Origin of the sequence: Paraburkholderia gardini (assembly GCF_907164545.1) — a bacterium.
Lineage (GTDB): Bacteria > Pseudomonadota > Gammaproteobacteria > Burkholderiales > Burkholderiaceae > Paraburkholderia > Paraburkholderia gardini.
This window is the reverse complement of record NZ_CAJQZB010000040.1, coordinates 1-56,734: the sequence shown is the minus strand read 5'-3', so window position 1 is coordinate 56,734 and position 56,734 is coordinate 1. Positions and strand designations below refer to the sequence as shown.

Genomic DNA, 56,734 nt, shown 5'->3' with positions numbered 1-56,734 from the left:
CCGTGGTTTTTGTGAAACGCATGATTGTCTCCAGCAGTCTATTGACGTGCGGTCCTCGGGGTTTGTCTGATTTGAAGCCCGAACCTCAAGTTAGCCCATCCGCCCTTTGTCTGGCAATGCGACGGGGCAGGAGAATTTCCCGAATTCCGCGCGGCCACGGCCCTGGCACAGCCGGACGGCATGATCCCGGGCGTGGCCCGCTACTTCTGCTTCTGCTCCTGCGCCAGCAGATCGACCAGCGCGTTCACGCCGCGCTGCCACGACAGATCGGTATTGCCGCGTATGTCGACGGAGCGCTGGAAGACCGTCGCGCCGCTCGCCACGTCTTCGATACGCAGGTTGATGTTCAGGATCAGGTTGCTGACTTTCTGCACCCAGCACAGACCGACGCGCCCGGCGTTCAGCCGGCGCCCCACTTCGCGCTCGCATCCGTTGCACGCGTTGAGGTTCTGCATGGACTGCAACGACGCGATCAGCGCGGCGGCGGGCGCGTTGTCCGCGACGCGGTAGAGGCCGCGTTCACGCAGCGCATCGCGCAACTGGCCGCTGATCATCGTGACGCGCAACTGCTGGACGCGGGTCACGTCGGCGTCGTTGTAGGCGGCGTTGTCGTCGATCAGCGTGCAGTCCGGGATCGCGATCGTCTCTCGCGCACTGGCGGGCTGCGCGAGCGACTCGACAGGTGGCATGGCCACGCAGACGCATATCAATGCTGCGACGACGTGGATTTTCCAGGTCAGGCGCGGTGCTTCAGGCAAACGGGTCACGATGGCGCATCTCCTCGAGGACGGCATGTACGGCGATATACCTGGCTCCATGCAAAAAGCGTGCGATGAAGCAGGAATGGAGCAACCCGCTGCATGGCATGGCGTGCGCGCTATTGCCACACGCGTGTCGTCATGCATATTCCTGAACAAAATCAGCTACCTGCCGCCACTCGACAGAACAATCCCGATGATTTTTCGCGCCCCTGCGATGAAATCCGCGCGTGTGCGTCGCATACTGGTTTGCGGGCATCCTGAGCGCCTGTCCGGCACCCTCGAAGCATGACGAGGGCCTGTGTCCCGGCAGGACGCGTGACACCTTGTCCGCCCGTTGTCGCGCAGTGCGACACGCTGCGTTCGCGCAGCAAACCTGATCACGCGGGACGCGTATGAAAATCTCAGAGCCAGGCCAGACCTTCGTCGCGCCGCCCGGGCGGCAGCCGTCGCATCGCTTCGCACTCTTCAATCTGGGCTTCCGGCCGCTCTATCTGGGTGGTGCCGCGTGTGCGGCGGTGGCGCTCGCGCTATGGCTGCTGGTGCTGCGCGGCGTGCCGCTGTCCGGCGGCTACCTGATAAAGCTCGATCCGGTCGCATGGCACGCACACGAGATGGTGTTCGGCTTCGCCGCCGCGATCATCGCGGGTTTTCTGCTGACCGCGGTGCGTGCGTGGACCGGCATGCCGACCGCGCGCGGCTTCGCGCTCGCGCTGCTCGTCGCTACATGGCTCGTGGCGCGCGTGCTGGTATGGAGCGGGCCGGCCGTGCCCGCGGCCGTGATCGACAGCCTGTTCCTGCCGGCCACCGCGCTGTTGCTGCTACGCACGCTGCATCGCGCAGGCAACCGGCGCAACTATTTTCTCGTGCCGGTGCTGCTGCTTTTCGGGCTGCTGAACGCGCTCTTTCATTACTTCATGCTACACGGCGAAGTGGATTTCGCGCTGCGCTGCGTGATGGCCTCAGTGGGCATTATCGTGCTGCTCGTGAGCGTGATCACCGGACGCGTCGTGCCGATGTTCACCGCCAACGCCATTCCAGGTTTCGTGTCGCGCCGCTGGCGGCCGGTCGATCTCGCCGTGCCGCCGCTCACGCTGCTGGCGCTGCTCGCGGACGCGGTGCAAGCGGGCCCGTTCGTCGTTGCCACGCTCGCGGCGCTTGCGTGCGCGGCGCACGTCGCGCGGCTGGTCATGTGGCGTTCGTACGCGGTACGTCGTCCGCCGATCCTGTTGATCCTGCATCTCGCTTATGCGTGGATTCCGGTCGGCTTCGCGCTGCTCGTGCTGAGCGCATTCGGCGTCGTGCCGCATACGCTGGCCATGCATGCGTTCACGGCGGGCGCCATCGGCGGCGCGATCATCGCGATGATCACGCGCACCGCGCGCGGACACACCGGCAAGCCGCTCACCGCAGACGGCCGTGATATCGCGAGCTATACGCTCGTCATGGCAGGCTCCGCGCTGCGGGTATTCGGACCGCTCGTCGCGCCGCAGTTCTTCCTGTTCTGGATCACGGCGGCCGGCCTTTGCTGGATCGTGGGCTTCGGCATCTATGTCGTCGCGTACGCGCTGCCGCTGTGCCGTCCGCGTGCGGACGGCAAGCCTGGTTAAGTGTGGTCTGTTTCGCTTAGGCATTGCACGTCGCTTTCGGTGTGCGGGCGGCGCGGGCGTTAGACGATGAATGGTTGAGTTGGGCAGGAATGGCGGCGCCTCGCATCGCAGCTACGCGCGATGACAGAAACACGGAGAGTGAATCGCCCGCCACCGAACATGGTTTGCGAGCACCTCCGAAACAATGACCAATCACCTGTTCGAGCCATGGGTGCGGGTCCGTTCACGATTGGCGGGGAATCACCTAATCATTGCCTAGTCTTCTGCCAGTTCGGCAATTGATTGTCAATGGGAATTGGATGCGGTGATTTCTTGGGGACCTGTCCCTAAACTTCGGGGCGAACGGTAAACCTGCGAAGCACACGAAGCAATGTGAGCCGACACCCTCAGGAAAAGATATGCGCTTGATATTCGCAACGGAGTACCCCCGGGAGGCCTTGCCCGGCGAAGCAATGGGAGTTCTCGCTGAACTGGTGAATGACGCCGACGGATCTGACCTGAGAGTCGAATCGCATTTCGAATCAAACCAGTCGCTCTTTGCTACAGACGCAACTGCACTCGGCGGGACTGTATTCGGCGCGTCCTTGTTGGAGCATGCAAAAGAGTTTGAGCTTGCCGCTATACCGCGGGGTAAGAAGGGACATGAATCCGAGCAGGACGCAAAGCGTTTTCAACGTATCTTCGACGACTGTCTGCATCGCGAAGGGTTTCGCCTGCTTGCTACCGTGCCCATGCCGCCGACGGGCATGTGGTCTTCACGGGAGATTGATAGCGCAGCGAGCCTCGTAGGATTGCGTATTAGGTCGTACGACGCTTTGTCGCGTGAAGTCTTCTCGTCGATTGGCTGTGCCGCAACTAATTTGCCATTTTCCCGGTTACGCGCCGCGCTCGAAGCGGGAGCATTTGACGCGGTCCTGTCCTCGGGAGACGGAGCTGCGGGGGATCTTCTGGCCAGTCACTTCGGACACTACCTGCCCGTCGCCTACAGCACGCCTTTGTGCTTTCTCATTGTCAAGGATGTGACTTTCCGGGCGCTATCGATGCGTGGACAGCGGACCCTGAAATGGGCCGGAAGGGAAGTCCAGTTCCGGTACTGGGCGCGACAGACCGTTCGAGAAGAAAAAAATCTACGGGCAATACAGGACCGCGGCATACGGGTGAGACGCAGTCTTCCCGGAGACGTCATGGAATTGCTGGAGAAAAAGATGGAGCTGGTACGACGGCGCCTGATTGCGGAGCATGCCTTGGCCGACGTACTCGTACCGATTGCCTGAGAACTTATAAAAGGAGTGCGACCGTGTCGTCGATTGTCTCTGATTCAAGGCTTCCGCACATTAAGGGTTCCATCTTTGCAACGATGGCCCGCGCGGCAAAGAAGTACGGTGCGGTGAACCTATCGCAGGGGTTTCCGGATTTCGCTCCTGACCAACGGCTGCTGGAAGCGCTTTCCGAGGCGGTCCAGGGCAATCATAACCAGTACGGCCTTCCTGAAGGCTCTGAAACATTGCGTCAGTCCATCGCGCGCATGTTTCAAAACCTCTACGGACTCGAGTTCTCCGCGGAGACCCGAATCACGATCACTGCTGGAGCGACGCAGGCCATCTCGGCGGCGATCAGCAGTCTCGTTCACGCTGGAGAAGAAGTAATTTTCTTATCGCCTGCGTTCGAATCGTACGCACCCACGATTCTTCTCGCTGGCGGCGTTCCGGTGTGCGTGGAGCTCAGGGCTCCGACGTTCGAAATCGACTGGGATGAAGTCGAAAAGAGCGTGACGACGCACACGCGGATGATTGTCGTGAATAGCCCACACAACCCGACTGGGCGGTGCTGGACGGCGGTCGATGTGGACAGGCTTGCGCGGATCGCTGACCAGTACAACCTTCTCGTGCTGAGCGACGAGGTCTATCACAACATCGTCTTTGCCCCACAACAGCACATTACGGCAATGTCGGATGAACGACTGCGCGAGAGAACTGTTGTGGTGGGCTCGCTCGGCAAAACAATGCACGTTACCGGCTGGAGAATCGGATACGCGATCGCTGCGACCGCCTTGACTAACGAAATCCGCAAGGTTCTCCAGTTCAACACGTACGCTGCGCCCACGCCGCTGCAGCAAGCTATGGCTGCCGTACTGGATGACGCGGCGTATTGCGATTTGCCGCAACTCTTTCTTCAGAAGCGTAATCGCTTTCTTGAGGGATTGGGTAGCTCGCGCTTCAGCTTCATGCCAACCGGCGGCGGCTATTTCCAGATGCTCGACTATTCGGCGATATCCGAGCTTCCGGATACGGAGTTTGCCAACCATCTCATCGAGTGCCACGGTGTTGCCGGGCTGCCGATGTCCGGGTTCGGCTATCAGTATGCGAAGTCGAAGCTCCTGCGGTTCTGTTTTGCCAAGAAAGAAGAAACGCTCGACGCGGCCACCGCCATTCTCCGCACAATCTAAACCATGAACGTACACAAATTCACCGAACAGGGCGACCGTAGTCGCACGATACAACTGGTCGCGAAGGCTCTCACCATTGCCGGATGGACCGGCCGGAATCCGGAGGCCGTTCAACACCACATCGATGAACTCGCGGCGATCGGCGTTGCGCCGCCTAAACAGATTCCGACGCTTTATCGCGTGGCTCGCGCCCTGCTCACGACTGAACCGGTCATCGAGGCCATCGGGGCAAGCTCAAGCGGCGAGGCGGAGTTTTGCCTTTTTAACACAGACGGCCAACTGTACGTCGCGGTCGGCTCAGACCACACTGACCGGGCGCTCGAGACACATGACGTGGCGCTTTCCAAACAGGTCTGCGCAAAGCCCTTGAGTGGTGACTGCTGGCGATTCGATGAAGTGGAGGATCATTGGGACCAATTGATCCTGCGCAGCTTCGCCACAACGGATGGCATCGAGCGGCTATATCAGGAAGGGTCTGTAGCCGAGTTGTTGCACCCGCGGGAATTGCTCTCAAGGCTGGAGGTGCCATTCGAGCACGGCAGCGTCCTTTTCGGAGGCACCGTGCCCGTCAAGGGCACCATGACTGGAGCCGAGTTCTTCCGCGTCGAACTGCACGACCCGGTACTGGGTCGCACTCTTGCCTGTGAATATCAACTCAAAGTTCTTTAATAGGAGAACATCAATGCTGAAGCCGCATCTTGAGTTTGTCTCGCTGGACCTGAATGAAGGCTGGAGCGTGCCCCCGGGCTATCCGCAAGGAATTGAGGAGAAAGTTCTTTGTGGCTCCCTTTCCCCGGAAACCAGCACCGGCTGCAGAACCCGACTGCTTCGCTTCGCAGCGGGCATTTACACGACCGCACCGTTTGTGCACGCGTACTGGGAAGAAGTCTACCTCGTGCAGGGTGACCTGACGGTTGGTAACGATGCGAATGGGCAAGGCGGGATACCGTTTGGTCCGAACACATATGCATGCCGCCCCCCTGGCGCGTTTCATGGCCCGTTCAAGTCGGAAAACGGCTGCATGCTCCTCGAAATCCACTACTACGTGAAAGAGCACGCTATTGCAACGGCGGTACCGGCTGCGGTGGCGGCGTGAAAGGCTCTCCTATGGAAGCAAACGCCCAACGAAGACTACGACTCGCACAGTGGACAGCATTCTGGCTCACGATTGTGGCATACATGGTGTCGTTCTTTCATCGAGTTGCACCTGCAGCACTATCGATTGAGCTACAAAAGGCATTTTCCGCCACCAGCACGGAACTCGGATCCATCACGGCAGTTTTCTTCTTTGCCGTGATGGCCATGCAGATTCCGACCGGCGTTATTGCCGATACCTTGGGGCCGCGGCGGATACTGGTGGTCGGCTGCGTGACGGCGGCACTCGGCGCTTTCGTCTTCGCGAGCGCTCACACGGTCGAAGTCGCGTGCGTCGGACGTGGGCTCATTGGTCTCGGCGCCGCCGTCCCGTTTGTCGCGTTGCTGCGATTGAACGCGTCGTGGTTTTCAGCCCGGCAGTTTGCGACGCTGAGCGGACTTACCCTGCTCTTTGGTAACCTGGGATCAATATTGTCGACTGCGCCGCTACAGATGATGTCGCAGATCGTTAGCTGGCGCGTCGTCATTGGCGGCATCGGCGGTCTTACCCTCGTAGCCGGAGCGCTCATCGCGGTGTTCGTGCGGGACAAGCCCGCCGACCTTGGACTGCCGCATCCGGACGGTCAACCCAGCGTTCCTCCGCATTCCCGGCCGTCGTGGGTCCGGCAGTTGCGCGATGTCGTTACGAACGCACGTACGTGGCCGTGCTTTTGGGTGGGATTTGGCATCTGCGGGACGTTCTTCGCATTCACCAGCCTATGGGCAGTACCGTATCTGGTCAAATTTATCGGTCTGAGCAAGGGCGAGGCGTCCATGCATGTCCTGGTCATGATTCTTTGTCATTCGGTTACGGCGCTCTTCTTGGGGCGGGCGTCCGATCGGCTGGGTAACCGCAAGGGGCTCCTGCTGATCCTCGGAGCGGTTTATCTCGTCTCGTGGATGCCCATGTTGGGTCCGATGAACGCGTTCTCTGGCGAGAGCTATGTCGTATTCGCGATTCAAGGTATGGCCTCCACCAGTTACACTCTCATCTGGGCCATCGCCAAAGAGGTGAACGATCCAAATTCGGCGGGCATGGCTATCGGAGTCACGAATACCAGCATGTTCATGGCTGCGGCGATCCTGCAGCCGCTGATTGGTTCTCTGATAGACCGGTTTGGTATGCAAGGGATGACTTACTCCATCGCACTACTGGCGGCGGTATCCGGAGTCGGTCTGCTTGCCGGGATGTGTCTGGTCGAAACGCGAGGAAAAAACATTTACGTAGAGAGGGCCATATAACGATGCTTTACTCTTTCTATAACATCGACGCGCCAGGCACAGACCTGAGAGCGACGCTACGCCCAGCACACCGCGAATACCTCGCGAAATTCGCAGAACAGTTCGCCTTCGCGGGGCCGCTGCTGGCGGAAGACGGGGTGACTCCGGTTGGTAGCTTGCTTGTGCTCGATTTTGAGACTGTCGAGGAGGCGAACGCTTTTATCAAGGCGGAGCCGTACACGGTCGCAGGGCTTTATGCGAGTGTCAGTATCCGGCCGTTCCTCAACCTATGGCGGCAGCGCAAGGGCTTTCCCGAGCCTCGTTGACGCGCTTTAGCCTGTGCCCGGAAGACGCCCCTTTGCGGTGGGGCGCTTCTCACCAGAATAGCTCGGCGCATTCTTGTACAATCGCCAGAGCCCGCACCGAACGATTGGCGACATGTCCACAAACCCTCCCGTAAAACGCCGGTTTCGAAGCGTTATCCTGATTCCAGCCGTGGGCGTGCTCGTACTCGCCGCCGTCTGGATTGGCGTGTTGACCCGGCTATCTACGGAAAGGGTGGAGGTGTTACAGGCGGCTCAGTCCAAGGCAGATGTTTTAGCTGATGCTCTGGTCCAGCACACGGAGACCACGATTCACGATGTGGATGTCATCGCGCTCGTGGTGAAACTTCAGTTTGAAAGGGACCCAGCGTCAGTCAACCTAAAGGCGCTGCAAGACGCGGGGTTTTTCACGAGAGAAACTGCCGCCCAAGTCTCGATTGTCGACCCCGCCGGACGTATTCTACAAAGCACTATCCCTTACGCCGGCGGCGTTTACATTACTGACCGCCAGCACTTTGCGGTCCATCGGACGCCTGATGTACCTGGACTCTATATCAGCAAACCGGTGCTCGGCCGAGTCTCCGGGAAATGGACAATTCAACTGACGCGTCGGCTGGAGACAAAGAACGGTAACTTCGCGGGTGTGGTAGTCGTCTCCGAGGACCGACGCTACCTCACACGCGGATTTACTGATGTCGCTGCGCTCGGGGAGAACGGCTCGGCGGCTGTCTTCCTACAGGACGGCTCGAAGCTCTCCGATGACGGGGTCGAGGAGGAAGCAACAGGCAAGCAGGCGAAAAGTCGCGATAGTCGAGAACCCACTAGGAAACTTGTGGATCAGATAACTGCGCAGCGTACCGTGCCGGGCTATCCGCTTCACGTCGAGGTGTCCCTTCGTCGTTCGGATTCGCTGACGGCCTTTAACAACATGAAATCGGTGTATCTCACGAGCACCGCCTTGCTATCGTTCTTTTTCGCGATGTTCGTGATCGCGATATCGGTACTCGTACATCGCCTCTTCAAGAGTCGCGACCGGCTTCGAGTCCTCTCCGAGACCGATGCACTCACGGCTCTGTGGAACCGCTATGGGCTACTCGCGCGGTTAAACGAGGAAATGGCAAGGCAGTCATGCCTGAACCGCCTCGCTGTCGTCTACATCGACCTTGGCAATCTTAAACAGGTTAACGACACGCTCGGCCACGAAGCCGGTGACCAGTTGTTGAAGAAAATTTCCGTGCGACTTCGGCAAGGGCTGTTGCCTTACACTATCGGCCGGTTTGGCGGTGATGAATTTCTCGTGATTGTGACGCCTGATGATAGCGATGCAGACGTCTATCCTGCGACACACAAGGTGATAGATGCGATTATCGCCATATTTGAGGCGGCGGTCACGTTGCGCGGAAACGTCTTCAATATCCGGGCAAGCATTGGAGTCTCGATACGTGCACGCAGTGAGGATGGCGTTTCGACGCTTATTCGCGAGGCCGACGAGGCGATGTACGCCGCCAAGGCGCAGATGGTGAGTACGCACAAGACGAACTGGCGATACTATTCAAACGAGATGCGCGAGAGCGGGCGTCTGGCGGTTGAAAACGAGCAACGCTTGCGCATCGCGTTAAGCGACGGAAGTCTCCGGCTTGCCTTTTACCCCGTCCGTGAGACGCACAGCAAGAGTGTGGGAGGTTTTCGTGTCGAAGTTGCCGTCCTGGAGGAGAACGGCAACCTGGTGCCCGTGAACTCCTCCCTGTCAATCAACGAAGAAAATGGGCTACTTGGGCCGATAACTGAGTTCGCCCTTGTTCAGATCTGCCTCACCCTCTCGAGCTGGCGCGAAGATGGGGCTGAGCCCACACGACTTAGCTATCCGCTGGACAAAGAACAGTTTCTCAACGTCGACTGCGCCCTCATCGTCCGCGAACTCGTGCGGAGGTTTGAATTTGTGCCAGACGAATTCGTGCTGGAAGTCCCGGAAATCGCGTTTTTTGACGAGCCCGTCCTCGCGGCAGAACGCGCCGTTGCACTTGCCAGCACAGGCGTGCGCCTGATGCTTGGCACCTTCTCGGGTGGCTTTGGCGCGTTTGAGTTACTCAAGAATAGTCCGATCCGGGGTGTGGTAATCGGACCCCAGTCATGTTCGGCTGATATATTGGCCTCGGCGGTCGGGTGCGTAACACATTCAGGCCGGACAGTTATGCTGGAATCGGACGAGCTATCTGCAAAGGTAGCTCCCAGCTCGTCGGTATCGGTACTAGAGTCCTTCGGCGCTCATCTCGACGCAAACGCGGCCTTTCAATTATTGAGACAGGTTGCGGGCCCTTGAAGAAGGTATGCTTATGTGAGTAAAACTCATGGCTGACGCAGTAAGTGAAAAATCGGGAAACTGTTATTTACGCGGCCGAAGTCGCGGTCGGACGCGAGCGCGTAAGCGTGAGACTGCTGGTATGTGAAGCACTGATCCTCCTCGAACGGGAGCTTATTCAGGCGGATGGCACATCCTTCATCCACTCCGTTTTGGTGGATGCGCACGCCGCCGTGTACGACTATCTGACTGCAGACCCGTATTTCGCGCAGTTGGAACGGCACTATAGTGCCATTCAAGAGAAAATTCGTCAGCTTGTAAGCCAAGAAGAATGAGCGAACCTAATATTTTCTGAGAGGTTGTGGAGGGAATGCAAGCGAGTATCGGGGAGGTGCTGGCCGCAATCAATGTGCTAGGTGAGTGCAGAGACGACATAGAACTTCATCCGCGGCTCAGAGCCATTTTCTCGCGGCTTCAGGTTCCCTCGTTTATCTTCAGTTCCTTCCGGGTGGACACGAACGGACCCACGACCGATTATCGCTTCCTCGTTGGATGCAACCCGGAGTGGATTCAGATCTATCAGCACCGCCACTGGTACAGCAATGACCCATATCTTCAGTACGCACGGGTCAATGCGATGCCAGCGCTCGGCAGTAGCATCCAGATAACCAGCGCAGGCCAACGTGCTATGCGCACCACGGCCCGTCAATACGGGTTTCGGAGCAACCTGATCGTCCCTGCACATTCCCGCGCGACATCGCTCCTTGGCGTCTTACATGTCGCGAGCGAAGTCGAAGTTGAAGATGGGGGGGAAGCGCGACTGTTTGAATGGCAGGCGCTCTTGCGCGCAATTGCGATGACGCTTCTGGATGTACGCATGATGGCGCGGCGCAACTTGATGGTCGCCAAGTTTGAACTCGATGAACGCGACCTGATTGCACTTCGGCTTGTGCTGATAGCGGAACCCGCACAAGAGGTGGCGAAGAGCATGGGGCTCTCGGTCGCGAGCATCTATTCCATGTACTCACGGATAAACGAGAAAATGGGCACAAACCGGATTAACGAGGCCGCGCGTCTAGCTCAACAGAACGATTTGCTGTAAGTCGCTTCGGCACTGTTATTCCGCGACGCAACCGGTGCGGGAGAGTTCCCCCTAATGCGGCGCCGCCCCGTTGGGGATCCGCTCGAAACGTTATCGGGCGATCGATGTGCCGCAGGAGTCCTCGGCATCTTCCCGAGACGAACGGACCAGCAGTGCGCGTGCGTCGGACGGCGCCTGCTCAAGCCAGCTGGTCGTGCGTGCGGCACCCGCGGCATGCATCGCGAGACGAAGGGCCGCACCGACGGATTCGTGTACATCGATACCGGCACGTACCATGGCAGCGTAATTGGCTTTGACGCGTTCAGGAAGCGCTTTCCACTCCAGACGCTCTGTCTCAGTTGCCGCTTTTTGTACGGCGGCCCGGATTTCAGGTGAGAGGGCATTGAAGCGGCTTCTGCTTACCACGACAAACGACAGCGGATAAGCGTACGACACCGCGGTGAAATTTGGCAGATGTGGAGCAAAAGCCCGGCCAACCTCGCCGTCGCCCGAGGACAGCACCGCGTCAAGCTGGCCGCTTTCAACTCGACTCTGCATCTCGCTCGCCGAGCTTGCCACCGCCTTTGCGCCGAGCATGGTGAAAACGCCTGCGGACGCCTTGTCGTAAGCACGTAGACGAAGTCCCTCGAAGTCATCGAGCGTCTCTAATGCCTGCTTCGACCAGATACCTGTTGGTGGCCACGGCGTGACGAAAAGCAGGTGCAGGCCGGCAGCGCCGAGTGATTTTTCGTATTGCTCGCGCGCCATGCACGCCAACTGCCTGGCTTCGTCAATCGAACTGATCTCGAAAGGCAGGGTAGAGAGGGCAAAGACCGAGTCAACGGGAATCAACGAGCTGGCGAACACGGAGGCCACGTCAAACCGACCGTCTTTCAACGCGTCGAGTACGTCAGAAGGCAGCGGCGTGCCGAAATGCGTTTGGGCCACGAGGTTGCCATTCGTTGCTCGTGCAAGTTCGGAAGCAAAGGTCGCGATACCATGACCCGACACAGTGTCGGGAGGGTACGAAGTCGTGATGTTCCATGTGTCCGCATTGTTGGCGGCAAACACGGAAGGCGCCACACTCGCAACCAATAACAACGCCATGCCTGTACCACTAATCATTCTGGTAAACCGACGCAACGCGCATCCCTCTTGCGAAATATGAACAGATCGGCGGTCAGGTCATGTTTTTAGCGATAGCACCTGCGCCGGCGAAAAGGCACTATCACACGAAGGCCGCGATAATCCGCCCCCCTGCAATTATCGCGAAACTTGTGGTATAGGTGCCGCGCACTTCCGACTTTAGCTCGTTCAAATTCGGCCACCTGCCCTTGTCGCTATGCCAATACTGACCCGTTGCGATAATCTTAAAGTTGCCAGTTTCAGTGCCGTTAACATCGGGATTGACGTCAACTCGATGCGAGACCGTCGATCCCTATCGGACATCTTTGCACCGGACGGGGACGATTTCTTAAAATTGCAACATAAGAGCGAGCATATTCGTGACAAATCGACCGAAGCTGCGAAGCGCATTGAAAGAAGCATGGTGTAAAACAGTCGACAAATACGATCGCGGTTTTGTGAATTCGGAACGCGCGCTCCAGGCAATTTTGTGGTCTGAACTGCAAGCAAGTTTTTCGGAGCATTTTCCGAAGGTTCGTGTGTTTGTAGAACCTTTAATCACACTTGGAGAGAAGACTGCCGAAAAAAGCAAAGTTAGACCTGATTTTGCTATCTGTTCGGCAACAAAAGTAATAAGCATTGTTGAACTGAAGTACGCGCCACGCGGGAAAGCGGCGATGTTCGACGACGTCAGGAAACTCGGCAAGATATCTGCGGAGGGAAGTTTAATTACCGTGTTTCATGAGCGGTATCGTGGCAAAGCACTTTCATGCCAAACATATGTCATGGCAGCCTCACCGCTGTTTGTCTGGGCGGGCTTCCACACAGGGGTCCTGCAGCGGGAGATCGGCGAGGACATGATGTCCGGGTTGCGAGGTAAATTTTTCGAAATGCACGCGCATACACGGGAAGGAAAAACGCCTGAAGTCGAATTCCGCATCGATAAGTGATCCGAACCCCCGGTATGGTAACGACAATTGCGATAGCGAAACGATGTGCACGTTTTATCGTAACGAATCAACCTGCAGTGACTCCAGTATGCCAATCGGTCCAGGACTGATGATCTAGAGGAAAAATGAAGATCCTCCTTCGTTGCACATAGATGTGCATACGAGGCCGTGCCCACGGCGATCGCGCGCTCGGTCGTCGGGCGTTAGCCGGCCATCTTCGGCCACTCGATCGTGCTCTTCGGTCGCCATCTAAACGTCAAATCTACAACAATCTTCGGACGTCCTTGCCTCCGCTACTCGTACACAGTCGGAACGATCTTTCGCTATCGGTAGCCTACAAAACTTCCCTGGCTCCAGACAGTAAGATAGGCTTTCGCCTGCGACTACATGCCTACAAATACCGGGGATTGACATGAAAACCGTTCGCGTGAACAACGCACACAACAAAGACGCGCTCGAAGGCCTCATTTTCTTCTCCGAGCGGATGCGCGAGCTTCTAGCTCACTCCACTGACGATTCTTTCAAGGTATCGGCGCTGAACACGCCAGGGCGCGCGCGGGAATTGGAGCGGCTACTCCGACACACTTACGCAACGACTCAGAAAGCGCAAGCTCTTAGTCCACTCCTAGAGGAGCTTGCTGACAGCATTAGAAGCGACTACGTCATCCAGACAATGCACAACAAAAACGTATTGCTTCGCATGGTCGACGAAGTCAAGGATGCTGTTTCGGAAAATAAGCCCCGTTTGATACTTGAAGCCGCTGACTCTTTAGCCGGCGCAATCGGCTTGTTATCGAATTATATGATTTTCGCTCAAGATCTTTTGTTGAATGTAATTATTTCGCAGAAGGAAAAGAAAAAAATTTCGGCGGTGAGCGATAGTCTTGTTGTCCAGCTCCAGTCGCATGGTTACAGTCGCGAATATATACGACATATATCAAAGACCTGTCTCGCGGCAAAACTTTCGAAGCAAGATGAAATCGACGTCAAGACGGTCATCTCGGAATTCTTTTCTAAATTTACTGGTGAGCGAAAAAAATATACAGGCATAACCCGATGCAGACTGAATCTACCGGAAGAGGCGGGGCGGTCTAGCCGGTTGGAATTCAGTAAGAAGCCAAACGGATTTGACAATCTTTCCTTGCTCGAATTGGCTGATGGTACATCTCACGAACAAGGCGGCCTTAATATGTACGCGCTTCGTACCGATATTGAGGCCTGCGATGCTTTTAGTGCTCGCGAAAGTTTTTTTACGTCAATTAACGCAAATAACTCTATCTATCAGTTTTTAAATCACTCCCCGATAGCGTATTTCGCGCACGATTGTCTAATTAAAGACGTGGAGTCTGGGAAAGAGTTGCGAATTAGGCGCCCCACCAATGTTATGTTACGCGGCCAGACTCGCCAAACCCTCACGGTCACCGATCAAACTAAAACGAAGGATCTGATATCCGCCATTGGAAATCTATCAGATTCTTCAAAAAAATCTTTGATTTCCGCCCTTCGATTTCATAAGGAGGCGTTAGATTCAAGTTCTCTTGAGAATCAGCTCATCGACTTATGGGCCGCATTGGAGGGCTTCGTACCTCAACCCATCGATGAGAGCCCCAGAATTGGCTCGGTGCTCGATCATATCTTGCCGTCCCAGATACTGGTCTATGCAGAAAAGAAATTCAGGTATGTTGTGACGGGCGTGAAAAATGCTGGCGCGCAAGCTGCCGACATTATAAATAGCCTGCCTTGTGGCGATGTCTTTGATAAAAGAGTCGCGGCGCTTATCGTATGCCCTGAGTTTTCCGGCAAGCTCGATGAACTTTTAAAGCTGCCATCTGTTTCTCCATTGTTGCGATACAGGATGTTTTCCTTGTTCGAAAATTTCTCGACGCGAGGGAAGGCTAAGGAGGAGCTTCTTAGACACCGGAAACGATTAGAGTGGCAAATTCGGCGGATATATATAACCCGTAATACTCTAATGCATAGTGCGACATCGCATGGGGATCTCGACGTTTTGGTTGAGAACCTGCATTCCTATTTGGACATACTTCTGAATTCGGTCACGCGCATGACCAGTATAATGGGAGGAAAAACAACGATTAATGCTATATTAAAAGCCTTGTCCGCGGCTGAAAAAACTTATCTAAAATCTCTTGATGATGAAAAAGAGGGGACGCTAACACCAAAAAATTTCGCTTGTATCTTTTTTTCAGATACGAATCCGCTTTTGAATGTTGTTTGACTGGTTACGTAAGGGAGGGTGTCACTTTTCCCCGGCGCACGTCTCTCATTATTGAAGACGTAACTAGCTCGCCTCCAGACTTGCGGTGCCGGCTGTATTCGGTTGGCGCCGAACTCGCCATATGGCCGAATACGAGCCACGTCAGTCCGTTGCCTGGCGAGAGCAGCCGTTCGGACCTCGCGGCTTCCAAGGGCCGGAGAGGGTCGGTTACGGTCCACGCCCTCGCGAGCGGCTGTGTGTCGGGTTGGGACGATGACTCAATTCTGGACGCCGGTAACGATCCCAAAAGAACCAGGCAGCACGTCTCATCGACGCAACCCGCGCTCCATCAAACTGCCCAACTTCCGGCGGCCAGCTCAAGCCATCCCGGGGTTTTCATGCCGAGATATATCACACCGTGAGATGTGTCCGAGGCGCGCATCCGGCGTCCCCCACAGCAACTACCCCGCATTTATAGGGCTTCCAGCCCAAAACCCAAGCCACTTCCTGCTTGGGCGAACCCCAATTTATATCACAGCAGCATACATTCATGAGAATAAGTTCTTTCCCTTAATCGAAGGTTTCGCTTATGGTGACGGCACTTTTCACCCGACCCGCCAGGCCGTGCTCCGTCCGAACCTCACCAATACGCTGTCCGCATCCTCCACGCTCTCGTGGCTTGCCCGCTTCGCCCCCGCCGCCCTCACCGTCCGCTGGCCGGAACGGGTCCGTGCGTGCCTCGGCGCGCTGATCGGCATCGGCTTCACCGGGGTACTCACGCATTTCCTCGTCGGGCCCCTCGCGCTCATTCCTCTGCTGGTGGCGCCGATGGGCGCATCCGCCGTGCTGCTGTTCGCCGTGCCGTCGAGCCCGCTCGCGCAGCCATGGTCGCTCATCGGCGGCAATCTGGTTTCGGCGACGGTCGGCGTGTTCTGCGCGCACTGGATCGCCGATCCGGTCCTCGCCTCGTCGCTCGCGATCGCGCTCGCGATCTGCGCGATGTTCGCGCTGCGCTGCGTGCACCCGCCCTCGGGCGCGGTCGCGCTGACCGCGGTGCTGGGCGGCCCGGCCGTCCATGCGCTCGGGTTTGGTTTCGTGTTCGCGCCGATCGCGATGCAGTCGGCCGCGCTGCTGTGCGCCGCGCTCGTCTGGCACGCGATCACCGGGCACCGCTATCCCCATGCCGCACACGCGTCGTCGGGCGCGGCGGCAGGCCGCAGCGAGCCGCGCGGCGGCGTCACGCGCGCGGATCTTGAAGCGGTTATCAACCGGCGCGGCGAACTGCTCGCCATCGATCCGGACGACCTGGAATCGCTGCTGCACGAAGCCGAGATGCGCACCTACGCGCGCACCTTCAGCGGGACCACCTGTGCGGACGTGATGTCGAAAGGCGTGGTCAGCGTTGCACCATCCACCACGGTCAAAGCGGCGCTGAACCTGCTCACGCGCCACGGCATCAAGGCGCTCCCGGTCACCGATGCAACCCGGCACGTGGTTGGCATCGTCACCCGCGCCGATCTGTCGGGCAACCCGACGGGCGCGCGGAAAAACCCGACCGAAAGCCTGTCCGCGCGCTGGTTCACCCGCGCGCCGAACCCCGAAACGACCGTCGACACCTTGATGAGCAAGAACGTGTGCGTCGTGGAGGCCAGCACGCCGATCGGCGACCTGGTGCCGCTTTTCGCGGACCACGGACACCATCACATCCCCGTGCTGGACGCGACACGCCAGCTCGCCGGCATCATCACGCAGGCAGACCTGATTTCCGGCTTGTACAAGCAGACGCAGGTTCAGCAACGCCTCGTCGCATGACTTTCCGAACGGCTGAATCAGTATCATATTGCGATATATTCGCCGTTTAATCTGCTTCACAGACAGGCCATTCCCGAATGAAAGTAATCACGCGCGGGCTGACGAAGCCGGACTTCGAGCAGCTGTCGGAGTTTCGTTACCAGATGCGGCGCTTCGAGCGTTTTTCCGAGCGGGCTGCACAGGGCGAAGGCATCACGCCGCTGCAGTATCTGCTGCTGCTTCATATCAAGGGCTACCCGGAGCGCGACTGGGCGACCATCGGCGAGCTGGCCGAGCGCCTGCAGGCGCAACACCATAGCGTGGTCGCACTGGTCTCGCGGTGCGAGGCGCTGGAGCTGGTGGCACGCAAAGTCAGCGAAACCGACCGGCGCCAGGTGGAAGTTCATCTGCTGAAGGCCGGTGAACGAGTGCTTGCGCGTCTTGCCGAGTTGCACCGCGCCGAACTCCGCTCGCTCAAGGGTGCCCTCACGATTCCTCAAATTGATCTGTAAACCACCATGCAACACGATACACACAAGCGGGATTTTTCAACCAACTCACGACTGCCCGGCATTTCCGCACTGGCAGCCGTCATCGGCGCGCTCAGCACGTTCGCGGCCTTCGTGCTGCTGAACCTGATCCATCTGTTCACGAATCTGTTCTTCTTCGGTAGTTTTTCGTTTGCGGACCGTTCGCCGGCGCTCAATACGCTCGGTGCGTGGGTCATCGTGATTCCGGCGGTGGGCGGCCTGATCGTCGGATTGATGGCGCGTTTCGGCTCCGAGAAAATCCGCGGCCACGGCATTCCCGAAGCCATCGAGGCGATTCTCTTCGGCAAGAGCCGCATGTCGCCGAAAGTGGCGATCCTCAAGCCCCTGTCGTCGGGCATCGTGATCGGCAGCGGCGGCCCGTTCGGCGCGGAAGGCCCGATCATCATGACGGGTGGCGCGCTGGGCTCGCTGCTCGCGCAGTGCGTGAAGGTCACTTCGGCTGAGCGCAAGACGCTGCTGGTCGCGGGCGCGGCGGCCGGCATGACGGCGGTGTTCGGCACGCCCGTCGCGGCTGTCCTGCTTGCCGTCGAGCTGCTGCTGTTCGAATGGCGCCCGCGCAGCTTTCTGCCCGTCGCGCTCGCGTGCGCCGTGGCGGGTTTCGCGCGTGCCGCGTTCTTCGGCACCGGCCCGCTCTTTCCGCTCAATACCGCGGCGCCGGATGCCTGGTCGCTCGTCTCGTGCGTGGTCGCGGGCCTGCTGTCGGGCGCGCTAGCGACCGGTCTTTCCGCGGCGCTTTACAAGACCGAAGACCTGTTCGGCAAGCTGCCCGTTCACTGGATGTGGTGGCCCGCGCTCGGCGGCCTCGTCGTCGGTATCGGCGGATTTATCGAACCTCGCGCGCTCGGCGTCGGCTATGACGTGATCGGCGACCTGCTGCACCAGCACATCGCCCTCCAGATCGCGCTGGCGATCCTGATCGTGAAGGCGGTCATCTGGGTCGTGGCGCTGGGCTCGGGCACCTCGGGCGGCGTGCTGGCTCCGCTGCTCATGCTGGGCGCGGGACTCGGCGTCGTGCTCGGCCACGTGCTGCCCGGAAGCGAACCGGCGCTGTGGCCGCTCATCTGCATGGCGGCAACGCTCGGCGCCACGCTGGGCGCACCGCTGACGGCGATCGTCTTCGCGTTCGGCCTGACGCATGACGCCAACGCGTTGCTGCCGCTGCTCGCGGCGACGCTGGTGGCGCACGGTTTCGCCACGGTCGTCATGAAACGCTCGATCATGACCGAGAAAATCGCGCGTCGCGGCTATCACATCTATCGTGAGTACGGCGTCGATCCGCTCGAACGTCATTATGTCGACGAAGTCATGACGCGCACGGTCGACGCCATCGATGCAAAACTCACCGTGCGCGACGCCCTCGCCGCGTGGTTCGGCGAGACGCAGACGCGCCGTGCGTATCCCGTGGTCGAAGACGGCGCGGTGCTGGGCGTGGTGGACCGCGCGATGCTCGAAAGCGTGCGCGCCGCCGGCGCCGACACCGACGCCGCATCCAGCCAGACGCTCGCGGACGTGCTGCACATGCATTCAGCGGTGTTCGCGCTGGCCGACGAAACCTGCCGTCTCGTCGCGACGCGGCTCGCGGTACACGGTCTGGAACGGCTCGCGGTGGTGACGGACATGGATAGCCGGCGCCTCGTCGGCATCGTGTCGCGCAGCGATCTCGTCAAGCCGTCGATCGCGCATTTTGAAGAGGAACACAAGCGGGAGCGCTTTCGCCGTCTGCGCCCGCGCTTCGGCAAGCGCCACTCCTGACCCTCGCATCGCACGGCGGCACGCCAGCGCACCGCCGCCGTTATCGCCCGTCACACAGGATCGCGGTGACCAGAAGCGGGACCACCTGTTTGACGATGGCCCCGCTGCCCGCTTCGCGCACCCGCGACTCCACGGTTTCAGCGGGACCGTTCACCACGACGCCGTAAGCGGAATCGCTGATCGGCTCGCCACTCCCCTTCCTGAAGATCGCGTCGTCATGTTCATAGCCGAGCACGGCGTAGACGCGAAATCCGAAAGCAGTGAGATTGCTGCCGCGTATCGGCCGGAACGCGTTGATCGAGTTGGCCTCGACGCGCATCGGGTTCGGCTCGATGTACTGGCTGTTGAGCAGTTGGGAGATGTAGTCGTGCGCGTTCGATTTGCAGTCGAGTTGCGGATCGAGTTCGTAGGCGCGACACAGGACCGGCGTGAACATGACGCCGCCGGTGGCAAGCGCGATCAGTGCATGGACAGCGACCTTTCTCATGGTAGCGATGCCGTTTCCTCTATCGCGTCACCCTCTCACGCAACGGCGCGAGGCGTATGTACGCTAGCCACCAGTGTCACACACCCGCGTCATGCCTGCTGCAGGCGCGCTGCCGGCTTCCTGACAGTGTGGACCGGAACAGGCGCTCATGCCGCGAGCCGGCGGCCGTCCATCGCGGGACGGGCGGCGGCGGGCGGGAATACGTTCCATGATCCGTCGTCGTGGCGGAAAAAAATGATCGACAGCAGGCCGCCCGGACGCAGCGCCTCGACGCATACGTAGCGGCGACGCGCCACGCCGTGGCAAAAACGCGTGACACGGGCGGGCATCGCGGGCGTCGGCGCAAGCCATTTGTCGACGGCCTCGTGCAACGACTTTTCTGCGGCGTTCATGATGGTCTCCTTTCTGCCGGTTCGGGAATACATGGGCGGTGTCAGGCGGCGTGCGCCGCGACATACGCATCGTTTCTGCCGCCTTCGACGAATGCCTTGACGAGGCACACGAGCGCGCGCACACCGGCACGCGGATGCATGAGGCAGGTCTGCACCTGCTCGCTATGGCTCCTGCCAAGCAGGCACCACGCGCAGAAGTGTTCGCAGTTGTTGGTGAGCAGGCGATAACGGTTTTCACCGAGACGCGAGCGTGCGCGGCGCACGGCTTCTTCGCTGCCGTAGCGGGCGTGCGGATAAGGACGGACCATCACCATGTGGCCGGCGGCGAACTGCGCCAGCGTGACTTCCTCGACCGGACCGCGATGCGTCGAGTTTGCAAAACCCGCGTAGTGCACCACCCGGCCGTCACCGACATAGATGCCGTGGTGTTCGTAGCCGCGACGTTCCGTGACGAGATGCGCGCCGGCCGGAAGTTCGCTGTACGTGCGCAGCGGAAGGTCCGGCGACATCGAAACGACGATGGGGTCCTTGCCCCATCCTTCGCTGCATGTCAGTTGCTGGTTGCTGTTCATGGCTGCCCCGATTCGTCTGGTTCGTCTGGTTGCTGCAAGCGGTGCCTGCATCCGATGGCCAACACTTCTGACCGGTATTGCGCATCAACCGGGCCATGCCACACAAACCATTGATTTATATCGATATTCACGTTTTCGCACAGGCCGGCACGACACCGGATGTGCGGCTCGGGCCGACACAATTTCTGGCGAACTGTTGGCGACGAACCGCCATTTCAAATCAGGGCGTGCCCGTGCGTCTTTACTTTCTGGGTGTTGGGTCGGCCACCGCCATGCGGCGGCCGCTGTTGGCGCTGGACCAACGAACAGGCGGGAAATGACGTGTGCCGGGTCCGCGCGCACGCCATTAATCTTCAAATAATCAAGGCGTTACGCGATACGCGTGTGACGCCGGGACTTTCGGCATGGCCCTTGCATATAGGGGCTCAGACTTCTTTTGACCCGGCCGGGACAGACGGCCAACCGGAGACCCACCATGGCTTCCATTACTGTGAATGACCTCTCGTTGAATCTCGCGCTGGATCGCAAGGCAATGGCCGCGATCCGGGGCGGCGGCGGTGCGCCGTGGGTGTATGGCTGGATCCAGCCCTACGTTCGAGAAACGCCAAGCTTCGGCCCGACCGTTAACCTGTACGAGATCTCGAACAGCTTCTATGCTAACCAGATGATCAACACGTTCCAGTCGGTCGACGTCAACAACACCGGTTCGAATTCGAACCTCACCGTTTCTCCCGACGCGCGCAGCAAAAACAATGCGGTGTAAATGTCGTGACCTGTGCAAGCCAGTTTCGATGGACGTCATCGGCGCGTTCCGACGTGGGACGCGTCCGTGAGATCAACGAAGACGCCTGCCTCGATCAGTCCGGGCTCGGACGCTGGGCCGTCGCCGATGGCATGGGCGGCCATGCGGTGGGCGATCTGGCGAGCCGTCTCGTCATCGAAACGTTAAGCCAGCTGGCGCCGCCCGCGAGCATGAAGCGTTTTATCGCGGATGCGCGCGCACGCCTGCAGGTCGCGAACAAACAGCTCCGCGAAGAAGCCGCGCGACGTCAGGTGCAACGCATCGGCAGCACCGTCGTCGTGCTGCTCGCGTGCGACCGGTTCTGCGGCTACCTGTGGGCCGGCGACAGCCGCATCTATCTGCTGCGGCAGGGCCAGTTGCGGCAATTGACGCGCGATCACAGCCAGGTCGAGGAACTGCGCCTGATGGGCCACCTCACCGACGAGGAAGCGCGCAATCATCCCGCGCAGCACATGATCACGCGCGCGGTCGGCGCGACGGACCGGCTCGATCTCGACGAAGCCGCCATCGAAGTCGCCGACGGCGACATCTTCCTGCTTTGCAGCGACGGACTCTGCAACGAGGTGAGCGACCGGGAAATCCTGGCTGCACTGGCATCGGCCGACTGCCTGCGCGCTTCGGATGAACTGGTGGAAATCGCGCTCGCACGAGGCGGGCGCGACAACATCACGGCCGTGGTCGTGCAGGCGGAAGACCCGGCTGCATCCGACAAGACGTTGCTCAACCCCGCGCCCTGAAACGCGTTTGCGTGGGCATGGCCCGATGCCGCACTTCGAACGACCTCAGCCTGCCTCTTTCTCTTCGCTGTCGTCGCGGCTTTCCTTGCTGGCGTGATTGCGAAAATCCTTCGAATGCAGGCCGTGTTTCTTCAGCAGCATCTGCAGATGCGAGCGGTTCATGTCGACGCGCCGCGCGAGTTCCGCCACCGTGCCGCCCACTTCGTGAAGACCGCGTTCGAGAAACGCCTTTTCGGCTTCATCGCTGGCGGCCCGCTTTGCGTCGCTGAGCGACATCAGGTTCGTGACGCCCTCGCCGTTCGCGCCGGCCGGATGGGCGCCACCCGAGGTCGCCGGAGCACTTGCCGCGGGCCGCATGTCGACCGGCAGATGTTCGATGTCGGCCGTATCCCCCGCGAGACACGACACGCGGTACATCACGTTGCGCAGCTCGCGGATGTTGCCCGGATACGCGTAGCTCAACAGGAAATCGCGTAGCCGCGGCGTGAGGCGAACCGGCCGCCGCTTGAGCGCACCGGCGGCTTCGTCGCCGAACCATGAAAACAGTAGCGGGATTTCGTCGCGCCGCTCGCGCAGCGGCGGCAGCGTCACGTGAATCACGCTTAGCCGGTAAAACAGGTCCTCGCGAAACCGGCCCTCTTCGCTCAGCTGCCGCAGATTGCGGTTGGTCGCCGCGACGATGCGCGTGTCGACGGCAATCGGCTCATCGGAACCCACGCGCTGGATTTCGTGCGCTTCGAGCACGCGCAGCAGTTTCACCTGGCCTGCCAGCGGCAACTCGCCGATTTCGTCGAGAAAGATCGTGCCGGTATGCGCGCTTTCGAACTTGCCCTTGCGATCGCTCGACGCGCCGGTAAACGCGCCTCGCCGATGCCCGAACAGCTCCGACTCCAGCAGGTTGTCGGGAATCGCGCCGCAGTTCACCGAGATATACGGCTTGTCCGCGCGGCCGCCGTTCGCGTGAATGACCTTCGCCATCAGCTCCTTGCCGGTGCCGCTCTCGCCGTCGATCAGCACGGGCAGATCGGTCGGCGCGGCTTTCTCCGCGATTTCGAGCGCTTCGAGCAGCCGCGGGTTGTCGCCGAATGTGCCTTCGAAAATGAAGCTGCGTTCGAGCAGCCCCTGGCGCCGCGCCTGGCGCGACTGCTCGATGCGCACCGGTTCGGCCACCGCCGCCTGCACGAAGCGCTCCTTGTGCGACATCTGCATGACTTCGTCGCGCAGCGTATTCGCCTGACGCAGCAGCTTCTCGATATCCGCGCGTTCGAGCCGCGACGACCAGCGCAGCGTCGAGCGCAGGATTTCGATCTTCTCGATCAGGGCGGCGTACGAGATCGCGGGACTGCTGTCTTCGGGCTGGTCGAGTATCTGCATCACGCGCTCAACTGTTTTTGCACGAGCTGGTAATACATGCCTTTGCGTTGCACGAGGTCCTCGTGACGCCCCTGTTCCACAATCGCACCTTCGTACAGCACGAGAATCTTGTCCGCGCGCATGATCGTGCTGAGCCGGTGCGCGATGATGACCGCCGTGCGTCCCTTCAGGATATCGTGCATGTTGCCGAGAATATTGCTCTCGGACTGCGAATCGAGCGCCGACGTCGCTTCGTCGAACACCAGCAGACGCGGATCGTGATACAGCGCGCGTGCGATACACATCCGCTGGATCTGGCCGCCCGACAAACCGATGCCCCGCTCGCCGACGATCTGTTCGTAGCCGAGCGGCATCTTGCTGATGAACGCATGCGCGTCGGCCATTTTCGCGACTTCCTCGATGCGGCGGCGATCGGGCGTATCGTCGCCGCTCGCGATGTTTTCCGCGATCGTGCCGGAAAACAGCAGATTGCTCTGCATCACGTAGCCGATCTGCGCGCGGTAATACGCCTTGTCGATCACGTTGAGGTCGTAGCCATCCACCGACATCCTGCCTTCCGACGGCGCGTAAAAACCCACCAGCAGTTTCGCCAGCGTGGTCTTGCCCGACCCGCTGCGCCCGACAATGGCAACGAGCTCGCCTGGCTTGATATCGAAGCTGATGTTCTCGAGCACATACGCGCTATCGCTGTCGCCGTAACGGAAATACACGCCGTTCAGGCTGATTTCGCCCTGCAGATCGGGCAGCATCACGCGCGAGGCAAGGTCCTGCGGCTTCTGTTCAGGTTCGATATCGAGCACGTCGCCTAGCCGCTCCATCGCGACACCGGCATCGTTCAACATGCTCCACAATCCGACGAGACCCATCAGCGGGCTTAGCACGCTGCCCATGAACGCGTTGAATGCAATCAGCTGGCCGATCGTCATTTCGCGCGCAAGCACGAGATTCGCGCCGACCCACAGGATCGCGATCGTCGTCGCGGCGTTCAGCAACTGGCTGCCAAGCCCGACAAGAATGCTGAACGCGTGCGCGCGATACTGCACTTCGAGCGCTTTGGCGTATTTCTTTTCCCAGCGCAGACGCACCGGCCGCTCGATGCCCATGCCCTTCACCGTTTCGACGCCCGCGAGCGCTTCCATGAGGAACGACTTCGAATCAGTCGATGCGGTGAACGATTCGCGCGCATAGCGTTTGATCTTCGGCGTGGCGATGGCGGTGAGCGCCATGATCGGAATCACGAACGCGATCAGCACCAGCGTCATCTTCACGTTATAGAAGAACATGATCGAGAAGTAGATGAACACCATCAGCAGATTGAGCGCGGTGGTCACCGTCGATTCGGTCAGGAACGCTCGGATCGTCAGGTTCTCCTGAAAGCGCGCGAAGATGTCGCCAGTCTTGCGCTTTGCGAAGAACGAGAACGGCAGCGACATCGTGTGCCTGAAGAACTGCGACATCATCGCGAAGTCCATGTTGCGCACCATGAAGTTCGCCAGATACGCGCGGATCGACGACATCAGTTGGGAAAACACGTTCGCGATGATCAGCCCGACGATCAGCAGATGCAGCAGGCTCACGTTCTGATGGACGATCACGCCGTCGAGTATGTTCTGGATGATGAGCGGCGGAATCACGCCCAGCACCTGGATCACGAACGTCGCAAGGAACAGGTACGCGAGAATCTTCTTGTACGGCGTGAGATAGCCGACAAAGCGGATCCACGGTGAGCGCGACGCCGAGATCTGCACGAGATCCGGCCCCGCCGTGAACACCAGACACGTCCCGCTCCAGCCACGCTCGAAGTCCTCGACCGTGAGCTTGCGAAAGCCAAGTGCGGGATCGGCCACCCACACGTAATCTTTCGACAGGCCGTACACGACAACGTAGTGATAGCCTTCCCAGTGCACGATGAACGGCAGGTCGAAGCCGCGCAGCGAATCGAACGTGCATTGCACGCCGCGTGCGGTAAAGCCGAGCGATTCACCCGCGCGCGCGAGACTGTCCAGCGTCGCGCCCTGCGTCGTCACGTTCGCGAGTTCACGCAGTTTGCCGAGCGTCATCGGAATGCTGTAATGGCGGCACACCATTGCAAGGCACGCCGCGCCGCAGTCCATTTCTTCCGCCTGTTCGACGAGCGCAAAACGCCTGATGACCTTCTCGCCGAACTCGGGCTTCGTATGAAGATCGAGCATCAACGGCAACTTGCGACGCTGCTCGATGCGCTTCTGGCGTTGCAGTTCGCGATCGCCGTAGCGAATCCGCTCGTCGAGTACTTCGCGCAGTTTCGGATTGCGCTCGAGAATGAAGTGGACGGTGCGCTCGGGAATCACCAGCAGACGCGTATCGGTCGTCGCTATCACGGAAGCCATCTGCTCCTGACGCATCAGGCAGGCTTTCTCGCCGAAAATCTCGCCTTCCTTGAGCGTGGCAAGCGTGTACGCGTTGCCGTCCTCGGTCCGCACGATCCGCACTTCGCCCTGACGCACAACGTAAAGACGGCGATCGTCGCGTGCGTCCTGCTTGAGGATTTCCTTGCCGGCCGTCACGCGCTTCACGCCGACGCTACGCACATATTCCTCGAGTTCGGCCTTGTTCAGCTTGCCGCGCAGATCGAACAGCTGCGCGACAAAGCCGCCCGCCGAACTGATCGCGACATAGCTCGCGATGAACGCCATCGCGGCCTGATTGCCCGCGATCACCGGTTCGATCGCGCCGCGTGGAATGAACAGCAGTTCGGTCTTCGCCGACGAACGCACCGACGATTCATGCATATACGCGCGCAGCATCGCGATATCGGCGAAGATTTCGCCTGCCTTGCGCACGCCCATGCTGATTTCCTTGCCGTGCTCCTCGGTAAAGATGCGTACCGATCCTGAACGGATCACAAAGAGGCCTTCCGCCGGTTCGCCCGCGTTGCACACGGTTTCGCCAAACGAATAGAAGCGCGGCTGCGCGTGTTCCGCGAGACGTTCGAGTTCGTCGCGCGAGAACGGCGACAGAATCTCGACCGTGGAGAGAAACTCTGCCGCCGAAGGCGTGGTCTGGGGCGCGTCCATGTGCCTAGCGCGCCTCGATCACGTGTTCCTGCGAACGCGCGATCAGCCAGCCCTCGCGCAGGAGGCGCCTCACTTCAGCGGCGACGTCGGCATCGAGCGTCGCGGGATATTTCGCGGTTACCGCGAAAATCTCATAGCAGGAACGGTCCGGCGAAGGAAACGGCCCGAGCAGATCGCCCACCTGCGCGTTGAAAATCTTCGCCTCGATATCGGGTTTCAGCGATCCGCGCAGCACCTTGCCGATCACGCCGCCCGCCTCGCGCGTATCCGCGATGGAATGTTCACGCGCCATGTCCGCGAAGCTTTCGGGATCGTCGTTCAGGTACGAGATCATTTCCTTCGCCTTGCCTTCGCTGTCGAGCACGATATGGCTCACTTCGATCGCATCGAACTTCGGCGAATTCAGCGAGAAATATTCCTCGATCGCCGCTTCGTTGCCGACCTGATCGAGCATCTTCTCCTGATACAACCCGTCGGTAATGAATGCCTCGAACTCGTCGAGACTCACGTTGAGCGTGTCGAGATACTGGTTCATGTCGGTCGCGCGATGCAGGCCGCGCACGCGGCGAAACTGGTCGGCGCGCTGCTGGATTTCGTCGGCGGTGACGGTGATACCCTGCTTCTTCGCCGCATGCACGGTGAGCTTGTCGCGCACGAGCTGCTCGATCAGGCTTTCGAACTGGCCGGTCAGTTTAAGCAGCCGGATGAATTCGGCGACGTCCACGACTTCTTCATCGATTCGCACTATCGCGGTCATCTCGTCCGCTCCTCAGGTTGGGCCGCGCACCTGCGCGCGGCCTTCGGTTCTTCTCGTTGCCGCAACTTCGCGCTTCGATCAGCCGGCAATCTGCCGGAACGGATCGAGGCCCAGATCGATCAGACGCCGTTCGCGCACGACGATCTCCGCCGTCGCCGTCATGCCGTAACGCAACGGATAACGGGTGTCCGCGATCTGGTAGTAGTTCTTGTCGAGCGTGACGCGACCTTCATAGACAGGCTGCTTGTCGACCGCTGAAGGTTTCGTCGCGGGCGATATGAATGCAAGCGTGCCGCTGATCAGCCCGTAACGCTGATAAGGAAATGCATTGAATTTCATCTTGACCGGCAGGCCTTCGTGCAGGAACGCGCGGTCGTGCTCGGGAATCTCGATCTTCAGCACCTGACGGGCGTCCTTGGGCGCAATGCCGCCAAGCGGCGCGTTCGCCAGGATCTTGTCGCCGGGCTGCGTCGACGTGACATCCGTGATCACGCCCGAAGTCGGCGCGAGAATCAGCAGGAAGTTGTCCTTGTCGATATTCTCGAAACGGATGCGCGCCGCGGCCTCCGCGACGAGCCGCGCGGTTTGCACCTGCAGCCGCAGCTTGTCTTCCGTCGTGGCGATTTCGCGCACGGCGGCGTCGTACTGGATCTGCAGATTGGTGGTCTCCTGCCCGCTCGTTTCGAGTTGCGCGTTCGCCTGCGTATATTCGTGGCTCAAACGGAAGTCCAGCTCCGCAAGCTTCGACTGCGCGACGCGATACGCGTTTTCCGCCGCCAGATACGCGGTGCGCTTCGCCTCGACCTGAAGCTCCGCGATGCCGCCACCGCCTGGCTGCGCAAAGAGCCGCGAATAGCTGTCCAGCTCCTGCCGTGCCGCATCGCGCGAGCGTCGCGCGTTATCGAGGATGCTGCGTGCTTCGTCGAGTTCGGCTTTCTGGCCTTCGGCGAGTTTCGTCGTACCTTCGGCGACACGCGTTTCGTGCTGGCGTGCCTCCACGTCGATCTGGTCCTTTAGCGCCGCGACCTTGCGCTCCATCAGCGCCTTCTTTGCGGGGAACTGCTGCCATTCGCGCTCGGCGTCCTCGAGTTTCAGTTGCGCCTGGAGCGCGTTGCTCGCCGCCTCGATCGCGCCGCGCGCATTGAGCCGCGCAAGCACGTCGCCTTTCGATACGGGCTGGCCCTCGGCGATGTACACGTCGGCGAGTTCGCCGTCGATCGGCGCATAGAAGCGGCGCACGTCCGATTCCGGCGAGAGCGTGCCGGGCGCGCTCACGATCACATCCGCGCGGCCGACGAACGACCACAGCAGCCCGACGACCACCAGCCCCGCCATCGCCAGGATCAGCGCGCGGGCGAGCTTGACGGGCTCGGCCATCAGGATCGCGATGCCTTCGGCGCTATGGTCCGCCAGCGCCTCGGACAGCAATTCAGGGTGACTGTCGCGTTTCACTGCTGTCGCCTCCGATGAGTGCCAGCTTCGACTTCAACAGTCCGGGTTCGAGCACCATGCGCAGTTCTTCCAGTGAGCGGCGCTGCATATCCGCTTCGGCGTTGATGTCGGCAAGCAGCGTGTCCCAGTCGGACGGATGGTCGGCCTTCAGCTGCGTGTAGATGCGCATGCCCTGCTGGGCGAGCGACTGCGCTTCAGACAGTAGATGCGCCTGACTGCGAAAGCCTCCGGAGATGCCGGATTCGAGCCGCTGCGTGCCGCCGATCGCACCGTTCGCACGGTACTGGCGCCACTCGGCCTGCGCGCGCGTCAGCAGATCCTGCGCGCGGGCCAGCGCCTTGTCGTGCGTCGCGGTGACATCCGCTTCGATCGCGTGCATGAACCAGGTGTCTTCCGCCGGGTCGAGCGCGGCGTAGAACGACAGCAGGCGCCCGTCATAGTCCTTCGTGCCGCGCGATTTCCGCAGATCGGCGTACTGGTCGAGCACGGCCTTCTTGTGCGTCTGCTCGGCCGTCAGCACGTCGGACCACGGGTTCGCGGGAATCGCCTGCAACGCGGCGAGCGCCTGTAACCCGTCGCCGTGTTGCCACGCAGCCGTTACCGCGTCGTGCCGCTGGATGACATCGGCTGAAGGCAAGCGGCTCGCCGCGAGACGCGCGTAGTGCGCCTCGAACGGCGGCGTCGAGAAATGCACGTGTTTCATCAGGGCAAGCAGCGGCGTGAGCTTTCGCGCGACGGCGTCACCCAGCAGTTCGGTGTATGCCTTCAGATCGCCGCGCACGCGGTCGAGGCCAGCGAGCCGCGGATAACGCTGCGCGTAATCATCGAGCACCGGCGGCAACGCATCGGGCTTGTCGCGCGCGAGCTCGGTGTCGATCGTCGCGTTCAGCCGGCCGATCGCGGCGAGATACACGGCGTCGTCGCTTTGCAGCTTGCGCAGATGGCTCAACGCCTGCGCGTAAGGGTCCGCGAACGCGGGCACGTACGACGCGATCCGGTCGAGCGCGCGCTGGTGAGCACGCGCATCGTCTTCCCAGCGCCTGAGCAGATCGCCGATCCGGCCTTCGTCGGCATAGATGCGGATCGGTGCATCCGGGCCGCCGCGTCCGACCACGAAGCGTTCGAGATCGCCCACCCATTGCAGTTCGCCGACGAGCGACGTCGCATCCGGATTCACCGCACCCAGCGATCTGATACTCCCCAGCAGCGTATCGGCGCGGTCGAATTCGCGCTTCTGCAGCGCGGCGAGCCAGTCGGGCACCTTCGCCTTCAACAGCGCTTCGCTCGCCAGCGCCTTCAGATGCGCGTCGGCCGGGTGCTGCCGCACGTCGTCGTTCGCGACGTCCAGCGCCTGTTCGTAATCGCCCGCCGCGAGCAGGTTCTTTAGTTCGCGCTCCGATGCGCCCCTCATATACAGCGCAACGCCGATACCCATCACCGCGATCACGCCCGCGAGCCCCCACCACGCGGCACGCTTTGTCGCGAGCTGCTCGCCGCCCGAGAACGCGTTCGCAAGCTCCGTCGCCAGCACGCGCCAGCGCCGCTGCGCGCGATGCGCATGCGTGTCGCGCTTCGTATCGTCGGGATCGGGTTGGCTCGCTTCGTTGACTTCGTCTTCGCGCTGCCGCGCCTGGTCGACGCAGAAAATATCGAGGAACGAATGCGCGGCGCCGACGAAGGTGGTCTTGTCGGCGTCGATTGCTTCGATCGGGGGGGAGGCCATCATCTGGGTCACGGTCGGCTCGAATTCGGGTGTTTGCTGCAGCTCCACCCTGTAGACGAAGTGATCGCCGCCGAATGCAAGGACGTCGCCCTCCAGCAACGCATGCGCCGATTCGTCGAGCCGCCTGCCGTTGACGAACGTGCCGTTCGTGCTGCCCAGATCCTCGACGTAAAGATCGCCCGCGCGCGCGAAAATATGCGCATGGCGCCGCGAAATGTAATTGACCTGATGTGGATAGCGCGCCTTGTAGCGTGCGAAAACGTCGTCGACCTTGCTGACCAGAAACGGGAACGCGCGCACGTCGACGGGTAAAAGGCCCAGATCGTCGCGCTCGGGCACGAGCGTGAGACCGGCCGGCTGCGCGGCCTGCGCGGCGGCGACAATGCGCGCGCGCGGCTCGATGGCGATCCGGTACGACAGCTCGCCGCCAAAACACAGTTCGTCGCCGGCGCGCACGCGGCCGGGCGTCTGCCGAACGTCCTTGCCGTTCAGCGTCGTGCCGTTCTTGCTGTCGAGATCCGCGACGTAGACCACGCCGTGTTCGGTGAAAATGCGCGCGTGCCGGCGCGACAGGCGGGTAAGCAGTTCGCGCGGGTAATCGACGAACGGCGGTTCGCTGCGGCCAATGGCAAACAGGGTGTCGATGATCCGGATCGCACCGAGCGCCGGGTGCGACACCGGCGAGAGCACGACGTCGAACGCCTGGTCCAGTGTAGTGCGCGCCTCGGCAATCTGGACTTCGCCTGGAGTCATGATCTGGATCACTAAGCGTTTACCCGCTGCCGCGAATGCGTCAGGGGCGCGCCGCTGGCATCCGCGGCGGATGCGGCGTGACAGGCCCGACCGCATGGGCCGCGGTCACACAAAGAGTGTAAGTCACGTATCGCGGTAGTCAATTGTCCGGCGCGGACGATGAACCGCGTGAGCAACCGTTCACCCTGCGCTTTTGTGTCGCCTGACCGGCTCATGGCTGCTTCACCTGCAACTGCACATCGACAGCGGGCCAGCCGCCGCCGAGCGCCTTGTACAGCAGCACCGTGTCCGACAGAATCTGCTGATGATTGGCAAGCAGATCCTGCTGGGCCAGCAGCAACGTGCGCTCGGTCTCGAACACTTCGAGCTGCGACACCACCCCTTCTTTTAGCTGCGCTTCGATCTGGTTCGCGACGATCTGCAGCCGCGATACTTCTTCCTGTAATTCGACGCGCTGCTGGCGATGCGCATTCAGATTGACGAGCGCGCTCTCCGTTTCTTCAAACGCGGCCATGACCGTGCTGCGATATTGCTGTTCGGCGACTGTCTGCTGCGCCTGCGTGGTCTTCACATGCGCGCGCACACCCGGATCGAGCAGCGGAATATCGATGCTCGGCATGAAGCCATACGTGATCGACTTCAGCAGATCGGTCAGCGCGAAGCTGGCGGTACCGCCGTGGCCCGTCAGGTTGATCGTCGGCAACTGCGCGAGCTTCGCTTCGCCGACGAGGTCGTACGATTCCAGCACGCGAAATTCAGCCGCGACCACATCGGGCCGGCGTGACAGCAATTGCGCGGGCAAACCGGCGGGCACGGGCGGCAACTGCACGCGCTGCTGGAGATGCCCGGCCGGCAGTCTGAATTCGCCGGCGGGCACGCCGATCAGCGTCGACAGCGCGTTGTTCGCTACGTCGCGCGAGCGGCGCAACTCCAGCAGTTCGTTAGTCAGACGATTGATCTCCGCCTGCTGGCGCAGCACCTGTGTCTTCGGCGCGAGGCCGTTGCGGTTCATGCCATCGTAGATCGCGAGGATCTGGCGGTTCGTCGCGAGCGTCTTCTGTTGCTGCTCGATCTGGTCGTCGAACTGCAGGATCTGGAAATAGGTCGTCGAGACGTTCGCCACCAGTTCCAGATAGCCCGCGCGCCAGTCGGCCTCGCTCGCATGGAATTCGGCCTTCTGCGCCTGTACGCCCTTCTCGACCTTGCCCCAGATATCGATGTCCCAGCTCACCTGGGTCGCGAGGTTGTACTGATGCGAAAACGGTTGCCCGGTGATCTTCTGGTAATTCGCGCCCGCGCCGAGATCCATCACCGGCAGCGCGCCGGCTTTCGCTTCGCCGATCTGCGTGCCGGCCACGTCGATGCGCGCGGCCAGCACCTTGATATCGAAGTTGCCGGCAATCGCCTTCGCGATGAGCGCGTTCAGGTACGGGTCCTGGAAGCCCTTCCACCAGTCGGGCTCGATTGTGTCGGCGGGTGAAACGATCGAGCCGGTCTTGTCGGACCACGATGCTTTCGCGGGCGTATCGGGGCGCTTGTAATCAGGCATGCTGACATCGACGCACGCCGCAAGCAGCACGGCGCACAGCGCAATGGTGCCGAAGGTCCTGAACGTGCGGGCGGTGGATGCGGCAGGGAGAGGTTCGGCGCCCGCTCCATCGTCCGCGACGCGGCGACTGGCTGGCGCGATGCGCCAGGTACGACGGACTGGGCAATGATGCAACGCTGACACGATAATCTCCGGTCAATCCAGCGGCACGGCATTCGGGTGCGCGCAATCAGGCAACACGCGTCCTGCACGTCTTCCGGTTGTGGAGCGTGGCGGGCGGTTAGCGCGGGGACAGGTGCGATGCAGTGCGGTGCGGTGGTCTATGAAAAGAACGATTGGTTGCGGTTTCTTTTTCATGAAAGCCGGCGTACGCGATGACGCAGCCGGCTTGTGTCCGCGGAGACGTCGAGGCCTCCGCGGTGGTCTCCCCGTCACGCTTTACATGTTGACGGTGTTGTTGCTGTCGATATACGGATTCGAGATCGTCTTGACGTTGTCGAGGAACGCCGAGCCGTCACCGGTAGCGATCTGCGAGCCAAGCTGGTTCTCGTTGAGCTGCTTGACGTAGGCCGTCTTGCTGGAATCGAACGTGATCGGCATGATGTTGACGAAGTTGTTCGACGGGAACGGCGTGAAGCCGCCGCGCACGGCGCTCATCTTCTTGCTGTCGAGGTCCTGGGCGTTCGAGAGGTCTTTGATCATCAGCGTTGTCATGATAGGTCTCCAAAGAGGAAAAGGTCAGTCTTGCGATTGGTTTCGAGCATCCTGTCTGCTCGGGTGTCACTAATGCATGGCCTGTGCCAGGCATGTGGTCCTTAGCGCGAAAATCCTGCGGAGCCCTGAAAACGCTGGGGTGTGCACGAGATGCGTCAATGCGCGGGGCGCGCAAGGAGCGAAATGGAATCGACCTGGGTGATGGGCTTTGACCGACAACACGCCTGACAGTGTTGGATCAGGAGAGACATTAAAGACTTCGGCTTCGTGCGTTTTCTTTAGCGGCGTGCTTAAGGATGTCTGGTGTGATCTTTAGCCACGCTTTAGCGCGCCACCTGCCGACTGCCGCAGGCAACGCACCACGGCGCCTCGCCCCTCACCTCACTTCGCGATGACGGTGATCTTCTTCGAATACACGGGCGGATTGTGCGGGATGTGCATGTCGTCGCCCATCAGCAGTTGCAGCGTGTGTCTGCCGGGAGGCAGCTCGATCATCGTCTCCGTTTCACCCGCGCCGAAATGCAGGTGGTTGCGATCGGAGGGAATCTCCTGGTCCATCGGCGGCAGATCGGTATCGATCAGCAGATGATGGTGGCCGGTATTCGGATATTTGACGCCCTTAGGCGCGACGCCCATATAGCGCAGCCCGAACCAGACGCGAAACGGCTTGTTGGCCGGCACAACCTGGCCGTCGTTCGGATAGCCGATATAGGCATACGCTCCCGCGGGCGATGGCGTCGTGCCCGCGAATGCCACCCCGGGCGCAACCGGTGCCAGCGCGACAAACGTAACGACAGACGCTACGACAGACACCGCGACAGATGCGGCGACAGATGCGGCGACAGCAATGATCTTGTACATGGATGGTGCTCTCCGTCCTGACAGGCCGAAGCGGCCGCGCTCGCTCATTTCACGATGATGGTGATCTTCTTCGAGTACACCGGCGGATCGTGCGGCACGTGGTTGTAGTCGCCGAGCAGCAGTTGCAGCGTATGTTTACCCGGAGACAGTTCGATGCGCGCATCCGTTTCACCCGCGCCGAAATGCAGGTGATTGCGGTCCGATGGAATTTCCTGATCCAGCGGCGGCAGGTCGGTATCGATCAGCAGATGGTGGTGCCCGGTGTTCGGGATGTTGACGCCCTTCGGGCACACACCCATGTTGCGCAGTCCCATGCGCACCCACAGCTTGCCGCCGTGAATCACGGTGCCGTCGGCCGGCCAGATGATGTACTCCTCGGCGCCGGGCGGCGAAGGCGTCCGGGCCGCGAACGCGGACGCGTTCGCAAGGAACAGCGAAGCAACGACATACAGCGCACCCAGCATTATTCTTTTTGGCATCGCGCATTCTCCCGAAGAGTTGTCCGGGTCGCCCCCTGCTCTGCAAAACGAGCCTGTCCGCGCGCGCTGGCGCGATGTGTGCATACGTGCGTGCCGGAACGACCGGTAAAAAAACCGATCTGTGTTGTCTGCTTTATGAATTAGCTTAGGACGGAACTTGCCAAAAAGATACGCCACTCTCGTTAACGTTTTGACGCGCGAACTGCGTGCTATCGTTGTTCATAGCGACTCGCATACATCGATACGCCAGCAGGGTCGTGCGCTGACACTGCCGCGCCGCGCGTGGCAGCCGCCGGTACCGGAGCACCGGTGGCCGGAAACCTGAGTTCGGTCCAGAACAGACAGGAATTAAAAATGTGGCGAAAACTCCTGCTCATCGGTGTCGTTGGGGCGCTCCACGCACATTGGATCGACGCTTTCGCCGCACCCTCGCCTGCCGGCACGACCGCTACGGCGAGTGCGCAGATCCTCTTTCCCGATAGCGGCATGACCCCACGCGGCGTCGCACTGGTGATCGGCAATGGCGATTACCCCGACCATGCGCTGGAAAACGCACCACGCGACGCGATGCGGATACGCGACGCGCTCGCGGCGCGCGGCTTCGATGTCATCATGCGCACGAATGCTTCGCCGCAAGCCATGAAGTTAGCGCTTGCCGAATTCGCACGACGTCTGCGGCACGGCGGTACCGGTGTGTTCTATTTCGCCGGACACGGTTTCCAGCTGGCGAACGCCACGATGCTGCTGCCATCGGGTGTCGATGCACGCGTGCCCGCTTCGCTCGTCGAGGATGGACTGAATCTCGATGCGGCACTTCAGGCGATGTCCGCGCCGCGTGCGCACAAGCTCAATCTCGTGATTCTCGATACCTGTCTGAACAATCCTTTCGATGCGGCCAATACCGGCGACATCGCACCGCCTGCGCGGACAATGATCGCGTACGCGACCGCGCCTGGCGGATTCGCGGCGGATGGGCCACGTGGCGGCGTCTTCACGGATGCGTTGCTGCATGAGTTGTCGGGCGCATCGGCACACGATGCAACGGCGCTCTTTGCGCGCGTAGCCGCGGACGTTCGTGCGGCGACGGATGGCAAGCAACGGCCACGCGTGGTCTCATCGTTTGATGAAAAGCTTGCAGCGGGTGCTGTCGGGCACGACGCCATCCAACCCACGCGCATGTACGTCACGAGCGCGGATACCGAAGCTCCGATCACACTGCATAGCCGCGGCATCCTGCCAAAAGACAGCAGCGAGCAATACGAACTGACGTTCTGGGATTCCATCAAGGACAGCACGTACCCAAGCGACTACGAAGCGTATCTGAAGGCCTATCCGAACGGGCGCTTCGCGACGCTGGCGCACGCGCGCATCGACCGCTTGCGCGCCGCCGCGAAGACGCAAACCGCGCCCGAAGCGACACGCACCGCGCCGGCCTCCACCCTGCCGCCGCTGCCGCCGGAAAAACCGCGCACGACGACCGCCGCGCCCGTACCCGCACCATCGGCACCCTCCGCGACAGCACCCGCAAAAGCGGCCCCGCCCGCGGTCGTGGCCAGCCGCGCCGCGAACAACGGTGAAAGCAGGGACTGCGCGGCCTGTCCGGTCATGGTTTCACTGTCGCCAGGATCGTTCACGATGGGCAGCGCCACCGACGATCCGTCGGAGAAACCCGTTCATCACGTGACCATCGAAGCGCCGTTCGCGATCGGCAAATACGAAGTCACGATCGAGCAATGGAACGCGTGCGTGGACGCCAAAGCGTGCCCGGCGCTTTCGAGCAACAACAACCCGTCGAAAACAGCACCGGCGCGCGATCTCAGCTGGGACGATGCACAGACCTACGTGAAATGGCTGGCGAAAACCACGGGCAAGCCATACCGTCTGCCGACCGAAGCGGAATGGGAATACGCGGACCGTGGCGGCACGACGACGCAATACTGGTGGGGCGACAAGATGGTCAAAGGCACCGCGAACTGCAAGGACTGCGGCAACCCGTGGCACACGGAAGGGCCTGAGAACGTCGGCATGTTCGCCGCGAATCCGTTCGGCTTGCACGACATGAACGGCAGCGTCTGGGAATGGGTCAGCGACTGCTGGCACAACTCGTATCAGGGCGCCCCCACCGACGGCCACACGTGGGATGCCCCTGGCTGCGACATGCGCGTGATCCGGGGCGGCTCATGGCGCGAAGGGGCGAACTACATGCTCACGTCGACACGCTTCAGGTACAGCTCGAGCGTGCGTCAGTCGCAGGATGGATTTCGCGTCGCCAGGGATCTGAAGTGAGCGCGGCGTGATCGCCTGTTCGAACCATTGACGCCAGCACCGCGCACGCAGCGCGCGCTCAATGCGAGTGGGCCTTCGTCGTGATCTGCGCGATGTCGACGCCGATACGATCGCGTCCGTATTTGTCCGCGATCTGCGCGAGCCGCGCATCGAGGGCATGTAGATAATCGGCGCGCGATTCGCTCTCCGGACGCATCCTGTCGAAGAGCGGCACAGGCGTCACCAGCAGTACCACCATTTCCGCTCCGAACGGCTTTGCGATCACCCAGTCGCCGCCACCGCCGATGGTCGCGGCATAGTGCGGCGGCGCCTGATTGTCCTTCGCGCGCGGCCCCGGCACCATGTGGACGACGCTGCCATCCAGCTGGTAATAGTCGAGATTCACGTAGGAGTCGTAGCCCGGCGTCGTCACATCGACGATGAGCGGATCACCTTCGGTCAACTGGCCGCCCGCCGGACGCACATGGAGCGCCGTGGCCCGCCCACCCTGCCAGTTCCTGACCCAGTAAGGCGCGAACGATTTCATCTCGTCGCACTTGTCGTCGGCGAGTGTCTGCACATCGAGTTTCAGCGTATCGACACCCGGCACCGCGCCTAACGTATTTTGCAACTGCGTCACGCCATAGCGCTGCGGCACGAAGCCCTGTACGTGCAACGTGTGCCCGTCCACTGTGGAAGCCAGCGCGGAACACGGCACCAGGGCAAGCGCGGGCGTCACCGCCGCCATCGAGAGCGCGGGTTTCGGCGCGGGCACAGGCGGAACAACCGGCGGCGCAGGCGAAGACGTCGCCTGAACCGCCCGCGTAACTGAAGTAAGCGACGCAGGCGACGCAACCGAAGCCGCCGAACCCAAAGGCGCGACGGACGCCGAAGAAGCCACGGAAGCAGAGGACGCCACGCCACCCGATGGCGCCGCTTCCTCATGCCCGCCCGACGACGCCCGGTACACCCCGACGCCGACGCCCGCCGCGACCAGCACCGCCACCCCGGCCGCGACGCCCGCCTTCACGCGCATGGCGGATTTCAGCGCGACTTTTTCCTCGGCGCCAAACTCCTCGACGAAACGCGCGACAGTCGGCGTGCGCGTATTGCGGTCGAACGAGAGCGCCGAGCGCAACGCGCGCCACTGCCGCGTGCCGAGGTTTTCCGGCCGCTCCGGCTTGCGGCCGGTGCTGCGCGCCTGGGTCGCGGACTGCCGGTCGAACGGATGGCGCCCCGTCAACAGCTCGTAAGTGATGCAGCCGAGTGCATAGATATCGTCGCGCGGATCGGGCTCGCGATGTTCGAGCATTTCCGGGCTCGCATACGCAGGCGTCAGCGCGCCGAGCGTGCCGGGATCGAACACGGTCGCGTCGCTCTCCTCTTCGGGCCGCTGAAACACGCGCGCGATGCCGAAGTCGATCACCTTCACCTCGCCCGTATCCGTCAGGAACACGTTCGCCGGCTTGAAGTCGCAATGCACGAAGCCACGTTCGTGCGCATACGCGAGCGCGCCGCACATGCCGCGCACGATCGGCAGCGCCGCGCGCACCGGCATGCCGTGAAAATCCTCGGTGCGCAGAATCTGGCTCAACGCCCTGCCCGACAGATACTCCATCGTCAGATAGACGATCGCGCCGTCGCGGTCGAAATCGTAGACGGTCACGATGTTGCGGTGCGCGAGCACCTGTGCCTTGCGCGCTTCGCGCTGCAACGCGATCAGCGATTTCGGATTGCCGCGGAACTGGACGTTGAGCACCTTGATCGCGAGATACGGCTTGCGATCGGAGGCTTCGAGCTTGCGCAGGTCGAGCGCCTTGTAGACGGTGCCCATGCCGCCCACACCCAGGCATTCTTCGAGCACGAAGCGGTTATTGAGCGTGTCGCCGGTGCCCTTGATCTGGTCATGACCGGGCAACGGGCCCGCCGTGCCCATGCCGGAAGAACCGTGCGACGGCGCATCCACATGCGCCTGCTGCCGTGTTTGCAGACGCGTTTCCTCGCCGCCCGCCGCCAGGTTCGAAACCGGTAACTGCTCGATCCGGCGCCGCACTTCCGCGTGAAGGTCGGCGGGCAGCGGTGAGCGCGCGTGCGCTTCGTCGAGGACGTCCATCATCCGCGCGGGACTGAGGCTGTCCGTCGTCAGCGTGTTGTCGAGCCGTGCGATGAACTCATCGCGCGTCAGGCCGCCGCTCTGATAATCGCGGATCACATGCGCAAGGCTAGCCATATGTGCGAAGCGACGTGCTCCCGTAGGACCGGCAGGAGCGGCAGGAAACCGCGAAGAGGCCGGCGAACAACCTGTCGTAACCAGTTACATGTGCTGTTTCGATACTAGCCCGCAGGTGACGCTTTCGCAAACCAGGATTGCCCCGCGACGCGCGCGCGGACACGTGAGCCGCGCGGGTGTCGCAGCCGGACCAACGCCGTGACGCGGGCAGTTGGCTACGCGCCACCATCGCGGGCATACGTGTGCGGTTCACAGCGACGCCATACGTATCGCGCAATTCGCGTTGCGCCTTGCGCAGCAGGCATCGCGCGGTTTTTTTACGGCATGCGCCGCGAACTGGCACAGCCTGTGCGTTAGTGACTCCCGAGCAAACAGGATGCTCGCAACCCGCTGCAAGACTTCTTTTTCCGCCAGGAGACCCGAAATGAAAACGCTGATGATCAAAGACCTGTCGCACACCGAACAACTCGACGGCAACGCCATGCGCGCCGTTCGCGGTGGCTACGTGTTCCCGACGAACAACTACTTCAACTTCTCGCCGATCACGGTCGATACGAGCAAGCACGTGTACGCCGACCAGTCGATCGCTTCGATGATGAGCGTTCAGGTAGCCACCGGCAACGACTCGGCTTTCCTCAACAACGTCACGTCGAACGTCAATCCTTCGATCGACGCGAAGAACACGATCAACGTGAGCTAACGCGTACGGAAGCAGGCCGCGCAGTCCCGCCGGTCCGGTGCGGGCGGCCCGCTTCCCTTTCTCTTCCCGATACTTCTGGAGCATCACCATGTCAACCATCATGATTCAGGATCTGTCCCAGGCACGCGAGCTCGACCGTCGTGCCATGTCGGCCGTGCGCGGCGGCACGGGCATCAGCAACCCCTGGCTGCAAGGCAAGGGTCCGGTTGCGAGCCCCACCGTGAACGTCAACGTGAACCAGAACATCCAGCAGTTGCAGTACGTCAACGTCGAGGCGCTGAACAATATCGGTGTGCTCGGTGCTAACCTGGGCCCGCTTGCTTTCGACGTGAGCCCGACGCAGTGGGCCGCCAACACGACCAGCTTTTGATCCCGCGCCGTGGCAGGGAACCCGGGGGTTCCCGCCACGGCCGGTTAAATAAAGAATCGCGGCATACGGGGTGAAGGCGAATTTCCTATACTGATTGTGCGAAGCTGTCCGCGCATCGGCAACCATCGTGCGGCAGCCGGCCATGCCGGCTGCCGCACTTCGCATTCCATGCATTCCATGATTGCCTGGATGATCACCTGGGACCGTCATGACTCTCCTCGTCATCACCGATCTGACCGAAAGCGTCGAGCTCGACAGGCAGGCCATGGCCGCCATCGTCGGCGGCGCACGCATCGGCACGCATTACGTCGCCCAGCAGGTGTCCGGCGCGCTACGTGTCGTCGACTATCCACCGGGGTTTCCTGCCGCCCGGCAGGCGCCGCACGCGCAATCCGGTACCGCTCCCCGCATCGCGGCGTCGCCTTCGTTACGCCACAAATAGCGCGGCTACCGTAGCGCGCGGATTCCAGCAGCAACGGGCCCGTCTGTTCGCCACACGCCAACACATTGCGTGCAGCAAACGGCACGCGCGTGCGAATCCGCGACCGAAACAACGCCCGAAAACCCCGTCGCTGCGCGTTCTGAACGCACACTCAACCTGCGACGCGAATTCGTCCGCGCGCGTCGCTCCAATGGCATGGCCCTTGCACAACTGGACGCGGGCACACCACCGTGCTCATCCAGCCGCCTACAGGAGAACTGCCATGAAAGCCACTGTCGTTATCAAAGACCTCACGCCCTCCGTCGAAGACGCCCGCGAAGCCACGCTCACCACCGACCAGATGAAACGTCTGGGCGGTGGCCGCGCGGTGCGCGTCGGTGTCGACGGCACGTCCACGGGTACCGTGGACGACTGGGACATCGACATCGGCATCTTTGAAGGACGCATCGGCGGAACCTATCTGTAGGACGTTCGTCATGCCCGAAATTAAAAGAAGAGCCCCTCCGGCCGGACGCGGCGGGAGGGGCACGGTTTTTTTATCCGGCGCAAGACGCGCCCGCGGCTATAGCAGGCTGTAGCGGCTGCGCAGCGTGTTGATGATGCCGGCGGCGACTGGCATCACGGTGTCCTTCACGTCGGCATCGGTGTCGTCGACGACATTCGTGTTGCCGCGCAGATACGGGATGTCCCAGTTGCAACCCTCGTTGTCTTCCTCCTGCTCCTGAATGCCGGTCGGGGTCCATCCACACGTGTGGGGATCCGATTCGAGCGCGGCGCTCACAAGCGCAAGCAGTTCCTGTTCCGTTCTGGCTTCACGCGGCATGTCGCTCTCCCTCGTCCTCGCGCGCGGAACCGCCGCGCCCGGTTCAGTCCCAGTTTTCGTCACACCATTCGATGGCCCACGCCTTCGCGCAGGAAATGGCGTCCGCTTCGCTCACGAACGAATCGATATCGCCGGAATCGTGCGCCGTGACGCGCCCGGCGCCCACTGCCGGCACCGTGATTCGCGCGCGCGCGACGTAATGACCATCTTCGTCGTGCCGGGCCCGGCAATCGATATGAAATGTCTTGTAGTCGAACTGCATGGCAGCGTCCTTTTGTCTTGATGTTTTTCTGGTGTGCCCGCGAGTACGGGGTGCGGGGCCGCGCGGGCCGACCTCAGTCTCCTAGCGGATCGGGCTCGCCGAGTGCCTCGTCGATCGCGCGGCGCGCGCGGTCCATCGCTTCGCCGACGGCCGCCGGCCCGGCGCGCACCGAACGGTAATGCTCCGGCTCGGAACGGGGTGCCCCGCTGCGCGTATCGTGGCCCGGCGCCGACGCGCGCTCGATCAGCAACGTCACAAACGCGCCGCCCGCGCGGTCGTCGCGCGTGCTGACCGTGATCGTGAAACCGCGATGTTCCTGCTGCTCGTCCATGATGCGTCTCCGGATCGGTGCAGAAACCCTAGCATGCGGTCAAAACCGCAAAAGGGAAAGACCCTGCAACGCCACACCTGAGACGAGCGGGCATGTTATTGCACCTGAACGGCATTCACGGTTTTCATACCGCCCCCTAAAGTGCTTCTCACGATGTGCCAGTGCAGCATGGCCGGCACGTGACGCAACTCAGGAGCTCATCATGAAAACCCATCGTGGTCCCATGCCAGTCGCTTTCTTCGGTATTGCAGCCGGATCGCTGGCGCTCGTCAACACATGGCGCGTGGCAGCGAAACTCTGGCCGGTGCCCGGCGCCGTCGTGGATCTGCTGACATTCGCCGCGCTCGCGACGTGGCTTGCCATTCTTCTGACCTATGCGCACAAGTGGCTGCGCCACCGGACGGCCGCCTGTGGCAGGGTGGCCGGCCGCCGGAACGGGTAAACGCGGCCATCCGTCCCGGCTTTTTCATCGTGAAGACGGTGAGCAAGCTTCTGCCCGCGCTGCCCGCGGCGGTCGCGCCTGCGGCAGCGCCGGAAAACGGCGCGAGCGGCAACACGAAGGTCGTGCAACTGGCCGCACGTCGCATGCAATTCAAGTAAAACCCCGTTTGATCCGTTATCCACGACATCCTTTCAATCTGACGTCGGAGCACGGTTTGAACGATTCGAGGCTAGCCTGCGCTGTTGTTGCGTTTTCCATCACGCTGGCCGGATGTGTCACCACCCCGAGAGGGGCGCGGGTTGTCGTCCAGCCTGCCCCGCAACCCGTATCCGCGACGGTCGTCGTCGCACCGCAGCCTCTACGCCCGGCCGTCGTAGTGACGCAGCCGGTGGTGCGCGAGACGTATGCGCCCGCGCAATACGACGTGTATATCGCGGCGGCCACCGACCGGGATGTGATGTACGTGAACGGCAGCACGTACATCGGGTTCACCGGTTCCGACGGCAGGCGTCACCGGCAGTTCTACGCGCACGGCGACCATCGCCGGGACGTGTATCGCCGCAGGGCACATTTGCATGAAGTAATGGCGCATCACAACGGCCATCTGCCCGAACGGTACGCGCGTGACGAACATCATCGTGAGGTGGCGCGTCACGATGCGCACCGCGAGGCGGTGGCGATGCGTAAGCACGACCATCGCCACCCGTCAGGACCTCACGATGCGGGGCACGAGCACGGCCATGACGCGAGTCCGCATCGGGTCGCACAACATCCGCAGCACGGCGAGCACGGCCATCCGGTTCACGAAGCCGCCGGCAACCGGCATGGCACGGACCGGGATGCCCGCAAATCCTGATCCCGCGCCGGAGTGCAGTGTCCGCATTCGGGAAACACACCGGCAGTGGCCCTGGCGACAGACTCGAAGGGCCTTGGCTGCCGCGAACGATTCCGCCCAGCCGTCACGCAAAGCTTGCTTCGCACTCCGCGCAGCGCCTAATCTTCGCCATGGCGATTCATTCGTCGGAGGAAGCCGGATACCGCCGCAGACCTCGAACGGTCGTTCGTTCGCGTGGCGTATCCGTTGCGCCGGCAGCGCGACGCATGACACTCATCGGAGCGCCCCATGTTCCAGATTTCTGTCGTCAATCGCACGAGCAGCATTGCGGAGCGGGAAATGCATCGCGTGGTTCGCGCGATCAACCGTCAGATCGCGGAGGATTTCGAACCGTACTGGGCGTTCGGCGGCCGGCTGCGGGTCGAGGGGCCGACGGGCGCGGCGGCCGACCTTCAGCAACTGAACGAGCTGCGCGGCGACGCGATCCTGTACGTGCTCGATTCAGCGGGTTCGAACGACGCGCTCGGCTATCACGATCGCAATCTGTCGGGCATCCCGTACGGATTTGTGTTTCTCGATCTGTGCAAATCGCTGGGCGACGACTGGTCGACGACGCTTTCGCACGAAGCGCTCGAACTGGTGGGCGATCCGCAATGCAATCTGCTCGTACTGGGCCCGCATCCTGAAGTGCCCGATCGCACGGTGTATCACTTCTTCGAAATGTGCGACGCCGTGCAGTCGCAATGCTACGAGATCGATGGCGTGTCGGTGTCGAACTTCGTGCTGCCGCACTACTTCACCGCGGGCGAACAGGCTGGCGCGCGCAACGATTTCTGCGGGACCGGCCTCGCTTCGTTCGGCGTCAACCCGGGCGGCTATATCGGCTTCTTCGATCCGGCATCCGGCAGGAACCAGCAGTTTTTCGCGCACGATCCGAAGGCGGCCCGGCGTCTGCGGATGAAAACGGAATCTGGCAGCGGACGGATGGTGCTGCGCGACACGATGCTCGCCGCGACCCTCACCGCGACACCGCAAGGCGGTACCGGTGCGAACGGCGCGAACGGCGCGGCTCAGGGAACCGGCGATCGCGCAGCCGGCGTTGCGACGATGCAGGCAGCGACGGTCGCGGCATCGAACGATCCGATCCGGCACGTGGTTGTCCTGATGCTCGAAAACCGTTCATTCGATCACATGCTCGGCGCGTTGCGCGCGTCGTTCAATCACGCCATCGACGGTGTGGATCCAGACAATCCGGGTACGAATCTCGACGCGAAAAACAACGTCACGTTTACGCAGAAGCCGATCGCCGCGCAGTTCGTCCGGAAAGACTTCAAGGTGCCCCATGAATTCGACAACGTAGAGGCGCAGATCAAGGACGGCATGGCGCATTTCGTCGATGAGTATCGCCGGATGAGCCCGGATGCGCCGCTTCCGGACGGCGATCAGGTGATGGCGTACTTCAGGGATGGCGAGCTATCCGCGCTCCATGCGCTCGCGAAAAATTTCACGGTGTGCGACCGCTGGTTTTCGTCGATGCCGGGTCCGACATGGCCGAACCGTCTGTTCGTGCATAGCGGCACCACGCTCGGCGACGTGCTGATGCCCAACGGCGCGTTCGATACCGTGCGGATGTTTTTCGGCCGCTACAGCCAGCCGACGCTATACGACAGCCTCGATACCAAAGGCATTTCATGGCGGATCTATCACGGCGGCATTCCGCAGTCGATCGTCCTGACGCGCCTGAAGAAGCGTCTGCTGACGAATCACTATCAGGTCATGGACAGATTCTTCACCGATTGCAAAGGTCAGGCTGACAACTTCCCGTCGTATGCGTTTATCGAGCCGCGCTATTTCGCGGGCATGGGCGGTGTCGAGAACGACCAGCATTCGCCTGCGGGCATCGCCGCTGGAGAGCAGCTGATCGCGGACGTCTATAACGCGGTTCGCGCGAACCAGGCACTGTGGGAATCCACGCTGCTCATCATTACCTACGACGAGCACGGCGGTTTCTACGATCACGTCCAGCCGCCCGCCGCGACGCCGCCCGACGATCACACCGACAACTACGCGTTCGATCACCTCGGCGTGCGCGTGCCCGCGATTCTCGTGTCGCCGTGGGTGCCGGCCGGCGTCGATCACACCGTCTACGATCACACCAGTGTGCTTCGCTATGCGTGCGACAAATGGCAACTGCCGCAGCTTTGCCGCCGGACGATGTCGGGGCCGGGGCTGAATCCGGTCGGCAGCTTCGCTTCAACGATATCGCTCGACAAGCCGCGCACGGATACGCCGGCGACAATCGCGGCGACGGGCGTCGTCCAGATGGCGGCTGCTGTCGCCGATGTGCCGTCGAGCTTCCACGACGCGCAAGCGGCGCTGGTCTCCTACGCCGAACTCGTGCAACAGGAGCAGCAGCGCAATACGGCTGGACCGCAAACGGCGGCGGCGCTGTTCGCCGCGAGAGCGCCAACCGGCGATGCGCAGCCGGCTATCGACCAGCGCGCGTTGAACGTCGAGCGCTGGATGTTCGCGGCTCAGGCGGCCAGCAAGCCTCCCGCTTCGCAAACGGAGATCACCGTGCCGCCCGGCACGGCCGTGGCGCCGGCCGTGGCTGCGGCTGCGGCTGCGGCTGCGACGTCACTGGATGGCAAGACCGTTGACCACGCTGCGCCCAATGCGACTGGCGTCGCCGTGACTCCCGTCACGCCAGCGCCGGCTGCGGCGAAGCGGCGACGCACGCCGGGCACGAAGCGGCCCCGGCAGTAACGCGGCCCGCTATTGCGCGGACGCTTTCGGCGCGACACCGGTTGCGTCCGAAAACTCACGATATGACCTTCGAAGACCCTGCCTGAGCGGCGCGATCACAGATCGCGCTTTCCCTCACGGAAAACCGCTCTCCTCACGCGTGACGTGAAAAGCACAAAGGCATCCGGCGGTTCCCGCATAGCGGATTGCCGGATGCCTTGTGTTCACGCGGCCACCGCTCAGAAGCGGTGCGTCATGCCGATCATCGCCAGCACCTGCTTCGTGTCCGTTGTGCTCACCGTGACGCCCGGCCAGCTGACCGTCGCGCTACCGTTGTTCTTCATGTAACCCGCGCGCATGTAGAAGGTCGTACGCTTTGAAATCGAGTGCTCCGCGCCGATCTCGATGCCCGGTGTGTTGTCGTGCGCGCCGCGCACGTTGCGCTCGATACCCGCGATCTCGATGACGTCCGCGGAGGTCACCTGAATGGTCGCGCCCAGTTCGGCGATACTCAGCGAATGCGCCGTACCGAGCCGCGCGGCGAGCGAACCTGGCGCCGGATCCTTCGAACGGTTATACGAATAGTTGAACTGGAAGTTCACGATGCCAAGCTGGTAACCCAGCGCGCCGATAAAGTGCTCGGTGCCGAGCAGGCTGAGCGGTGCCGGCAACGAGGCAATCGTTTCCTGCCCCGGATGCTGGTTCACATACGCAAGACCCGCGTAAAAGCCGTAGCCCGAATAACGCAGCCCGACGTTCAGCATGTTGCCGGTCGTTTCCTGCACCGGCTGGGTGATGGTCGACGAGAACGCGTACATGCCGAACAGCTTCAGCCCACGCATATCCGGCGACTGGTAAAGAATCGAATTGCTCGCGCGGCCAGGGTCGTACTGCGTCGACAGCGTGTTGCGATCAACCGCAAGCACAGCCGCGGAGAACGGCGACGCGACTTCGTTCACCCGAAACGGATCGGTCGGATAGACGATGCGAAAGCTCGGTTCGTACTGACGTCCGAACGACAGCGAGCCGTACGTCGCGTGATCCAGCCCGACCCATGCCTGACGATAGAAGAGCGACGACGTATCGGCGAACAGGCCACCCGTGTTGAGGTTGAAACCCGTCTCGACGTCGAACTGCGCCTTGAGGCCGCCGCCCAGGTCTTCATTGCCCTTCAGCCCGAACAGCGAACCGGTCGAGCCGCCGCTTCGTTCGGAATACGAATGCTGCCCGCCGTTGTCGAGGTACTGGACGAGCGTATCGGCCACACCGTACAACATCACACCGGACTCGGCCGCCGCCGCGCTGCCGGCGACGAGAACCAGCGCGGCCCCGCAGATACCCTGACTGATCAAACGCATGCATGTCTCCTCTTTTGTGTCCGCCTGCAGCGGATCTGATTGCACAGCTTTCTGGTGTCCGGCGACCCCCGTGGGTCGTGCCGCTGGCGTGGCCTGTCCGGATCAAGGGTGACCGGTCATATCGAAAATAGAATGGACGTGCTAATTTCACGTCAACGGCATCTATTACACCAATGCATTATTTTCATCATAAGCTTGCAGAAAACGCATGCCGTCCGGCGCACGGAATACGGGCTTCGGGCCGCCAGAAAAGGTGCGTCCCGGTGGGTGCGAAAAACCCAGGGTATGCGATGAGTTGCGCGGTGCGCACGGTCTGACGGCAATACCAGGTGATGCCAGGTGATACCCGGTATGTGATGGAAGCATCGTGCGTGTCGCCAGTCTCACCGCGCCCATCGACGAATCCAGGCACCTCGATCCGATCCCTGGTGGCACTGACCGGGGTACCCCGCGGAACTGCTGATGAATTTCCCGACGTTCGTCTTTTAGCAACGATCCTTTCGCCGCGGCCTGCTTCCTCGCGCGGCCCGGCGGCGGCACCATGGCGTCCATGCCCCGACACCCCGCCGGGGTCTCCTCCAGCAGGACGAGCACTCAAGTGGACACCATTCAACGTTATCGGATCGGCAGCACGACGGTCACCCGCGTGACCGAACTGATTCGCCCCGAAGTACCCTCTGACTTTTTGTTTCCCGCCAGGGACCGGACGGTTCTGACGCACGACAGGCCGCGCTGGATCGGAGCGGAAAACGCGTCGGCCGACGGCCAGATACTGACGCTCAGCGTGCATAGCTGGATCGTTCAGACCGGCCGCCATACGATCGTGATCGACACCGGCGCGGGCAACGGCAAGAGCCGTCCACTCAACCCGCTGTTCGACCAGCTCGACACGCCGTATCTCGAACGCCTTGCCGCCGCCGGCGTGCAGCCCGCCGACGTCGACTTCGTGCTGATCACGCATCTGCACGTCGATCACGTCGGCTGGAACACGATACGCAGTGGCGAGCGCTGGGTGCCCACCTTCCCGAACGCCCAGTACGTATTCTCCGAAGCCGAATACCGCTTCTACGCGGACGAACAGCATGTGCGGACGCCGAGTGCCGGCGTATTCGCGGACAGCGTCCAGCCGGTCGTCGATGCCGGCCAGGCGCTGCTGATCGACGCGGAACATCAACAGCCGGTCGACGGATTCACGTTTCACCGCACCAAAGGTCACAGCTTCGATCATCTGTCGATCAGCCTCGCGTCCGACGGCGAACATGCGCTATTTTCCGGCGACGTCATGCATCACCCGGTGCAGGTCGCGAAACCGGAATGGAACTCCGTGTTCTGCGAGTTTGGGGACGATGCGCAACGCTCGCGCCTGTGGGCCCTGAACCATGCCGCGGACCACCGCGCGACATTCTTCAGCAGCCATTTCCCCGGCACGTCGGCCGGCGTCGTCGAACGCGACGACACCGGCTTCGTGTGGATTCCCCGTTAACCGCACACCCTCATCGGGCGATCATCATGACCAGCGACACAGTTATTCAGACCCGGGATTTCATGATTCCGGGCGACACGCCGGACATCGAACTGCATGTCCGCAACAAGCGGCCTGCCGGCCGCGAGAATTTCGGCGAAGCACGCACCGTGGTGCTGATGCACGGTGCAACCTACAGTTCCGGCAGTCTCTACGACACCCCGATCGAGGGCTATTCGTTCATGGACTATCTGGCGCACGCCGGCTTCGACGTGTATGCCGTCGATGTGCGCGGCTACGGCGAGTCCACCCGCCCGCAGGAAATGAACCTGCCGGCGTCGCAAAGCGAACCGCTGGTGCGCACCGAAACCGGAATCCGCGATTTCACGACAGCCGTCAACTTCGTGCTTCGCACGTCGGGCATTGCACGTCTGAACGTGATCGGCATGTCGTGGGGCGGCAGCGTCACCGGCGCGTTCACGGCGCGCAACGGCCACAAGGTGCGCAAGCTGGGACTCATCGCGCCGCAGTGGGTCAGCGACAGGCCGATCCCGCTTGGCGCCGGCGCCACGCCTGGCGGCTATCGCGTCGTACGCGCCGCCGATGCGCGCGAAAGATGGGTCGGGGCTGCGCCGCAATGGAAGCGCGATACGCTGATTCCCGACGGCGGCTTCGAAGCGTGGCTGGACAATACGGTCCGCACGGAACCTGACCCGACGTTACGCGCCAGCCAGTCGATCCGCGCCGTCAACGGACCCGTCCAGGATATCCGCGAATTCTGGGCGGTGGGCAAGCCTTTCTACGACCCCGGCCAGATCGAAGTGCCCGTGTTGCTCATCCATGGCGAATGGGATGTCGACGTGCCGCTGGCGTTGGCCCAGGACTATTTCGTTCATCTGACCGGCTCGCCCGACAAGCGCTGGCTCGAACTCGGCGAAGCCACGCACATGCTGGTCCTCGAAAAGAACCGCCGTCACGCGTATGACGCGCTGGCCGGCTTTCTGGGCGAGGCATGAGCGACACCGGCCCTGCCGGTGACACAGCAGGTTCGGGCGGGGCATCCGCTCGTCGGACTCTTCTTCCGGTGTGCGAGAATCCCCGGATGTCCATAGACCGAAGCGGACGATACGTGCCGCCTGTCCCCGATCCGCGATTGCATCGTGCCAACCCGACTGGTGTCGTGAATGGATAAACTCGCCGCCATGCAGGCGTTCGTCCGGGTGGTCGATTCCGGCACGTTCACCCGCGCCGCGGACCTGATGAACGTGCCGAAGTCCACCGTCACGCGTCTTGTCCAGGAACTCGAAAAAGACCTCGGCGTACGGCTTTTGCATCGCACGAGCCGACAGCTCACGTTAACCCAGGAAGGCCAGGCCTACTACGAAGGCTCGATCCGCATTCTCGACGAGGTCGGCTCGCTCGACGGCGGCGTATCGAGTGCGACCCGTTTGCCGAAAGGCAAGATCAAGATCGAGTTGCCCGGCTCGCTCGCCTGTCAGGTCGTGATGCCCGCGATGCCCGATTTCTTCGCGCGCTATCCGGATGTGCAGGTCGAAATGAATATCGGCAACCGCCCGGTCGATCTGATCGCGGAGAATATCGATTGCGTGGTGCGGCTCGGGCCGTTGCTCAACGATTCGCTGATCGCAAGGCCCGCGGGCACGTTACCCTTGATCATCTGCGCCTCGCCTGCGTATCTTGCGCGTCACGGCATGCCACGCGAACCGGCCGGTCTGTCGCAAGGCCACACGATCGTGCGCATGACGTCGCCGCGCTCGGGCCGCGACTTCGTGTTTCAACTTGCACGCGACGATGCCGTGGTCGAGGTCCACGGCGCCCATCAGCTCACGGTCAACGATTCGGGCGCGGCGCTCGCGGCAGGCATTGCCGGACTCGGCGTGCTGACCACCTACGCGTTTCTGGTCGAGCCGCATCTGCAATCCGGCGCGTTGCAACGGCTGTTTCCGGCCTGGCATGCCGGCCAGATTCCGGTTCATATCGCTTATCCGGCGAACCGGCATCTGGCGTCGAAGGTGCGGGTCTTCGTCGACTGGGCGATCACGCTGTTTCGCGCGATGCAACCTGTCTGAGCGCGCGTAATCAGCCTTCGAACGCCGGGCCCATCGGGCGCATTCGCAGGCCACGCGGCAAGCGGGTCCACGGCAGATCGGCCGGGTCCGCGATCATCGGACCGGGTGCCTTCGCGACCAGCACCGCATGTGCGATGGGTTCGAAATCCGCCCGAAAATGCACGGAGCTCTTGTTCACCAGAATACCCATCGTCTCCGGCTCGATTCCGGCGACACGGTAGAGGTTGCGATCGAGCATCTGCGATTTGACCGAACTCACTGCGATCGACACGCCGTCGATCCGCAGACAGGCGACCGGGCCAAGATCGACCTCCATGCCGTGCATCATCGGCCCGTCGAACCGGCATTGGCCATCCGTCACGGAGACGACCTCGAACGAGGCGCACAGCGGTCCGTCGCCTGGCACGCCCGATGTGCCGCCGAGCGCGACATCGATGCGCGCGCAGATACCCGCCCGATGCGCTTGCGCCGCGGCGGCCGGGTCCCAGATCAATCCGGCCGCGGCCCGTTGCGCGCCGTTGCGCAGCAGCGCGCGCACCATCCCCATCGTGTTCGAGTCGCCGCCCGCGCCGGGGTTGTCCTGCGTGTCCGCGATCACAACCGGTCTGGTAGCAGCCGCGCTCAGGCGCATTGCTTCGCGGACTGCCTCGTCGGATGTCAGGAACGGAACTTCCCACGCGGCTTCCTGATCGACGATCGCGCCGTACAGCGCGTCGAGCGTTACGCGCAGCGCGGCAGCGGCTGCATCGCCCGGCGACGATAACGGAGGTGACTGTCTCCACGATCGCCGGCGGTGGAGCATGCCAGCACGGCTCAATCGTCATTGAGCAAAGCGCGGCGGGCAAGCGCAACTTCGGCAGTCAGGCGTTGCCTTGCGGGCAACGCCCCAGCCGGGTTCGCGCGCGCTCACTCATCGCGGCAAAGGCCGGTCCCAATACGGCGGATCGCCGATGTGCCCGCGAATATGCTCCAGAAACAGACGCGCCCTCGTCACGTGCGAGCGGCCAGGCAGGCGAACCGCGTAGATCGCGGGGGCGTCCTTGACGGCGTTGCCGTCGTCGGACGAAAACAGCGACACGAGCCGACCTTCATGCAAGCAGTCGCCGACCAGCCAGCTCGCCAGATGCACCACACCCAAACCCGCGACAGCAGCGTCGAGCAGGGTCTCCGTGTCGTCGCACTGAAGGCGTCCGCTGACCGGCAACGGCGCGCCGCGGTTCAGACCCGGGAAGGTCCACCAGCCAGGCGGCGTCGGCTTTGACGACACCGTCAGACATTCGTGATCGACCAGTTCCCTGAGCGTGCCCGGGCGCCCGGCTTTCTCCAGATAGGCCGGCGCGGCACAGACCAGCCGCCGTAACGGCGCGAGCCGGGTCGCCACGAGATCGCCATCCGTGAGGCGCCCGATCCGTATGGCCAGATCGACACGCTCGACCGAAAGATCGATCACCTTGTCGCTCAGTTGAAGATCGACCTTCATGTGCGGGTATTTCATCAGGAACGACCGCACAGCAGGTGCGATGTGCCGCCGTCCGAAAGCCGACGGCGCGGCGATGGTCAGCACGCCGCGTGGTTCGGCATCGCTGCTGGACAGGAAATCGCGCGCTTCGGTCAACTCCAGCAACACGTTGCGCGCCGTGCCGAGGAAGTGCTGCCCGGCGTCGGTCAACACCAGCCTTCTCGTTCCCCGTCGAAACAGCGGAAGCCCCAGTTCGGCTTCCAGACCGTCGATCCTGCGCGTCACCGACGACACCGCGACGTCGAGTTCGCGCGCAGCCGTGGAAAAGTTGCCCGCCTCGACAACGGCGACAAACACCTCCAGGTCTTTTAGCATCCAGCGCTCCACTTTTGCATTTATTGCAATCTGACTTTGCATGTTAGCCGATTGTTTAGCAATTCCCGCAAAAGCACAATCACGCCATCGAATCGACGGCATGGTGCCGGGAAAAAGGAAACGATCATGAAAACTCGCAACATGCATTTCACCGCACGGAAGCTGTGGACCGGCACGGTGCTCGCGGCGACCTTGCTGGCCTCGAACCTGGCGATCGCCGGCGACATCACGTTCACCGCCGACCAGGCCTATCCGGAAAGCGTCACGTGGTCCGCGCGGCAACACGTCTTCATGGTGGGCTCGGTCCGGCACGGCACGGTTGGCAAGGTCACGCCGGACGGCCGGTACACGGTCTTCATCAAGGACAGCCGTCTCGTGTCCACGCTCGGCCTGCTGGTCGACGACCGACGCAACGTGCTGTGGGTCACCAACTCCGATCCGGGCGCCGGCGAACGCACCAGTGAGGCCACGCGCGGCAAGCTGGCGGCCGTGGCGACCTACGACGCCACCACCGGAGCACCGCGTGCCTACTACGATCTGTCGAGTCTCGATCCGGGTGCGCATCTGGCCAACGATCTGGTCCTCGACGCCCGCGGTAACGCGTATGTGACCGACAGTTTCGCGCCGGTGATCTACCGCATCGACACAAAGGGACACGCGTCGATCTTCGCGCGCGACGCACGCTTCAAAACCGGCGAAGGCTTCAACCTGAATGGCATCGCCATACATCGCGACGGTTATCTGCTGACCGGCAATTACAACTCGGGCGAATTGTTCCGTGTCGACCTCAACGATCCGTCGAAAATCGAACCGGTGAAATTGTCAGCGCCGTTGAAAGGCGCGGACGGATTCAACCTGATCGACGGCAACCATCTTGTCGTCGTGCAAAACGCGGGCGTGGATCAGACCGTCGAACTGGTTTCCACCGATGGCTGGCATAGCGCCACGATTGTCCGCAAACAAAAAAGCGAACAGTCCATGCCCACTGCGGCCGTGAAAAAGAATGGTCAGGTGTACGTCCTGAACTCGCGGATCGACACGCTGTTCAAGCCGGATGCACCCAAGGTTAGCGAATATATCCTGCAGCAATTCTAGACCGGCACTTTCCCAGGCACAGGCGTCAGGCAAAGCCCACTGCCTCGCGGCCTTTGCCAATGCCTGCCTTTGATCCGCTCAATTCAAACTGAAGGAATCCCCATGTTGACCCTTTACTTCCACCCGACGCCGAACGGCACGAAAGTCGCATTGATGCTGGAAGAACTGCAGTTGCCGTATAACCTGCAACCCATCGACATCTTCAAGGGAGAGCAGCACGCACCTGAATTCCTGAAGATCAATCCGAATGGCAAAGTACCGGCGCTCGATGACGACGGCATCACACTCTTCGATTCTCACGCGATCCTTCTGCATCTCGCGGAGAAACATGACAGGCTGATGCCGTCCGCGCCAGCTGGGCGCGCGGCGGCGCTGTCCTGGCTTCAACTTGTTGCGACAGGTCTGTCGCCGTTCTCCGGTCAGGCCGTGCATTTCCTGCACTACGCGCCCGAGCCGCTTCCGTATGCCCGCAACCGCTATGTCAAGGAAGTCGAACGGCATTACCAGGTACTCGATCGACGGCTCGCTGACACGCCTTACCTTGCCGGCAACCAGTATTCGATTGCCGATATCGCGCTATGGGGCTGGGCGAATTCAGCGGCCTATATCTTCGGTGAGCAAGGTCTTGCCGACTATCGACATGTGAAACGTCTCGTCGATGAAATTTCGGCACGCCCCGCCGCCGCACGCGTCAATGCGCTGAAGAGCAGCCTGACGCTCAAGACCGAAATGGACGACGACGCCCGGCGCGCGATGTTCCCGCAAAATCAATAGCGTCTGAATGCACCAGCCGGAATGCGTGTGAAATGAAACGCCTGCCGGCTGGTGCAACCCGCCCGGAGACGGGCGTTGTACGAGTGTTGCTCCCAGAGCAACACGCCCTGCCAGATGTTGATCTTGCCGGTCCATTTTTGGGTATGGACCATAAGCACAAATGGCGGAGGTCGTCCGTTTTTTCGGGCGCATGAGCAGCGGCGCGAACCGCGCCTATGCCGCACTGCGCACCCTCGCGATGCAACGGAACATGAGCGTCGAGGATTTGTGCATCGCGTTAGCGACGGCACCATGAGGCAACGTGTCCCCTGGTTGCCCTGAAGGCAACGTACCCTTTCCAAAGTTGCACTTGCCTTAACCGGGTTACGCAAGGATGCTGCTGAACGGAACACACCGTGCTCCGTTTCTCCGGGCAAACCCATGACGAGCGATTTTCAGATGACCCATTCTTCTTCGTATCCGACCGGTCGCCCACAGGGTTGGCGCGCTCACCTCGAACGCGCAGTCCAGCGGCGCGATGAAATCGGCGCATGGACACAGCTGGATCCCGCCGCGATCGAACGGGAATTCCTCGCCTCGGGAAGTGAAGGCGGAAAGCCGCTCGCCGGCCTGTCGGTTGGCGTGAAGGACATCATCGATGTCGCCGGCTTCGCGACTGGCTGCGGCTCTTCCGCCTGCGCGGATCACGTCGCGTTCGCGGATGCCGCGATCGTTGCCATGCTGCGGGATGCCGGCGCGCTGATATTCGGCAAGACCGCGACGGCGGAGTACGCGTATCTGACGCCACCCGTCACGCGAAATCCAGTCGACCGGCGGCGCTCTCCAGGCGGCTCGTCGTCCGGTTCCGCGGCGGCCGTCGCGGACTTTCAGGTTGAAGCGGCAACCGGAACCCAAACGGCCGGATCGATCATCCGCCCCGCTTCGTTTTGCGGAATCGTCGGATACAAGCCCAGCCACGGCATGTTCAGTCTCGCTGGCGTCAAGCCGACGTCGAGAAGCCTCGACTGCATCGGATGGATGGCACGGGATGTCTTCACCACCAGATCCATCTGGTCCGCGCTCAGGCCGCTCACGGACCGGGCGCCTTCCAGGCCGCCTGTTCTGGGAATCTGCCGCACGGAAAACTGGCCACAGGCTTCGCCCGAACTTCGTACCGCGCTGCTGCGCCTCGGGTCGGCGATCGGTGCATCGAACGAAGCCGCGTTACCGGCCGGCCTCGATGCGCTGCACCACACCATCATGAAGTTCGAGATGCGCGCCGAGCTCACCACCGAACGGCTGCAGTTCGCGGATCGACTGAGTCAATGCCTGTTCCAGTTCCTGAACGACGATCCGGTTAGCTTCGACGACTACCGGAAAGCGCTCGAGTCGCGTCGCAGCATCGATATCGAGGCGATTTTTTCGAACGCGGACATTCTGGTCACACCGGCGGCGCCGGGTGAGGCCGTCGAGTATGGAAGCACCGGAAGCCCGATCTTCAATCGTGTCTGGACGCTGCTGGGCCTGCCGTGCATCACCCTCCCGTTCGCACTCGGCGCTCATGGACTGCCGCTTGGCGTCCAGCTCGTCGCCAGACACGGCGACGACGAGCGCCTGTTCGACGCTGCGCTGGCAATCGAGCAATTCATTCGCGATACCCGGCCGGCGTAACGCCGGTTGCGGGGCGGCGGGGGGGGTTTGTTTGCGCGCCCCGCCCGCGCGCGCGGGGTAAC

54 protein-coding genes and 1 pseudogene (1 of these 55 cut by a window edge) are annotated in these 56,734 nt (G+C 61.7%); 33 read left to right on the top strand and 22 right to left on the bottom strand.

Features of this window, described 5'->3' with window-relative positions; translation table 11 throughout:
* Positions 1–22: the beginning of a beta-propeller fold lactonase family protein gene (locus LPA37_RS23155; protein ID WP_229013827.1), read on the bottom strand. 1,088 nt of this gene lie to the left of the window's left edge; only the first 22 of its 1,110 coding nucleotides appear in the window; it begins with the start codon at positions 20–22; its stop codon lies beyond the left edge, outside the window.
* A 178-nt stretch (positions 23–200) separates the two neighbouring features.
* Complete coding sequence (locus tag LPA37_RS23150; protein ID WP_229013826.1) at positions 201–689, bottom strand: DUF3280 domain-containing protein; 489 nt, start codon at positions 687–689, stop codon at positions 201–203.
* Here LPA37_RS23150 and LPA37_RS23145 point away from each other — a divergent pair.
* From LPA37_RS23145 to LPA37_RS23095, 11 genes are all read left to right on the top strand, one after another.
* Positions 688–1,050 (top strand): hypothetical protein, encoded by a 363-nt coding sequence (locus LPA37_RS23145; RefSeq protein ID WP_229013825.1) that lies wholly within the window; start codon positions 688–690, stop codon positions 1,048–1,050. The two genes, LPA37_RS23150 and LPA37_RS23145, sit on opposite strands and share 2 nt — an antisense overlap.
* A 103-nt stretch (positions 1,051–1,153) precedes the next feature.
* Positions 1,154–2,368 carry an NnrS family protein gene (locus tag LPA37_RS23140; RefSeq protein ID WP_229013824.1) on the top strand — a complete coding sequence of 405 codons (1,215 nt, stop codon included), beginning with the start codon at positions 1,154–1,156 and terminating at the stop codon, positions 2,366–2,368.
* A 398-nt stretch (positions 2,369–2,766) separates the two neighbouring features.
* A complete protein-coding gene (locus tag LPA37_RS23135; protein WP_229013823.1) occupies positions 2,767–3,642 on the top strand; it encodes a type 2 periplasmic-binding domain-containing protein in 876 nt (291 codons plus the stop codon).
* Between the two features lie 23 nt (positions 3,643–3,665).
* Positions 3,666–4,814 (top strand): methionine aminotransferase, encoded by a 1,149-nt coding sequence (locus LPA37_RS23130; RefSeq protein WP_229013822.1) that lies wholly within the window; start codon positions 3,666–3,668, stop codon positions 4,812–4,814.
* A 3-nt stretch (positions 4,815–4,817) separates the two neighbouring features.
* Positions 4,818–5,483, top strand: coding sequence for a DUF2848 domain-containing protein (locus LPA37_RS23125; RefSeq protein ID WP_229013821.1), 666 nt, complete (start codon positions 4,818–4,820; stop codon positions 5,481–5,483).
* Positions 5,484–5,496: 13 nt separating this feature from the next.
* Complete coding sequence (locus LPA37_RS23120; protein WP_229013820.1) at positions 5,497–5,910, top strand: cupin domain-containing protein; 414 nt, start codon at positions 5,497–5,499, stop codon at positions 5,908–5,910.
* An 11-nt stretch (positions 5,911–5,921) separates the two neighbouring features.
* Positions 5,922–7,190 (top strand): MFS transporter, encoded by a 1,269-nt coding sequence (locus LPA37_RS23115; RefSeq protein WP_229013819.1) that lies wholly within the window; start codon positions 5,922–5,924, stop codon positions 7,188–7,190.
* A 2-nt stretch (positions 7,191–7,192) separates the two neighbouring features.
* Entirely contained in the window at positions 7,193–7,495 is a 303-nt protein-coding gene (locus LPA37_RS23110) for a YciI family protein (protein ID WP_229013818.1), read from the top strand.
* A gap of 112 nt (positions 7,496–7,607) precedes the next feature.
* The gene (locus LPA37_RS23105; RefSeq protein WP_229013817.1) at positions 7,608–9,812 is read left to right on the top strand and encodes a diguanylate cyclase domain-containing protein; all 2,205 of its coding nucleotides are present in this window, start codon (positions 7,608–7,610) and stop codon (positions 9,810–9,812) included.
* 44 nt (positions 9,813–9,856) lie between these two features.
* Positions 9,857–10,126 carry a hypothetical protein gene (locus LPA37_RS23100; protein ID WP_229013816.1) on the top strand — a complete coding sequence of 90 codons (270 nt, stop codon included), beginning with the start codon at positions 9,857–9,859 and terminating at the stop codon, positions 10,124–10,126.
* Positions 10,127–10,161: 35 nt separating this feature from the next.
* Positions 10,162–10,893 carry an autoinducer binding domain-containing protein gene (locus tag LPA37_RS23095; protein ID WP_229013815.1) on the top strand — a complete coding sequence of 244 codons (732 nt, stop codon included), beginning with the start codon at positions 10,162–10,164 and terminating at the stop codon, positions 10,891–10,893.
* 90 nt (positions 10,894–10,983) lie between these two features.
* Here the strand turns inward: LPA37_RS23095 and dctP are convergent, their stop codons facing one another.
* The gene (gene dctP, locus LPA37_RS23090) at positions 10,984–11,979 is read right to left on the bottom strand and encodes a TRAP transporter substrate-binding protein DctP (protein ID WP_229013814.1); all 996 of its coding nucleotides are present in this window, start codon (positions 11,977–11,979) and stop codon (positions 10,984–10,986) included.
* A 398-nt stretch (positions 11,980–12,377) separates the two neighbouring features.
* On the opposite strand from dctP, the gene LPA37_RS23085 reads away from it, so the two are divergent.
* From LPA37_RS23085 to LPA37_RS23065, 5 genes are all read left to right on the top strand, one after another.
* Positions 12,378–12,947 (top strand): hypothetical protein, encoded by a 570-nt coding sequence (locus tag LPA37_RS23085; RefSeq protein ID WP_229013813.1) that lies wholly within the window; start codon positions 12,378–12,380, stop codon positions 12,945–12,947.
* 412 nt (positions 12,948–13,359) lie between these two features.
* Entirely contained in the window at positions 13,360–15,183 is a 1,824-nt protein-coding gene (locus tag LPA37_RS23080; protein WP_229013812.1) for a hypothetical protein, read from the top strand.
* Positions 15,184–15,813: 630 nt separating this feature from the next.
* Positions 15,814–16,974, top strand: a complete 1,161-nt coding sequence (locus tag LPA37_RS23075; protein WP_228976119.1) for an HPP family protein — start codon at positions 15,814–15,816, stop codon at positions 16,972–16,974.
* Positions 16,975–17,051: 77 nt separating this feature from the next.
* Positions 17,052–17,465: a MarR family winged helix-turn-helix transcriptional regulator gene (locus tag LPA37_RS23070; RefSeq protein ID WP_228976057.1), complete on the top strand. Its 414-nt coding sequence runs from the start codon at positions 17,052–17,054 to the stop codon at positions 17,463–17,465.
* Positions 17,466–17,471: 6 nt separating this feature from the next.
* Positions 17,472–19,256 (top strand): chloride channel protein, encoded by a 1,785-nt coding sequence (locus tag LPA37_RS23065; RefSeq protein WP_228976059.1) that lies wholly within the window; start codon positions 17,472–17,474, stop codon positions 19,254–19,256.
* A gap of 40 nt (positions 19,257–19,296) precedes the next feature.
* Here LPA37_RS23065 and LPA37_RS23060 read toward each other — a convergent pair whose 3' ends face one another.
* The 3 genes from LPA37_RS23060 to LPA37_RS23050 form a co-directional block, all read right to left on the bottom strand.
* Positions 19,297–19,743: a hypothetical protein gene (locus LPA37_RS23060; protein WP_229013811.1), complete on the bottom strand. Its 447-nt coding sequence runs from the start codon at positions 19,741–19,743 to the stop codon at positions 19,297–19,299.
* 146 nt (positions 19,744–19,889) lie between these two features.
* Complete coding sequence (locus LPA37_RS23055; RefSeq protein ID WP_228976062.1) at positions 19,890–20,135, bottom strand: hypothetical protein; 246 nt, start codon at positions 20,133–20,135, stop codon at positions 19,890–19,892.
* A gap of 41 nt (positions 20,136–20,176) precedes the next feature.
* Complete coding sequence (locus tag LPA37_RS23050; protein ID WP_407672603.1) at positions 20,177–20,707, bottom strand: lecithin retinol acyltransferase family protein; 531 nt, start codon at positions 20,705–20,707, stop codon at positions 20,177–20,179.
* Between the two features lie 475 nt (positions 20,708–21,182).
* On the opposite strand from LPA37_RS23050, the gene LPA37_RS23045 reads away from it, so the two are divergent.
* Both LPA37_RS23045 and LPA37_RS23040 read left to right on the top strand, forming a co-directional pair.
* Positions 21,183–21,470 (top strand): hypothetical protein, encoded by a 288-nt coding sequence (locus LPA37_RS23045; RefSeq protein WP_228976065.1) that lies wholly within the window; start codon positions 21,183–21,185, stop codon positions 21,468–21,470.
* A 5-nt stretch (positions 21,471–21,475) separates the two neighbouring features.
* Positions 21,476–22,246 (top strand): PP2C family protein-serine/threonine phosphatase, encoded by a 771-nt coding sequence (locus LPA37_RS23040; RefSeq protein WP_229013810.1) that lies wholly within the window; start codon positions 21,476–21,478, stop codon positions 22,244–22,246.
* Between the two features lie 45 nt (positions 22,247–22,291).
* Here the strand turns inward: LPA37_RS23040 and LPA37_RS23035 are convergent, their stop codons facing one another.
* The 9 genes from LPA37_RS23035 to LPA37_RS22995 form a co-directional block, all read right to left on the bottom strand.
* Positions 22,292–23,623 carry a sigma-54 interaction domain-containing protein gene (locus tag LPA37_RS23035; RefSeq protein ID WP_228976068.1) on the bottom strand — a complete coding sequence of 444 codons (1,332 nt, stop codon included), beginning with the start codon at positions 23,621–23,623 and terminating at the stop codon, positions 22,292–22,294.
* Complete coding sequence (locus LPA37_RS23030; protein ID WP_228976070.1) at positions 23,620–26,676, bottom strand: peptidase domain-containing ABC transporter; 3,057 nt, start codon at positions 26,674–26,676, stop codon at positions 23,620–23,622. Before LPA37_RS23030 ends, LPA37_RS23035 begins: the two co-directional genes overlap by 4 nt.
* 4 nt (positions 26,677–26,680) lie before the next feature.
* Complete coding sequence (locus LPA37_RS23025) at positions 26,681–27,433, bottom strand: peptidylprolyl isomerase (RefSeq protein WP_228976072.1); 753 nt, start codon at positions 27,431–27,433, stop codon at positions 26,681–26,683.
* A gap of 78 nt (positions 27,434–27,511) precedes the next feature.
* The gene (locus LPA37_RS23020) at positions 27,512–28,885 is read right to left on the bottom strand and encodes an HlyD family efflux transporter periplasmic adaptor subunit (RefSeq protein WP_229013809.1); all 1,374 of its coding nucleotides are present in this window, start codon (positions 28,883–28,885) and stop codon (positions 27,512–27,514) included.
* A complete protein-coding gene (locus LPA37_RS23015; protein ID WP_229013808.1) occupies positions 28,863–31,361 on the bottom strand; it encodes an FHA domain-containing protein in 2,499 nt (832 codons plus the stop codon). The genes LPA37_RS23020 and LPA37_RS23015 overlap by 23 nt, the downstream gene beginning before the upstream one ends.
* A 211-nt stretch (positions 31,362–31,572) precedes the next feature.
* Complete coding sequence (locus LPA37_RS23010; RefSeq protein ID WP_229013829.1) at positions 31,573–32,955, bottom strand: efflux transporter outer membrane subunit; 1,383 nt, start codon at positions 32,953–32,955, stop codon at positions 31,573–31,575.
* 393 nt (positions 32,956–33,348) lie between these two features.
* Positions 33,349–33,624, bottom strand: coding sequence for a hypothetical protein (locus LPA37_RS23005; RefSeq protein WP_228976078.1), 276 nt, complete (start codon positions 33,622–33,624; stop codon positions 33,349–33,351).
* 381 nt (positions 33,625–34,005) lie between these two features.
* Positions 34,006–34,485, bottom strand: a complete 480-nt coding sequence (locus LPA37_RS23000; protein WP_229013807.1) for a DUF4399 domain-containing protein — start codon at positions 34,483–34,485, stop codon at positions 34,006–34,008.
* A 44-nt stretch (positions 34,486–34,529) separates the two neighbouring features.
* A complete protein-coding gene (locus tag LPA37_RS22995) occupies positions 34,530–34,964 on the bottom strand; it encodes a DUF4399 domain-containing protein (RefSeq protein WP_228976082.1) in 435 nt (144 codons plus the stop codon).
* Between the two features lie 354 nt (positions 34,965–35,318).
* On the opposite strand from LPA37_RS22995, the gene LPA37_RS22990 reads away from it, so the two are divergent.
* Positions 35,319–37,250, top strand: a complete 1,932-nt coding sequence (locus LPA37_RS22990) for an SUMF1/EgtB/PvdO family nonheme iron enzyme (RefSeq protein WP_229013806.1) — start codon at positions 35,319–35,321, stop codon at positions 37,248–37,250.
* A 58-nt stretch (positions 37,251–37,308) separates the two neighbouring features.
* Here LPA37_RS22990 and LPA37_RS22985 read toward each other — a convergent pair whose 3' ends face one another.
* Positions 37,309–39,459: a serine/threonine protein kinase gene (locus LPA37_RS22985; protein ID WP_229013805.1), complete on the bottom strand. Its 2,151-nt coding sequence runs from the start codon at positions 39,457–39,459 to the stop codon at positions 37,309–37,311.
* Positions 39,460–39,883: 424 nt separating this feature from the next.
* On the opposite strand from LPA37_RS22985, the gene LPA37_RS22980 reads away from it, so the two are divergent.
* The 4 genes from LPA37_RS22980 (at position 39,884) to LPA37_RS22965 (ending at position 41,437) form a co-directional block, all read left to right on the top strand.
* Complete coding sequence (locus tag LPA37_RS22980; RefSeq protein WP_228976086.1) at positions 39,884–40,159, top strand: hypothetical protein; 276 nt, start codon at positions 39,884–39,886, stop codon at positions 40,157–40,159.
* 88 nt (positions 40,160–40,247) lie between these two features.
* Positions 40,248–40,529 (top strand): hypothetical protein, encoded by a 282-nt coding sequence (locus tag LPA37_RS22975; RefSeq protein WP_228976088.1) that lies wholly within the window; start codon positions 40,248–40,250, stop codon positions 40,527–40,529.
* A gap of 208 nt (positions 40,530–40,737) precedes the next feature.
* The gene (locus tag LPA37_RS22970; RefSeq protein WP_229013804.1) at positions 40,738–40,971 is read left to right on the top strand and encodes a hypothetical protein; all 234 of its coding nucleotides are present in this window, start codon (positions 40,738–40,740) and stop codon (positions 40,969–40,971) included.
* Between the two features lie 262 nt (positions 40,972–41,233).
* Positions 41,234–41,437, top strand: coding sequence for a hypothetical protein (locus LPA37_RS22965; protein ID WP_229013803.1), 204 nt, complete (start codon positions 41,234–41,236; stop codon positions 41,435–41,437).
* Between the two features lie 96 nt (positions 41,438–41,533).
* Here the strand turns inward: LPA37_RS22965 and LPA37_RS22960 are convergent, their stop codons facing one another.
* The 3 genes from LPA37_RS22960 to LPA37_RS22950 form a co-directional block, all read right to left on the bottom strand.
* Positions 41,534–41,794 carry a hypothetical protein gene (locus LPA37_RS22960; RefSeq protein WP_229013802.1) on the bottom strand — a complete coding sequence of 87 codons (261 nt, stop codon included), beginning with the start codon at positions 41,792–41,794 and terminating at the stop codon, positions 41,534–41,536.
* A 43-nt stretch (positions 41,795–41,837) separates the two neighbouring features.
* Positions 41,838–42,056 carry a hypothetical protein gene (locus LPA37_RS22955; protein WP_228983545.1) on the bottom strand — a complete coding sequence of 73 codons (219 nt, stop codon included), beginning with the start codon at positions 42,054–42,056 and terminating at the stop codon, positions 41,838–41,840.
* A gap of 73 nt (positions 42,057–42,129) precedes the next feature.
* Positions 42,130–42,387, bottom strand: coding sequence for a hypothetical protein (locus LPA37_RS22950; RefSeq protein WP_228983543.1), 258 nt, complete (start codon positions 42,385–42,387; stop codon positions 42,130–42,132).
* A gap of 202 nt (positions 42,388–42,589) precedes the next feature.
* Between LPA37_RS22950 and LPA37_RS22945 the strand changes: the two genes are divergently transcribed.
* The 3 genes from LPA37_RS22945 to LPA37_RS22935 all read left to right on the top strand — a co-directional run bounded on the left by LPA37_RS22945 (position 42,590) and on the right by LPA37_RS22935 (position 46,430).
* On the top strand, positions 42,590–42,829 hold the full coding sequence (locus LPA37_RS22945) for a TDT family transporter (protein ID WP_229013801.1): 240 nt from the start codon (positions 42,590–42,592) through the stop codon (positions 42,827–42,829).
* Positions 42,830–43,043: 214 nt separating this feature from the next.
* The gene (locus LPA37_RS22940) at positions 43,044–43,685 is read left to right on the top strand and encodes a hypothetical protein (RefSeq protein WP_229013800.1); all 642 of its coding nucleotides are present in this window, start codon (positions 43,044–43,046) and stop codon (positions 43,683–43,685) included.
* A 267-nt stretch (positions 43,686–43,952) separates the two neighbouring features.
* Positions 43,953–46,430 carry an alkaline phosphatase family protein gene (locus LPA37_RS22935; RefSeq protein WP_229013799.1) on the top strand — a complete coding sequence of 826 codons (2,478 nt, stop codon included), beginning with the start codon at positions 43,953–43,955 and terminating at the stop codon, positions 46,428–46,430.
* A 218-nt stretch (positions 46,431–46,648) separates the two neighbouring features.
* Here the strand turns inward: LPA37_RS22935 and LPA37_RS22930 are convergent, their stop codons facing one another.
* Positions 46,649–47,767, bottom strand: a complete 1,119-nt coding sequence (locus LPA37_RS22930) for a porin (RefSeq protein WP_228983535.1) — start codon at positions 47,765–47,767, stop codon at positions 46,649–46,651.
* Positions 47,768–48,365: 598 nt separating this feature from the next.
* Here LPA37_RS22930 and LPA37_RS22925 point away from each other — a divergent pair.
* The 3 genes from LPA37_RS22925 (at position 48,366) to LPA37_RS22915 (ending at position 51,319) form a co-directional block, all read left to right on the top strand.
* Positions 48,366–49,250, top strand: coding sequence for an MBL fold metallo-hydrolase (locus LPA37_RS22925; RefSeq protein ID WP_229013798.1), 885 nt, complete (start codon positions 48,366–48,368; stop codon positions 49,248–49,250).
* A 26-nt stretch (positions 49,251–49,276) separates the two neighbouring features.
* Positions 49,277–50,245: an alpha/beta hydrolase gene (locus LPA37_RS22920; protein WP_228983530.1), complete on the top strand. Its 969-nt coding sequence runs from the start codon at positions 49,277–49,279 to the stop codon at positions 50,243–50,245.
* A 168-nt stretch (positions 50,246–50,413) separates the two neighbouring features.
* Positions 50,414–51,319, top strand: a complete 906-nt coding sequence (locus tag LPA37_RS22915; protein ID WP_229013797.1) for a LysR family transcriptional regulator — start codon at positions 50,414–50,416, stop codon at positions 51,317–51,319.
* A 10-nt stretch (positions 51,320–51,329) separates the two neighbouring features.
* Here the strand turns inward: LPA37_RS22915 and LPA37_RS22910 are convergent.
* Together LPA37_RS22910 and LPA37_RS22905 are read right to left on the bottom strand one after the other, a co-directional pair.
* Positions 51,330–52,055, bottom strand: a pseudogene (locus LPA37_RS22910) (MlrC C-terminal domain-containing protein); the annotation flags it as partial.
* A 174-nt stretch (positions 52,056–52,229) separates the two neighbouring features.
* The gene (locus LPA37_RS22905; protein ID WP_229013796.1) at positions 52,230–53,153 is read right to left on the bottom strand and encodes a LysR family transcriptional regulator; all 924 of its coding nucleotides are present in this window, start codon (positions 53,151–53,153) and stop codon (positions 52,230–52,232) included.
* A 126-nt stretch (positions 53,154–53,279) separates the two neighbouring features.
* Here LPA37_RS22905 and LPA37_RS22900 point away from each other — a divergent pair, with 126 nt between their 5' ends.
* From LPA37_RS22900 to LPA37_RS22890, 4 genes are all read left to right on the top strand, one after another.
* Positions 53,280–54,248, top strand: a complete 969-nt coding sequence (locus LPA37_RS22900; protein WP_229013795.1) for a hypothetical protein — start codon at positions 53,280–53,282, stop codon at positions 54,246–54,248.
* A gap of 102 nt (positions 54,249–54,350) precedes the next feature.
* Positions 54,351–55,022, top strand: a complete 672-nt coding sequence (locus tag LPA37_RS22895) for a glutathione S-transferase family protein (RefSeq protein ID WP_228983518.1) — start codon at positions 54,351–54,353, stop codon at positions 55,020–55,022.
* Between the two features lie 160 nt (positions 55,023–55,182).
* Positions 55,183–55,317: a hypothetical protein gene (locus LPA37_RS27750; protein ID WP_267478191.1), complete on the top strand. Its 135-nt coding sequence runs from the start codon at positions 55,183–55,185 to the stop codon at positions 55,315–55,317.
* A 143-nt stretch (positions 55,318–55,460) separates the two neighbouring features.
* Positions 55,461–56,672, top strand: coding sequence for an amidase (locus tag LPA37_RS22890; RefSeq protein WP_229013794.1), 1,212 nt, complete (start codon positions 55,461–55,463; stop codon positions 56,670–56,672).
* The last annotated feature ends 62 nt before the right edge of the window (positions 56,673–56,734 follow it).

What these genes read in the sequence shown, in the direction of transcription:
- LPA37_RS22960 (WP_229013802.1), bottom strand. Translation starts at nt 41,794, where the DNA reads ATGCCGCGTGAAGCCAGAACGGAACAGGAACTGCTTGCGCTTGTGAGC.
- LPA37_RS23030 (WP_228976070.1), bottom strand. Translation starts at nt 26,676, where the DNA reads ATGGACGCGCCCCAGACCACGCCTTCGGCGGCAGAGTTTCTCTCCACG.
- LPA37_RS23150 (WP_229013826.1), bottom strand. Translation starts at nt 689, where the DNA reads ATGCCACCTGTCGAGTCGCTCGCGCAGCCCGCCAGTGCGCGAGAGACG.
- LPA37_RS22945 (WP_229013801.1), top strand. Translation starts at nt 42,590, where the DNA reads ATGAAAACCCATCGTGGTCCCATGCCAGTCGCTTTCTTCGGTATTGCA.
- LPA37_RS23115 (WP_229013819.1), top strand. Translation starts at nt 5,922, where the DNA reads ATGGAAGCAAACGCCCAACGAAGACTACGACTCGCACAGTGGACAGCA.
- LPA37_RS23095 (WP_229013815.1), top strand. Translation starts at nt 10,162, where the DNA reads ATGCAAGCGAGTATCGGGGAGGTGCTGGCCGCAATCAATGTGCTAGGT.
- LPA37_RS22950 (WP_228983543.1), bottom strand. Translation starts at nt 42,387, where the DNA reads ATGGACGAGCAGCAGGAACATCGCGGTTTCACGATCACGGTCAGCACG.
- LPA37_RS22900 (WP_229013795.1), top strand. Translation starts at nt 53,280, where the DNA reads ATGAAAACTCGCAACATGCATTTCACCGCACGGAAGCTGTGGACCGGC.
- LPA37_RS23015 (WP_229013808.1), bottom strand. Translation starts at nt 31,361, where the DNA reads ATGACTCCAGGCGAAGTCCAGATTGCCGAGGCGCGCACTACACTGGAC.
- LPA37_RS22985 (WP_229013805.1), bottom strand. Translation starts at nt 39,459, where the DNA reads ATGGCTAGCCTTGCGCATGTGATCCGCGATTATCAGAGCGGCGGCCTG.
- LPA37_RS23145 (WP_229013825.1), top strand. Translation starts at nt 688, where the DNA reads ATGGCCACGCAGACGCATATCAATGCTGCGACGACGTGGATTTTCCAG.
- LPA37_RS27750 (WP_267478191.1), top strand. Translation starts at nt 55,183, where the DNA reads ATGGCGGAGGTCGTCCGTTTTTTCGGGCGCATGAGCAGCGGCGCGAAC.
- LPA37_RS23025 (WP_228976072.1), bottom strand. Translation starts at nt 27,433, where the DNA reads ATGACCGCGATAGTGCGAATCGATGAAGAAGTCGTGGACGTCGCCGAA.
- LPA37_RS22965 (WP_229013803.1), top strand. Translation starts at nt 41,234, where the DNA reads ATGAAAGCCACTGTCGTTATCAAAGACCTCACGCCCTCCGTCGAAGAC.
- LPA37_RS23135 (WP_229013823.1), top strand. Translation starts at nt 2,767, where the DNA reads ATGCGCTTGATATTCGCAACGGAGTACCCCCGGGAGGCCTTGCCCGGC.
- dctP (WP_229013814.1), bottom strand. Translation starts at nt 11,979, where the DNA reads ATGGCGTTGTTATTGGTTGCGAGTGTGGCGCCTTCCGTGTTTGCCGCC.
- LPA37_RS23120 (WP_229013820.1), top strand. Translation starts at nt 5,497, where the DNA reads ATGCTGAAGCCGCATCTTGAGTTTGTCTCGCTGGACCTGAATGAAGGC.
- LPA37_RS22895 (WP_228983518.1), top strand. Translation starts at nt 54,351, where the DNA reads ATGTTGACCCTTTACTTCCACCCGACGCCGAACGGCACGAAAGTCGCA.
- LPA37_RS23070 (WP_228976057.1), top strand. Translation starts at nt 17,052, where the DNA reads ATGAAAGTAATCACGCGCGGGCTGACGAAGCCGGACTTCGAGCAGCTG.
- LPA37_RS22920 (WP_228983530.1), top strand. Translation starts at nt 49,277, where the DNA reads ATGACCAGCGACACAGTTATTCAGACCCGGGATTTCATGATTCCGGGC.
- LPA37_RS22955 (WP_228983545.1), bottom strand. Translation starts at nt 42,056, where the DNA reads ATGCAGTTCGACTACAAGACATTTCATATCGATTGCCGGGCCCGGCAC.
- LPA37_RS22935 (WP_229013799.1), top strand. Translation starts at nt 43,953, where the DNA reads ATGTTCCAGATTTCTGTCGTCAATCGCACGAGCAGCATTGCGGAGCGG.
- LPA37_RS23060 (WP_229013811.1), bottom strand. Translation starts at nt 19,743, where the DNA reads ATGAGAAAGGTCGCTGTCCATGCACTGATCGCGCTTGCCACCGGCGGC.
- LPA37_RS22980 (WP_228976086.1), top strand. Translation starts at nt 39,884, where the DNA reads ATGAAAACGCTGATGATCAAAGACCTGTCGCACACCGAACAACTCGAC.
- LPA37_RS23065 (WP_228976059.1), top strand. Translation starts at nt 17,472, where the DNA reads ATGCAACACGATACACACAAGCGGGATTTTTCAACCAACTCACGACTG.
- LPA37_RS22995 (WP_228976082.1), bottom strand. Translation starts at nt 34,964, where the DNA reads ATGCCAAAAAGAATAATGCTGGGTGCGCTGTATGTCGTTGCTTCGCTG.
- LPA37_RS22970 (WP_229013804.1), top strand. Translation starts at nt 40,738, where the DNA reads ATGACTCTCCTCGTCATCACCGATCTGACCGAAAGCGTCGAGCTCGAC.
- LPA37_RS23000 (WP_229013807.1), bottom strand. Translation starts at nt 34,485, where the DNA reads ATGTACAAGATCATTGCTGTCGCCGCATCTGTCGCCGCATCTGTCGCG.
- LPA37_RS23005 (WP_228976078.1), bottom strand. Translation starts at nt 33,624, where the DNA reads ATGACAACGCTGATGATCAAAGACCTCTCGAACGCCCAGGACCTCGAC.
- LPA37_RS23140 (WP_229013824.1), top strand. Translation starts at nt 1,154, where the DNA reads ATGAAAATCTCAGAGCCAGGCCAGACCTTCGTCGCGCCGCCCGGGCGG.
- LPA37_RS22930 (WP_228983535.1), bottom strand. Translation starts at nt 47,767, where the DNA reads ATGCGTTTGATCAGTCAGGGTATCTGCGGGGCCGCGCTGGTTCTCGTC.
- LPA37_RS23055 (WP_228976062.1), bottom strand. Translation starts at nt 20,135, where the DNA reads ATGAACGCCGCAGAAAAGTCGTTGCACGAGGCCGTCGACAAATGGCTT.
- LPA37_RS23125 (WP_229013821.1), top strand. Translation starts at nt 4,818, where the DNA reads ATGAACGTACACAAATTCACCGAACAGGGCGACCGTAGTCGCACGATA.
- LPA37_RS23105 (WP_229013817.1), top strand. Translation starts at nt 7,608, where the DNA reads ATGTCCACAAACCCTCCCGTAAAACGCCGGTTTCGAAGCGTTATCCTG.
- LPA37_RS23110 (WP_229013818.1), top strand. Translation starts at nt 7,193, where the DNA reads ATGCTTTACTCTTTCTATAACATCGACGCGCCAGGCACAGACCTGAGA.
- LPA37_RS22990 (WP_229013806.1), top strand. Translation starts at nt 35,319, where the DNA reads ATGTGGCGAAAACTCCTGCTCATCGGTGTCGTTGGGGCGCTCCACGCA.
- LPA37_RS22905 (WP_229013796.1), bottom strand. Translation starts at nt 53,153, where the DNA reads ATGCTAAAAGACCTGGAGGTGTTTGTCGCCGTTGTCGAGGCGGGCAAC.
- LPA37_RS23050 (WP_407672603.1), bottom strand. Translation starts at nt 20,707, where the DNA reads ATGAACAGCAACCAGCAACTGACATGCAGCGAAGGATGGGGCAAGGAC.
- LPA37_RS22915 (WP_229013797.1), top strand. Translation starts at nt 50,414, where the DNA reads ATGGATAAACTCGCCGCCATGCAGGCGTTCGTCCGGGTGGTCGATTCC.
- LPA37_RS22975 (WP_228976088.1), top strand. Translation starts at nt 40,248, where the DNA reads ATGTCAACCATCATGATTCAGGATCTGTCCCAGGCACGCGAGCTCGAC.
- LPA37_RS23045 (WP_228976065.1), top strand. Translation starts at nt 21,183, where the DNA reads ATGGCTTCCATTACTGTGAATGACCTCTCGTTGAATCTCGCGCTGGAT.
- LPA37_RS23080 (WP_229013812.1), top strand. Translation starts at nt 13,360, where the DNA reads ATGAAAACCGTTCGCGTGAACAACGCACACAACAAAGACGCGCTCGAA.
- LPA37_RS22890 (WP_229013794.1), top strand. Translation starts at nt 55,461, where the DNA reads ATGACCCATTCTTCTTCGTATCCGACCGGTCGCCCACAGGGTTGGCGC.